Raw genomic sequence first — 57671 nt, forward strand, 5'->3', positions numbered from 1 at the left:
GAAAAATCCAAGAATTGTCTCTTAGCTACTGTCCGGCTAAACAGGACCACCCCAGACCACCCCACTAATCGTACCTGAGTGGAATTGAAATTAGAACTTGCTCGATTTGCCCGGTATCGTTTTCCCGACTTCTAATCGTACCTGAGTGGAATTGAAATGGCAGAAGAAGCCAGTGAAGCACAGCGGGCGGCGGGCTTCTAATCGTACCTGAGTGGAATTGAAATAACATGAACGTATACTATGCTAATTCAGCTATTAACTTCTAACCGTACCTGAGTGGAATTGAAATTTGTCGATCTGGTTTTGTCTATACAACAAGGGGCGGGTCTTCTAATCGTACCTGAGTGGAATTGAAATAAATCTATAGTTTCTGTATTCATTTTGGTACGTGTTTCTTCTAATCGTACCTGAGTGGAATTGAAATGCTTGTCAAGCACCTCGTAACCCGTAGCCCGGACGCTTCTAATCGTACCTGAGTGGAATTGAAATATGACATTACCATTCGCTACAACATGCAGGAGCCTGACTTCTAATCGTACCTGAGTGGAATTGAAATATCTGGGATGCCTACGGCTACAAAGTGAGTAATAAACCTTCTAATCGTACCTGAGTGGAATTGAAATCGCTGAGATGACAGGTAGCCGATCCGGGCAAACTGGACTTCTAATCGTACCTGAGTGGAATTGAAATGACCTCAGTAAACATTGTAGACGGTGCCGCAACGGTGCTTCTAATCGTACCTGAGTGGAATTGAAATCCGTGTATAGGGCGCATTGCCCACATAGCACATAAACTTCTAATCGTACCTGAGTGGAATTGAAATCCGTTGAAACGCCCGTAGTGGCTTACCCCTCAACGCCACCTCTAATCGTACCTGAGTGGAATTGAAATTTAGTCCATATCGGTTAACTCGACGGTCTGACCGGCCTTCTAATCGTACCTGAGTGGAATTGAAATTCTATGGGTGGCTTGGTCAAGTAGCCTTTGCGCGCTCTTCGGAACGTACCTAACCTAGAGAAGGCCCGTCAACTCAATGACGGGCCTTCTCTAGGTTAGGTACGTTTCAGACTACTGTACCCGTTTCCAGCGCAGGGCGTTGATGTTCTGACCGATGGTGCGGCCTTCTTTTAGGCCAACTTCGTTGTCCTGACGGGTATGAATACCACCCAGGATCCGGGAATAGCCCGATTCTTCAGCGGCTTCCCAGAATGACCGGTAGGTACGTGCCTTGAAATCTACATTGCGCTTTGTATCACGAACACGCCCAACGTGCGAGTCATCGGTGAATGTAAAAGCCGATCCGTATAAGTCTGTTAATACAATGGCCGCAGCAGCCGACTGCGTAGAGTGGCCTGACGCAAAACCCGGAAAAGGCGGAGCAGGCCAGAAAGGTACCCAGTTTGGGTCGATGGCCCGCCGGACAAAGGTGTAGGGCCGTTCGTTGTTGTAGGTGAACTTGCACTTCCAGCAGGCAATGAATGCATCGGTTACGGCAATGCCTACTCGGGCAAACGTCTCGGCGGCCTTACCTAAACTGGCTTTATCCGTTTGAATAGCAATTCGAGCCAGGTTATACGAGTGGCCGGGCGGCGTAAACGTCTCGCTTGGGTCATCGGCCCACCAGACCGACGTCTCTTTTTCGGCCTGCGTTAAGCTGATATTCTTGGCATACACCTCCAGATACTGGGCGAAATACTGCGAGGTAACCTGTGTGGAAATGGGCAGTGGTACGGGTAACGTTTGCGAAGCCGTAGCCGCCAGCATGGTACGATTCTTGCCCCAATAAGGTTGCATCGGAATCACCCGGCCATTCTCGGTAGGCCGCCAGGTGCCCGCCTCGGCCGATGGCACGAAATCAGCGGGGAAGTTGCGGTTGTAGCCTTCGTGACCGCCATCTGTTTTCGACCACTCAAAAATAGCTTTCGCTACCGCTTTACCATAGACCGATGACCGTGCGCTGGCGGTTTCGTCGGGGCTCTTGAACTGGTTGAAGAGGGCCGTTTCCAGCGAATCGATCTTCTTCCTGTACACGTCGGTGGTGTTGGCAAACAGGCCACGCAGGATGTCGGCTTCGGCGGCATTGGCACTCAGCGCCCAGTTATACGACTGTCCCGTTTCGACGGTGGGCAAGGTGGTTAGTCCCTGAAGTTGACCAGCCATCGACTGATTTCCAGGAATACCAGCTACCAGCGACTCGTACATAGCCAGCCCGGCATAACTAAACGTGCGCGAAGCAACGGGGGGCGTCTGGCCAGGGCTGTTGCGAACCAGTTGAAGATGCATGGCGCTCCATTTTAACGCAACTTCATTGCTATACGAATTGGCAGTAGTGGTTTGTGGAGTTACCGAAGAAGGGTCATCGCTGGGTCGGCAGGCCTGCAACGCCGTTAGGGTCAACAGCGTAAAAAAGCCATGACGGAGGGGGATGCCGAAGCCTTTTTTGCGTAACAAAGTAGGTATGGGTATTGACATAAGCGAGTGATATAAACGAGTAGTTCCTTAACCTCGAGGCTGTTAATTCATAGACAACAATCAAAAACATTGCCAACTTTTGGTCACCGCTTCCCGCACAGGACGAGGTCAGCCAGTTTACAAATCGGTTTATGTTGATTTTGCCAGTCATGCCTTAATTTTCGCCCTTATCTGATAGCTTACAGCCCAACTCCTTAATCTTGCTTTATGCGGTATCACTCGCTTATCCTTGGTTTGCTGGCCTTCATTAGCCTGCTGCCCCCTACACAGGCACAAAGTCGCCGTCGATTGAACCCCAACGTTCAGCCCCTACCGACCACCGGCGCGCCCCTGCCCGTAATGATGGCCCCGCAACCCCACCTGCTCGAAAGCATCACCATGAGTAGTTCACTAATGAACCGCGGGATCCGGTATTCCATTTATTTACCACCCGATTATTACGTCTCTAACCGTCGATATCCGGTTGTGTATCTGCTGCACGGTTACTCTGATGACGAAACCGGCTGGACTCAGTTTGGTGAAGCTGACCGGCTACTCGACGAAGGCATCAAGGCAGGTACGTTGCCGCCCATGATTGTGGTCATGCCCGACGGTGGCGTTACCTGGTACATGAATGATTACCTGAACAAAACGCGCTACGAAGACATGTTCGTTAAAGAGTTCATTCCGCACATCGACTCTACGTACCGCACCCGAACCAAACGGAATTACCGGGGCATATCGGGCTTGTCGATGGGCGGTCACGGCGCCCTGTTGCTGGCCATGCACCACCCCGACCTATTTGGCTCCTGCGCCGCCCTGAGCGCGGCAGTTTTTACCGATGAAAGTGTGAAGAACATGCCGGAAGACCAGTACAACAGGACGTTTAGTTTCCTGTTTAGTGGTCCGGTGAAAGGAGACGAACGGCTCACGGCTCATTATAAACGCAACAGCCCGCTGACGCTGGCGGCATCGGCCCCGGAGGGCGATCTTAAAAAAGTGCGCTGGTATGTAGACTGCGGCGACGATGATCTTCTTAGTTCAGCCAACGCGCAGTTGCACATGACCCTCAACAGCCGTACCATTCCGCACGAATACCGCGTTCGCGATGGGGCCCACACCTGGACCTACTGGCGCACCGGCCTGCCCACCGCACTCCAGTTTATCGCCGCGCAGTTTCATCAATAAAACTTTCCTCAGTCCTCTGTCTTCCGTCCTCTGCTACTCAGCAAGCAGTGTGATGTAGCAGAGGACGGAAGACCAAATTCCCATGACCATTACCCTCGATATTGGCAACTCCGATGTGGTGTTTGGCCTCTATGATACCGACTCCTGGCAGCACATCTGGCGAACGCCAAGCCTGCCCATGCAGCCCGCCGCTTTCTACCAGCGGAAGCTCCGCCTATGGCTGCTCGAAGCTAACCTGACACTGAGTCAGATTACCCAGGCCACGATCAGCAGCGTGGTTCCTTCTCTTACGGCCACGATCAGCGAAGCCGTGGGCGATCTGTTTGGCATTGAGCCGGTTGTCGTTGGTGCATCGCTATATGCCCAGTTGCCCGTTACGGTGTTGCGACCGCAGGAGATTGGTACCGACCTGGTTGCCAACGCGGTAGCCGCCCACACGCGCTTCCAACAAGCCTGCGTCATTGTCGATTTCGGGACGGCACTGACCTTCACGACGGTAGGTGGCGACGGGCAGATTCTGGGCGTTGCCATTGCGCCCGGACTAAAAACGGCTATTCGGTCACTCTTTGCCAATACGGCTCAGTTGCCCGAAGTACCCATCGAATTACCGACATCGGCGCTGGGGCAAAATACGGTTCACGCTATTCAGGCGGGAGTAGTGATGGGCTACGAAGGGCTGGTCAGGAGCATGATCACCCGAATTCGGACTGAACTGGGGGGCACGTGCCTCGCTGTAGCAACGGGTGGCCTGTCGAAAGCCATTCCATCGCTCCATAACGAATTTGTGGATGTAGTACCCTCCCTCACCCTCGACGGTATCCGCCTGATCGGCGACTACGCCCGTCGCTGACAATCATCCGCTTATGGTGGCCACAATTCCGTAGCTGTTTTTCCAAATACACCTGTCAGCCAAGCGACTAGCCACTCGTCGGTTATAGTAAAGCCCGCGATGTTGACCCCGTCGGCACGCTGACCCGGCTGCTGATGATCAACCAAATAACTACCTGAGCACCGACCAGAACAGGTCAGCAGCAATGAACGACGACGACTAAGGCTACCATTAGGCGGTCAGATTTGACTCATCGCCTGACCTGGTAGCTTCACTATCTGCCTGTTTTTGGGCGCGTCGCCGTTTTTTCAGTGCGTCGTTGAGCAGGTATTCAATCTGCCCGTTCACACTTCGAAACTCGTCTTGTGCCCAACGTTCCAACTCAACCAGTATCTCTGGATTGAGCCGCAGCAGAAATCCTTTTTTTTCAGCCATAAGAGGGGCGCAGAGCAGGGGCGCGGGGTTTGGGGAAATGCCCCTAAGCCCCGCGCCCCTGCTCTGCGCTTTTAATAAATCGACCCGGCATTCACGACAGGGCTCACGTTTTTTTCGCCGCAAAGAACCACCAGCAGGTTGCTCACCATCGCCGCTTTGCGCTCTTCATCGAGGTGCACAACGTTCTTCTCCGCCAGTCGGGCCAGGGCCATTTCAACCATACCAACGGCACCGTCCACAATTTGGCGGCGGGCGGCCACTACGGCCGACGCCTGCTGCCGCTGTAACATAGCACCGGCAATTTCGGGTGCGTACGCCAGGTGACTGATCCGGGCTTCGATGATGGTTACGCCAGCCCGTGAGAGCCGTTCGTTCAATTCAACCTCCAATACGTCGTTGATGTGCCCTGTGTTATCCCGCAGCGTTACTTCGCCATCTTCGGCATTGTCGTAGGTGTGTGAGTTGGCTAAGTGCCGCACAGCCGCCTCAGACTGAATCTGCACGAACAGCGTATAGTCATCTACCGAAAACAACGCCTTTGCGGTGTCGGCAACCTGCCAGACTACTACGGCGGCAATGTCGATCGGGTTACCCATTTTATCATTCACTTTCAGCGTCTGCCCGTTCAGGTTGCGGGCACGCAGGCTAATTTTCTTTTTGCTATAAAACGGATTGACCCAGCGGAGGCCATTCTGTTTCATCGTGCCGGTATAATCGCCGAAAAAGGTGGTGACCACCGCTTCGTTGGGGTTAACCACCGACAGACCGGTAAGCGTTATTATGCTTGCAATAAAGACCAGGCCGGCCAGGGCACCCACCCAGCCACTGGCTGTAACAACAGCCAGGATAAACAGGCCTACACTGGCAAGCAGCCCAACAAGGCCAATAATCAGAGCTAGATAGCCCGAAATAGAGGTAAGATTTTTCTCGTTCATGAGTTCAGAAAGTAATAGCGTTTTGCTATCACAATAGTATCATAAAACGTAAAACAGCCCGCTGATTTATAGACCAGCGGGCTGTTTTATTGTTGAATGGAAAAAATGATATTGGATTTGGCGTACCCCCCAACCCGAAACGTCGGACCGCCCTGAAGGGGGCTAATGCTCCACTATTTAATGTCGCAGAGCATTAGCCCCCTTCAGGGCGGTCCGACGTTTCGGGTTGGGGGGTACGCCAAATCCAGCATCACAAAACTGCTTTCGCTTCGTTCCAATACACGTCCATCTCGGCCAGTGTCATCTCGTGAAGGGCCTGGCCGTTGGCACGGGCGCGGTCTTCGAGGTACTGGAAGCGTTTGATGAATTTTTTGTTGGTACGCTCCAGGGCCGTTTCAGGATTGAGGTCGATGAAGCGGGCATAGTTGACTAGTGAAAAGAGCAGATCGCCGAATTCACCTTCGGCGCGCTGGGCATTGATGGGCTCACCCTTGTCGACGTTGAATTCAGCTTTGAATTCCTGCATCTCCTCCTCCACTTTCGCCCACACCTGTTCTTTTTCGTCCCAGTCGAATCCGGCACCGCGGGCTTTTTCCTGAATGCGCATGGCTTTCACGAGCGCAGGCAACGATTTGGGCACGCCACCCAGCACCGATTTATTGCCTTCTTTCAGCTTCAGTTGCTCCCAGTTGGCTTTCACCTCGGCTTCCGTTTCGGCCACCACATCACCGTATATGTGCGGATGACGACTAACCAGTTTGTTGCAGATACCGTGCAGCACATCGGCCACATCAAAGCGGGTTGGCTCATCTTCGGGCACTTCCGAGCCAATTTTACTGTAGAAAACCATATGCAGCATCAGGTCGCCAATCTCCTTTTTTATTTCGGTACGGTCACCTTCCAGAATTGCATCAGATAGTTCGTAGGTTTCCTCGATGGTCAGATGGCGCAGCGTTTCCATCGTTTGTTTGCGGTCCCAGGGGCACTGTTCGCGCAATTCGTCCATGATCGTCAGTAGTCGGTCGAAGGCCATCAGTTGCTGCTGGCGGCGGGGGGGCAGTTGGTCAAACGTCATGAAGTAAAGATACGGCGATTAACTTTTCGAGTGGGCGCATGGTTGGTAGTTAGGCCACATCTCCAGGATATGGCCTAACTACCAACCATGCGCCAAACCACCAACCGACTACCGCTGACTACCATTTTCTTCACGGTCTTCCTCGACGTGGTTGGCGTTGGCATTGCCACGCCGACCATTACGCCGCTGATGCTACGGGGCAATTCGGGGCTGCTGTCAGGTACGTATAGCCTCGATGAGCGTACGATTTTGCTGGGTTACCTTCTGGCTTCATTTTCTATTGCCGGTTTCTTCGGCGGGCCATTGTTGGGTGCCTTATCGGATCGGTACGGTCGCAAACCCATGCTGCTGTTTTCGCTCCTGCTGACGTTGTCGGGCTACCTCATTTTTGCGTTGGGCATTCAAACCCGTAGCCTGCCCCTGCTCTTTCTAAGTCGGATTGTGTACGGCATTGGCGGCGGCAACATCGCCATTATCCAGTCGGCCATTGCGGATGTGAGCGATACGGCGTCACGGACCAAGAACTTTGGCCTGATCGGTGTGGCCTTTGGGCTGGGCTTTGTCATCGGCCCTACCCTCGGCGGCGAACTGTCGAATCCGGCAACCGTATCGTGGTTCAACTTCGCCACCCCCTTCTACGCAGCGGCACTGCTGGCTATTCTCAATATTGTCATGGTGTTGCTGGCTTTCCGCGAGACATTGGCTACCCCTATTCTTCGCCCTATTACGCCACTCACGGGCTTCCGTAACCTGGCCGAAGCCTTTACCAGTCGTCGCCTCCGTATTCTGTTTGCCGGTGTGTTTTTCTATACGCTCGGCTTCAGTTTTTACACCCAGTTTTTTGCTGTTTATCTGCTCAAACGTTTCGATTTCGATCAGGTGCACATTGGCCGTTATTTCGGTTTCGTGGGCCTGTGCATCATCATCATGCAGGGTCTGGTGGTGCGCCGCCTGTCAACGGTCTATACGCCGCAACAGATTTTGCGGGTCAGTGTGGCTGGGTTGGCGATTGCGCTCTGGTGTTTCCTGCTGCCGCAACAGTCGTGGCAGATTTTTCTGGTTGCCCCGCTGATGGCCCTATTTCAGGGTTTAACATCGCCCAATGCCACGTCGCTGGTATCGGTGAGCGCCGGGGCTGGCGAACAGGGCAAGATGATGGGCATCAACCAGTCGGTGCTGTCGGCGGCCTTTGCTACGCCACCCATTATTGCGGGCTACATCGAGACCATCAATCTGAGCCTGCCGCTCATCATGGCTGGTCTAATGGCCCTTTTGGGCTGGTTTTTCTTCATCCGGTTCATTCAGCAGGAAGCGAAGTAGCGTCGAGCTTATTGATACTGATAGACTTACCTACTTGATCGAATGGGTAACAAGGAATACTCCCTAAACCCGATAGACTATTAACATAACTAACTGACAGTCATTTTTTTACATTTTTCTTGCACCCTATTTTTTTGCGTATAACCTTTGCGAACCGGCATCCTGTTCAGGTACGTTGGGCGAAGACAAGCAGGCCAACCCATCAATTGGCTTATTTATTCACATTATTAATCTATTTAGTCTGTAGATTATGAATATTATTCCTCAAACACGGCTCAACCAGCAATCTGTTTACCAGATTGTGGGCTTCGACCGGCTCAACTTTGTGAGTGATGTGACCAACGCAGTACCACAGGATGAGCACTGCCGAATTACGGGATTAGCGTTTGAGGGCGACGGTATTCGGGTGAATGGCCGCCTGACAGTGCAGGTTGATGATGCGCGTCACCTCTCGCTTATCGACTACCAGTTACGGGCTATAAAGGGCCTGGTCAGTATACAACAAACCAACTAGATCATGGACGAATTACAACCAGAAACAGGGCCAATCAACCCCTACGCCCGCACTTTTTTCTGGATCTGGGGTATCGCCTTACTTGGCCTGGCGGGCTTTCGAACCGACATTCCATCGTACCGCGAGCAGCTCAACGAATGGCACCGTCAACGAATTGAATCGTTGAAAAGCGAAAACGGCTGGCTGAATCTGGCCGGTTTGCTGTGGTTAAAGGAAGGGACAAACGAAGCCGGGGCCGACCCTGGCAACGCGCTTACGTTTCCGGGTGGCAAAGCGCCCGAGCACTTGGGTACGTTCCGGCTCAACAGCGGTACGGTTCAGTTTGAGGCCGCACCGGGCGTGTTGGTACAGACCGACAATCAGCCCGTATTGGGTAGCAAGACCATTTTTTCGCCCGAATTAACCAAACCCGTTACGCTGGCGCACGGTTCGTTGCGGTGGTTTGTCATTAAGCGGGGCAACCGGTATGCGCTGCGGCTGCGGGATTTAGCCAGTCCGCTGGTGAGTGAATTTAGAGGAATAGAGCGCTTCCCGGTCGATGAAGCTTTTCGGGTGCAGGCGCGGCTTGAACAGCCTTCCGAAGCACGGACCATTCCTATTCTGGACGTTACCGGACAAACCGGCCAGCAACCCCTCGCAGGTACGTTGGTATTCTCGCTTAATGGCCAGCCGCAACGGCTCGACGCCATTAGCGAAGGCAACAAATTGTTTGTGCTCTTCGGCGACGCCACCAATGCCCACGATACCTACGGCTCGGGCCGGTTCCTGTATGTTGACAAACCCGGTGCCGATGGTTTGACAACGATCGATTTCAACCAGAGCATCAACCCGCCCTGCGCCTTTACACCTTACGCCACCTGCCCGATTCCGCCAAAGCAAAACCGGCTTGCGCTGGCCGTGAAAGCGGGCGAAAAACGGTACGGCGATCACTGAGCCAGGCATCAATAACCTATTAGTAAACAACAAAATGGCAACGACAAATGAACTGATCTGCCCCACCGACGGGGTGAAAATTAATGAAACCAAGGTGCGCCTGGTGGCCGGGCTGGTGCTACTCACCGCGCTAACGTACCTGAGCACCGGCTGGCTGGCCTTACCTGCGCTGCTGGCCGCAGATTTTGGGCTGCGGAGTTCTGAGTTGGGCAAATACAGTCCGCTTGGCGCCATCGCTCAGGGCCTTGTCGATGGGCTTGGGCTAACCTTCAAAGCCACCGATCAGGAACCAAAGCGTTTTGCCGCACGAATCGGGCTGGTATTCGGCCTGCTGATTACAGGCCTTCATCTGGCTGATATCGCTACGCTTCTTCCAACGATCGTGTTGGCTACGTTTGCCGCACTGGAGTCACTGGCTGGCTTTTGTGCTGGCTGTCATGTATACACCTACTACGTCCGTCTTTTTCCAAAAGCCGCTTAACCCCGTCTTTTTATGCTATTTACAACCAACGACACCCTACCCCAACTGACCAGCGTACTCACCAGCGATCAGCTCGATTTCTTTGACCGAAATGGGTTTATTCATATCAAAAATTTTGTCGACCAGAAGACCATCCAGACGTTTCTGGCTGAAATCCAGCGGATTGAAGCTTATTGGTTTGCCGAAAACATTGATAAAGTAAATGGCACGCCGATCAAATTTGGCTACGACGAAAACGGTCAGCGCATTGTACAGCGGTTTGCGTTCACATCGCAGTTTAGCCCGCTGCTGCGCGACTTTTTACAGGACGAACGCTTGCAGGATCTGACTAAACTGCTCGCCCCCTACGAAGGGCGCATCAGCCCCGAAGAGAAGGACGGGCTGGTAGTAAACCATTATGTACGGACGCCCGAATCGAATTTTTCGCGGATGGGCTGGCATACCGACAGTCCGCGCGATCTATTTATGGGTCAGCGCATTCGGCCGATGCTCAACGTGGGCCTACACCTCGACGACTGTCCACAAAGCAACGGTGGCCTGCGGGTGCTACCCGGCACGCACCGGCAGCATACGCTGATGACGCTCTTCCGCAAACGGCAGTTTATCGACCACCGCCCCGACCGGCGCGAGGTTGGTTTCGACATCGAAGCGGGCGACCTCACCATCCACAACGGCAACCTGTGGCACCGCGTCGAGCAGTCACCACATCTGGGCGCGGCCAGTCGGCGAAGGGTGATGTACATTCCGATTATTACGGGCGATTTTCAGCCTAAAAGCGAAGCTAGCAAAACGCCCTTTTACCACCGCTTTGCCAAGCGCATCCAGGATTGAGTCCCCAACCCGAAACGTCGGACCGCCCTAAAGGGGGCTAAAGCTCGGCAGGTTTATCAAAAGCAGCGCAGTAGCCCATTCAGGGGTTTGGGGGTAGGAGCCGCCAAAACAATTAACTAAAAACTTTTAACCCCAATACGCGTATCGTGGCCAACCTGGCGGCAACCGGGCTGACTACAAAATAAAAAGACCGGAACGGCGGCAACCGTCCCGGTCAGTTCGTAACAAGGTCCTGACAGACCTCATTTTCACGTAACCACGACAATAATGCGAAATTTTATTGGACTAGTAGCAGTCTGTCTGCTACTTAGTAGTCGTTTGCTGGCACAAACGGCTACCATTACCGGAACAGTACGTTCCGAAAGTAATCGCGGCGAGCCGGAAGCCCTTCCCGGTGCGAACGTTGTACTAAAAGGCCAGAACAAAGGAACGAGTACTGACGCCAATGGCCGTTACTCGATCGTTGCCGGGCCGGGCCAGGTGCTGGTTATCTCGGCCATTGGTTATCAGAATGCCGAAGTGACGGTTGGCAATGTGGGCAGCTCGACCCAACTGGACGTGACGCTTAAGGAAGCGGCCTCGCAACTGAATGAACTGGTTGTGGTGGGTTACGGCACACAGGATCGCAAGAACCTGATCGGCGCGGTATCACAGATTAATGCCGACGAGATAAAAACCCGGCCCGTTGCCAGTTTCGAGCAACAACTACAGGGGCGCGTGGCGGGTGTACAGGTCTCGGCCAACACGGGCGTACCGGGCGATGGGCTGTACTTCCGCATTCGGGGCAACACCTCGATCAACGCCAGCAATGACCCGCTGTACGTAGTCGACGGGGTGTTTATCAACAACAACAGCCTTCAGAAAATAACCACGCAGGGGCAGGCCAACAACCCGCTGGCCGACATTAACCCCGCTGATATTGAGTCGATTTCGATTCTGAAAGACGCCGAAGCCACAGCTATTTACGGCGCACGGGCGGCCAACGGCGTGGTGGTGATCACGACCAAGCGCGGCACATACAACGCCAAAACAAAAGTAACACTGAACACCTCGGCCGGACAGGCGTGGGCGCCTAAACTATGGGATCTGGTCACCGGTCCCGAACACGCCACGATCATCAATGAAGCCTGGGTGAACGACGGCAAGCCCTTCGCCACCCGCCCATTCCGCCCCGTTGCCGAGGGGGGACGGGGCCTACCCGAAGAACAACAGACTTACGACCGCCTGGGCGATATTTTCCGGGCAGGTACGTTGCAGAACTACGACCTGAGCGTAGCGGGCGGCAATCAGCAGACGCGCTTTTACCTCGGCGGCGGTTACACCAGTCAGCAAGCCACCCTGCGCACCAACGACTTTGCACGGGCCAGTTTCAAGCTCAACCTCGACCATGAGTTGACCGACAAAATCCGGATCGGTACGAGCAATATTTTCTCGCAATCGAACCGGACAAATGCACGGGTGGGCGACGGTCCACAGGGTGGCATTTTGCAGGCGGCCCTGCACACGCCAACGTACCTGCCCAAATTCAACACCGACGGCACCTACGCCAAATGGGCCGGTTTCGACAACCTCGACGTGCTGATCAACAACACCGATATGCAGTCGGTGAGTACCCGGTACATCGGTAATATGTTCGGGGAATGGGATGTGCTGCCCGGCCTGAAACTGCGCAGTAGCTGGAGTCTCGATTATAATATTTACGACGAAAATGAATACTGGAACACGCTTACCAACCGGGGTGCTGCCAGTAAAGGATTAGCCACATCGAGCCTCAGCCAGAACACTATCTGGATCAACGAGCAGACACTCAACTACCGCAAGACATTCGGTGGTCAGCACTCGTTTGGGGCGCTGATCGGCAATACGATTCAGGGAAATACCACGAAGCAAACGCTGGCGCAGGGCACTAACTTTCCATCCGACGATTTTAAGCAGATTGCGTCTGCGTCGGTAACTACGTCATCATCAAGCCGCAGCGTAAACCGGCTTACATCGTTTTTCGGGCGGGTCGATTACAATTTTGCCCGGAAGTACTTCATCGAAGCCAGCCTCCGCGCCGATGCATCGAGCCGGTTCGGCGCCAATCATCGCTGGGGTTATTTCCCGTCGGCGGGCGTTGCCTGGCAGGTCAAGCAGGAGAACTTTTTGCAGGATGTACGGGCCATCAGTGACCTGAAGCTGCGCGCCAGCATCGGCTGGACAGGTAACCAGAATGGTATCAACGACTTCGCATCGCGGGGTCTGTGGGGCGGCGGATACAATTATCAGGACAATCCAGGTACGTTCCCGACGCAACTGGCCAACCCCGATCTGAAGTGGGAAACCACCCGCCAGATCAACGCCGGACTGAACGTGGGGCTGTTCAATAACCGCATTGCGCTGGAAGTGAATGCCTATGAAAAGTACACATATGACCTGCTGATTCAGGTACCACTAGCGCAAAGCACCGGCTTTTCGAGCATCTTCCGCAACGATGGCGAAGTGAGCAACCGGGGCCTTGAATTCGGCCTGAACACGGTCAACATTCAAAGCAAGGGCCTGACATGGAGCACCAATTTCAACATCTCGACCAATAAAAACCGCATTGAAAAACTGTCGATTCCGGTTGACGCCAGCTACAACGTAGAGCGGCTGGTGCAGGGGTATCCGTACCACGCGTTCTTCGTCTACAAGCAGTTGGGCGTGAATCCCGAAACGGGCGACGCCATTTACGACGATTACAACAAAGACGGCGTGATTACGGCAGCCGACCGGCAGTATGTCGGCACGGCGCTGCCTAAGTTCGTGGGTGGGCTGAATAACACGGTCACGTTCCAGGGCTTTGACCTGTCGGTGCTGGTCAGTTTCACGTCGGGCAACCTGGTCAACAATAACAACCGGTTCTTCCACGAATCGGGCGGAACGCGGGATGACCGGCGGGCGATCAACAAAAACCAGTTGAACCGCTGGCAAAAACCCGGCGACATCACCGACGTACCCCGGATCACCACGCTCGGCAACAACTACAACCTGAACCCAAACAGCCGCTTTATCGAAGACGGCTCGTTCATCCGCCTAAGCAGCGTGGTATTGGGCTACACCCTGCCTAAATCGTTGCTCCGCAAAGTGGGCATCTCCTCGGCACGAGTCTACTATAACGGCTCGAACCTGTTCCTGATCAGCAAGTACCAGGGGCCAGACCCGGAAGTAAACGTAACCGCCAACCAAAGCACGCAGGGCCAGGACCTGGGTACGCCCCCGATTCCAAGAACCGCCCAGTTTGGACTTAATCTGACATTATAAAACGCTTCGCGTCATTTAGCCAGGCTGTCATTCGTGGTCATTCGTGGTCATTTGTTGTTCGCGACCGGTGACAATAAATGACTAGTAATGACCACGAATGACAGCCCGGCTAAATGACGCGAAGCCTAGAATTATGAACAAGACAACATTCTTCCTTCCACTGCTGCTCCTGCTTGCTGGATGCAGCAATTTCCTGGATGTTCAGCCCGTGTTGCAGGTTGACGAACAGCGGGCGATTACCTCTGCAAACACGGCTGAGGTGGCGCTGAACGGCCTTTATAACAGGCTGGGTAATGATAATTATTACGGCTCGAATTTCCCGGCACTGTCGTACCTGTCGGGCGGTGATATACAATGGACGGGTTCGCAGGGAGCACCGCAGGAAATCACGGCCCGTAAACTGACCGCCGATAATGGGTACGTGTCGCAGGCGTGGCAAGGCATTTACCAGACCATTCTGGCGGCCAATTACCTGCTCGAAACTGTACCAACGCTGACTGATCCGCTGTTGACAGAGGCTCGAAAAGGGCAAATTCAGGGTGAGGCGCTGGCCATTCGGGCATTGGCTTATTTCGATCTGGCGCGGGGTTGGGGCGGCGTTCAACTGGTGCTGAAACCAACCCGCACCGCCGCTGACAACACAGGTATTACGCGTAGTAGTCTGGCCGATACATATGCTCAGGTGTTGAAAGACCTGATTGCCGCCGAACCGCTGCTGACCGCTACGACCAACCGTAACCGCGCGACGCGTAAGACCGTCTGGGCTTTACGGGCGCGGTATCACCTCTACCGGCAGGAATGGGAACAGGCCGACTTGTATGCCAGCAAGGTTATCGACGACGCCACGAACTACAAACTGGTGAAACCATACAGCGCGTTTTTCGCCAACAATGCCGTGAATACGACGGAATCGATTTTTGAACTGGCCTATTCCAACTCATTCAAAAACGGGCATTTCAACTGGTGGTTGCCGCCTGCCCTTGGCGGTCGGCGCGAGTGGGCACCCAACGCACAGTTGGTAACGCTGCTGAACAACCCGGCGGTGGGTGGTAACCGCTCGGCCCTCATTGCCCAAACGGCTCCTCCGGGCAACCTGTGGTACGGCAAACTGTACTACCGCACGCCCACTGGCACCGACCCTGCCTACCTGATCCGCATCGCCGAGCTGTACCTGATTCGTGCTGAGGCCCGCGCCAAACAGGCCAAACCCACTGATGCCCTGGCCGATCTCAATGCCGTTCGCACCCGCGCCGATCTGACCGCCCTGACCAGCACCACAACGCCTACGACGGACGCTATTCTGCTGGCGATCGAGAACGAACGCCGCATTGAATTTGCCTTTGAATCCGACCGCTGGTTCGACCTTATCCGTACAGGCCGGGTAGCTCCCGTTTTGGGCATCACCGACGCCACCAAATACGTATTTCCCATCCCAACCAGCGAAATTCTGGCCGATAAAGCCCTGACACAGAACAAGGGGTATTAACTTACTACCCCGGCCCTCACCCGCAGCGGCGGACCGGGGTAACCACACAATAAACCATTCTTACTTATGAAAACTCGTATCGCCTATATCTTCCTCTTTGTTGCTCTTTTTGCCGGGCAACTAGCCGCTCAAACGACTGGCCCTGATAAAGGGGCGGTTGTCATCGTGGGCGGTGGTGCTATTTCGCCCGACATCTGGAATCGCTTCATCGAACTGGCTGGCGGCAAAGCCAACGCCCGGATTGTGGTGATCCCCACGGCGGGCGATGATTCAACGTTGACTGCCAGCGGACAACGTACCCAGAAACGGCTTCAGGAACTAGGCGTTGCCAACGTCACGCTGTTGCACACGCGTGACCCGAAACAGGCAAACCAGGAAACATTTGTCGCACCCTTGCGGCAGGCTACGGCAATCTGGTTTGAAGGCGGTCGTCACTGGCGGCTGGCCGATTCGTACCTCAACACGCTGGCGCACAAAGAATTCAACGCGCTGCTTGGCCGGGGTGGCGTGATCGGCGGCACCTCGGCGGGGGCTACCATCATCGGGTCGTTTATGGTGCGGGGCGATACGAAAGGAAACAGTATCATGGTGGGCGACCATACCGAAGGGCTGGCTTTTGTGAAGAACCTGACCGTCGATCAGCACGTGCTGCGCCGGAACCGGCAATTCGATCTGATCGACGTCATTAAAGCGCGGCCCGAACTGCTGGGCATCGGCATCGACGAGAGTACGGCGGTGGTGGTTCAGAAAAACGCGTTCGAGGTCATTGGCAATTCGCTGGTAGGTATCTACGACAGCAACCAGATCAACAGCAACGCCAAATATCCATCGGGGCAAAACAGCACGGGCGGGCCATTTTATTTCCTGAGTAAGGGTCAGAAATTCGATTTGCAGACCCGCAAGGTGATCAACCAAACCGCACCGCGGCCGAACGAACCGGCTAAGTAAAAACCAACACATTATGCGTACCTCCAATCACGAGCCGCACCCTTCCTGGGAGGGCCGTTCAGCCACTGCTTTGCCTGATTCGGGCTGGAAACCAGTCGAAAAAGGGCTATTCCGCTTCGTGGCGCTGTATTTCATAATCCAGATCGTGCCACTCGCTCCGTCGTTCTGGCGCGATCTGTTCACGGCCAACTGGCAATATGGCCTCTACCAGCCATTGTTTAAACTGGCCAGGTACATGCCCAACTTTGTCGGCGGCACCGGCTCGTTCCTCAACTGGGTTATTGCTGCGGCGCTTGCCGGGCTGGGTACGTTCACTTGGTCGATTTGGGAGAAACGACGGGATGAATCGGGCAAACCGGTGCTCAATTACGACCAGTTGAACGCCTGGGTACGTGTCCTGGTCCGCTACCGGCTAGCGGCGGGTTTACTGGCGTTCGGCCTCATCAAGCTGTTTCCTATTCAGGCACCCGAACCGTCGCTAAGCCACCTGAACACGCCATACGGCGAACTGACCGAATGGAAAATCTTCGCCTTAACGCTGGGCGTTGTCCCTTCCTATCAGGCTTTTCTTGGATTGATTGAAACGCTAGCCGGACTCTTGCTGCTCACCCGGCGGTCGGCTACAATTGGGGCATTTATCACGGTCTTTTTTACGGGAAACGTCTTCATATCGAACGTCGCCTATGGCGGAGGCGAATTCGTCTACAGCCTCTTCCTGATCAGCCTGGCGCTGTACCTGCTCGCCTACGACGGGCTCCGGCTCTACAACCTGCTGGTGCTGGGCAAACCAACCGCCCCCAACCGCTACCGCCTGACGTTTGCCCAAGGCTGGCAGCAATCGGCCCGACTCGCGGGTAAGGTCGTGGCCGCTTTGCTGATTCTGTCATACGGACTGTCGGCCTACGAAGCCTTAAGGAAAGGTGGTCATCAGTACCCAAGCGCCGCCAAAAAAGCCAGCTTATCCGACGCCGCAGGGTTATACACGGTGCAAGAGTTTCGGCTAAACGGACAGTCGCGCCCGCCCTCGCCACAGGACTCGCTACGTTGGCAGAACGTCGTGGTCGAGAAATGGAATACGATCAGCATCCGTCGTCCGGTTCCGGCTACACTTGCCAAGCTGAACCAGGAAGATGTAATCGGGCCGGATTCAGCCCGACACTTCGAGTGGTCGGGGCAAATTGGACGGCACTATTACCACTACGAACCCGTGGCCGAACAAGCAGCATCAGCCGCTCGGACGCTGCAGTTACGTAATCCCCAGCACCCCGAAGACACCTTCCAACTTCGCTACGAACGGCCCAACCCAGGTACGTTGGTGCTGGCTGGTATCAACGCTAAAAACGATTCGGTATACGCCGTACTGGAACGGGTAGACAAGAAATACCTGCTGTTTGAAGCCGCCAAATCCGGTCGGCGCAAAGGATTGACACTGTAGAAGAGTCATTTCGCTACGCGGCCATTCATCGTCATTTATTGCTAACCAAGTTCTGAATGACTACCCAATGACGCCGCAGGATAATGACACTTAATGATATTTCCCCATGATAAGCACACAAAATCCAACACAACAACGGCCCGTAACCGAGGCAAACACACCTGCCAGGGCAACGCAAAGCCGCTGGTCCGAAACGGAGAAGATCGCCTTTCGGATCGCGTTCATTTTCTTCGTCGCTATGGCCTTGCCGAACAACGTTGGCTGGTACCGCGACTTCTTCGACCTCGACTGGACGAACCTACACTACCGCGACGTGTATGACATCGCCCGATTCGGTTCCGGCCTGACCATATTCGGCAATACTCTGTTTGGCAGTCCGTTACTCGGTTATGCACCCTGGATCATTACGCTCCTGGCTGCTATCGTCAGCGGCCTGATCTGGACTGCGGTCGTGAAAATCCGCAAATCGGAGCCAGCCACTTACAACCTACTGTACTACTGGCTTCGGGTGGTGGTACGCTACCGGGCTGGTATCGGCATCATCGGGTTCGGCTTCACCAAGCTCCTGCCCACGCAACTCCCCTACCCCTCGCTGGGGCTGATGAACGCTAACTTTGGCGACCTCACCGCGCAGAAACTCTACTGGCTGTCTATCGGCATTGTGCCCTGGTACGAGGTGTTTACCGGCATCGTTGAAGTAGCGGCGGGCGTTTTTCTGTTCTTCCGAAAAACTACGTTTCTAGGCGCGGCCCTGCTGTTTGGTGCCCTGGCCGACATTGTGTACGTGAACCTCGCCTACGACGGAGGCGTACACGTCTACAGTTCCTATTTTGTGCTGCTGGCGGCTTTTCTATTATGGTATGATGTTCCCTTCGCCTGGAACCTGCTCGTCCGCGAACGCTTCACGGTACCCGTTTACCATTACCCCACCTTCCCGGAAGCCTGGCAACGCTGGACCCGCCACGGCCTGAAAGCCGCTACACTGTTTCTGTTTATCGGTGTACTGTTCTACCTGCAAGTCGTCAATTTCATCTACGACCCCTACAAACAACCCGCCCAGCATGGCATCCGCCAACTGCGCGGCAACTACGCCGTGACCGAATTCAAGCTCAATGGCCAGCCCATCCCCTACAGCCTGACCGACTCGACACGCTGGCAGGAAGCTACTTTTGAGAGCTGGAGCACGCTGACGTTCAAGGTAAACCGCCCCGCCAAACTCGACCTCAGCAATGGCGGCGGTGCACCCATGCGCGACCTGAACCGGACGTTTGAGGTAACGGGTGTAGCCGGTGGTCAGCGCGTGTTTTACTACGATGCCGACCCGGTGAACCAGACGCTGTATTTGCAGGATAAAGTCCGGTTGAATGGCCCACGCGAAGACGCGCCCGGCGCAGGTAATCCCGGCGAAAGCGGCACCAGAAGGCGGAAAGAGAAAGGGAAAAATCCGAACGCCATTTCGGAGAAACAGTGGATACCGGCGCAGGCGCGGGCCAACATCGGCGACGAGTTCACAAAGGTGCATCCGCTGGTGCAAACCACCCGCCGCAAACGGGGCCTGGTTGAAGAAAGCAAGCCCGCCGAGCGTAAACGGATGGTACTCCACTACCAGACAACCGATGGCTCACGCGTAGTCTTGACCGGCATCAACGAGAAAAAAGACTCGATCTATGTGGTTCTCGACCGAATCGTCAGGCCATATGCGCTTGGAGAAAGTACGTTGAAAGCAGGACGCTACGAATAGCCTATCTTTCGGCTTTGTAATCCGATGATGCACGTACCCGAAAAACAATATGATGCCGTGATTGTCGGCTCCGGCCCGAACGGACTGAGTGCGGCCATTGTGCTGGCGCGGGCCGGGCTGTCGGTGGTGGTGCTGGAAGCCCGGTCAGTGATTGGGGGCGGCACCCGTTCGGCGGAGTTAACCCTGCCCGGATTCGTGCATGATATGGGTTCGGCCATTCATCCACTGGCAGCGGGTTCGCCCCTGTTTCGGAGCTTACCGCTGGCCGATCATGGGCTGGAATGGATTTACCCGCCCGTGGCCGCCGCCCACCCGCTCGAAGGAGGCAAGGCCGCTCTGCTGACCGGTTCCGTAGCCGACACCGCCCGAACGCTGGGGGTCGGGGTGCGGCCTTCCGACGAGGCAACGTACCTGAAGCTGATGGAGCCGATCGTTCAGCACTGGTCAACGCTTGCCCCCGATATTCTTGGCCCGTTACGTTTCCCGAAACACCCGATCGACATGGCTCTGTTTGGGCTTGACGCACTGTTACCGGCAACGTACCTGGCCAGGCGGTTCAAGACCACCGAAGCGCGGGCGTTGCTGGCGGGTATGGCCGCCCACGCCATTCAACCACTGACCAACCTGACTACCTCGGCCGTGGCACTGGTGCTTATGGCGGCCGGGCATCAGCGGGGGTGGCCTATGCCCAAAGGCGGTTCCCAACAGATTGCCAACGCACTAGCGTCTTATTTCCGATCATTAGGGGGCGAGATTCAGACTGACCGAACCGTTCGTACGCTGGCCGATATTCCGAAAACACGTGCGGTCTTGTTCGACCTGACGCCAAAACAAATTCTCAGTATCGCCGGTGATCGTTTTTCGACGCTGTACCGGAAGCAGTTGGAAAATTACCGCTACGGTCCCGGCATCTTCAAAATCGACTGGGCGCTGGATGGTCCAATTCCGTTCACCAACGCCGATTGCCAGCGGGCCGGTACGATTCACCTCGGCGGTACACTCGAAGAGATCGTGACGGCCGAACAGCAAACCTACGACGGCAAACACCCCGACCGGCCCTACGTGCTGCTCGCCCAGCAAAGCCGGTTCGACCCTACCCGCGCCCCCGAAGGCAAGCACACGGCCTGGGCCTACTGCCACGTACCCAACGGCTCAACCGTCGATATGACCGCTCAGATTGAAGGGCAACTGGAACGCTTTGCACCCGGCTTCCGCGACCTGATTCTGGCCAAACACACCATGAACACGGGGCAGGTCGAGGACTGGAACCCGAACTATGTGGGCGGCGACATCAACGGCGGCATCATCGACATTGGTCAGCTATTCACCCGCCCTACAATCAGCCTGACGCCTTACCGCACCTCGGAAACGGGCCTGTTCATCTGCTCATCGGCCACGCCACCGGGCGGGGGTGTCCACGGCATGTGCGGCTACCATGCTGCCCGCGTGGTCCTGCGCGACAGTTTCGGAAAAGATGTGCCGGTTGAGCTGGCAACGGAGTAGACAGTATCGTAGAGTTACGGCAATTTACTGGGCTTCGCGCTGTAGGTTGCTTTCGCGTGGCCCTTCGACAGGCTCAGGGTGACAGGACACATCTAGCAGGTAAATGACAAACTTGAGTGAGATTGTCACCCTGAGCGGAACGGTCCGCCGCTGCGGTCGAAGGGCTACGCGAAAGCAACCTACAGCGCGAAAGCCTTACAACTGCTTCACCAACTCCTTCACGTCCGCCACGGTATAGGTATCGGGCAGGCGGTGCGTGTCGAACACCATGAAATAATGGTATTGCCGCCCGGCCTGCTCGGCCCATTTCAGGCCCAGCCGGTTTTTGGCGGCGCTGTCTGAATTGTCGCGGTCGTCGCCTTTCGTTTCCAGCACAATCAGCGTTCCGTTCTGGGTGTACAGAATGAAGTCGGGGTAGTGGTTCGATTTGTAGCCGTTGATGGCGAAGCCTTTGGCCCGGCCCAGGTTCCGGTGCCAGAACCGAATGTTGGGCAAGGCGGCCAGTTCGCCGATGACCCGTTCTTCAAAACCGTTCATGCTGCCTTCACGCTCATAGAGCGATTTGCCCAACGATTTGCCCAGCAAACCGGGTACGATCGTTTTCTTGAACGTGAACCCCTGCTCGACCGAAATTTTGCCCACCACCAGCAGTTTCCTGAACTGCTCTTCGGCGTGCACATCAGCCAACGCCCTGATCTTCTTCTTGATCTTGTCGCGGTAGGTGTATTCCCGCGACAGCAGATCCTTGATCCGTTCGGTGTCGAAACTGCTGAAAATACGCTCCAGATACAGCTTGATCTGCTGGTCGGGAATCGGGTACATGTTGCCCACCAACTGCATCATGCGGTGAGCCATGTCTTTCACCTGCCCCGCTTTGGGCTTGCTCAGAATGTAATCGACAAAAATCTCTTTGACCTGACTGTTGTCGATTTGCAGGAAGACCGGCCGGTACTGGTCGCCCTGGGTACGTTCAATATCGATTCTGTACAGATCGGATTCAACCGTGTCCCAGTCGATTTTGATGTCTTCGTCGGCCAGGCGGAAGCCTTTCAGTAACACTTCCTGATTGAGCAACACGCGTTCGCCCTGCCCGAAGAGGCCGCTTGCCGGCACCTCGAAATAAAACTGCGGGAGCCTCAGCGCCAGTGCTTCTGCCGCAAAATCCTGGTTGATCGCTATCTTTTTCACTTTGTCGCCGAGTTCCTGGAAGAGAGATGATGACTCCGTATCCGCCTCCTGATTGCTGAGTTGCTGCTCGAGTGCCTGATTTTTTTCGATGGCAAGCTGGGTAATGGCCGTCAACGCGGGCGGCGGGCCAACGGGTGGTTCGTCGGGCGGGGCGGTTGGGTCGAACTGGATTTTTGTCGGGTCAATGACGTCGCTATCCGGCTCGGTTGGGTCGGGAAACAGGAAGCCCTGCAACGCCTGCGCAGGTGTTGGCGCAGGTACGTTGCCCGATTGCCCGTCGGTGGTGTCGGCCGAGCGGTAATCATGCCGACTGAAACCGGCCGATTCGAGGCCCCGGATGATGCTTTGCAGGGTGTCGGTAAATTTGGCCGAGGCCGTCAGGACATACGACACATTCAGCAGGTCGTTCTGGTGGCGCATCACATATGGCTGGCGCAACACCCGCCCCAGAATCTGCTCGATGTCAACGGCCGACGACCGGTCGGCGAGCGAGGCCAGAATGTAGGCAAACGGACAGTCCCAGCCTTCTTTCAGGGCATTCACCGTGATGATGTAACGTACCTGACAGGTCGGGCTCATCAGGTCAACGTCCTTCAGTTCGTTGATATCGGCGGTCTTGATCTTGATCTGCGCTTCGGGAATCTTCAGCTTCAGCAACTGCTGCTTCAACTTCTCGAACGTCGTGTTGTCGTCGCCGGTTTTTGGTTGGGCCTGGAAGAGCACGATGGGCCGAATGTAACGCCCGCCTGCTTTTTGCTCGGCTTTGGCCAGGTGTTCCAGTTGCCGTTGCAGGTTCAGCGCACTCTCGACCACCTGCGATTTTTCCTTGTGGTTGTAGGCAATCACCGGTAGCTTCACCATCTGCTCTTTCTTCAGCTCAATGGCCGATACAAAGCTGACGATGTTGGCGTTTTTCTTGGGCGTGGCCGTCAGATCGAGCACAAACGAGGGGTTCAGGTTGCGCAGCATCTCCACGCTCAACTCGCTCTCGGCGTTGTGGCTTTCGTCGACAACCACCACCGGCGTGAGGCTGCGAATGACGTTGATCAGGGCGGTCTGGTCGGTGTCGGCCAGCCGGTGATCGTCGGCGTCGAACTGACTGGCGAAGGAGGCCAGGGCGCCGTTTTCCTCGAAAATTTTCCGGTCTTCCTTTTTCGTGGCCCGTAAGCTGCCGAAGCTCAGCACGAAGATGCTCAACTGCTGCTGCACCACCGCCGGACTGAAATTGGCCCCCTGCAACAGGTCTTTTTTCTGGTAAACGGCCACGCGGTGGTTGAACAGGCTGTTCAGTTTCTGCCGGTACGGATGCGCGGGGTTCGACAGGTTCCGCACGGTCTGATCGAGCAGGTTGCTCCAGGGCACCAGCCAGACAACGGCTTTGGGGCGGTCGGTGGCGAAGGCGTCGAACAGCGTATGTAGCGCATTGACGGCGATAAACGTTTTACCGCCCGCCGTGGGCACTTTCACGCAGACGTGGGGGGTGCCGGGTACGTTGTTCTGGTAGGGCCGCATGCCCGAGTTGGTCAGCGGATCATACTCGCCTACTTCATCCTGCCAATACCGATTGTAGGCCAGATCGTAGCGATGATCCCGCTGAATGTACTGTAGATAGCGGTCAAGGTCACGAATGACGCCCGCCTGATAGGGTTTCAGTTCCATTGGTGTGTTGACCCCACCCCCCGGCAGGGTTTTCTCATAAAAAAATAGTTATGCCAAAATTGCTGACGCGTGGCCCTTCGACCGCAGCGGCGGACCGTTCCGCTCAGGGTGACATCAATCATCCAGGTGTTCAGGCAAACATTCTTCACATTCCTGTCACCCTGAGCGGAACGGTCCGCCGCTGCGGTCGAAGGGACGCGCGTCAGCAATTTCATACTATTCTCATTTTATGAGAACCCCCTACCGGGAGTGGGGTATTAAAACCGGGAAATGTCCCGGGGAATTTTCTTGAAAATGATGTGTCGCTGCTGAAGCCACTCCCTGTTGATCAGGCAGTTGTCGGCGTAGATGACGTACTGTTCGGCGCGGGTTTGCACGGTGGCCAGAAAGTCGTAATCGAGCGTGGTTAGCTCGTCGCGTTTGTAGTAGAAGTAGTAGGCCGTTTCGTAGCGTCGGCCCAGAAAATGCGGCGTCTCGGCGGGTTCATCGGCGTTGGGTTGGTCGGCGGTTGGGCTGGGTAACGCCGTTCGTGTTTCCGAATACCAGACGTACTCCCGGATTCGGTCGAGGGGCAACGCTTCGTTGAGCAGGCCATCGTCGGTAAACAGGGCCTCGCCAAGTTCATAGTAGGTGAATCCGCCGCCCGTGCCTTCCTTGTCGCCATAGCCGTCGATCACACGGCGGACCCGTTCGGCGGTGATGGTTTCACAAATATTTACTTCTTTACCCTCCTTGTCTTTTTCAGTCATTTGAATCAAGATGAACGTTCGATTTCCGCCATCTTGATTCAACTTTAACACTGCATCGGCAGTAGTTCCAGAACCTGCAAAACTGTCAAGTACAATGCAGTTTGGATCAGCCACAAGGCTAATTAGATATTTTATCAAATCAACTGGTTTTGGGTAATCGAATTTGATACCCATCTTTTTTAATTCCTCGCTTGTGTTTTGAGTACTTCCAAGATTTTGCAAAACGCTAATAACATGGCTACTTCCTTCACGAGGTTTATAATTTTCAATTGCTCCAGAAGGAATTATCTCGAAAAATGTATTTTGTCCTTTGGTGTCTTTAACAGCTTGGAATCCAGTATTAATGTACTTCAAAAGAATATCCTTTGAACTCCATCCGCTTTCTACTTCTACTTGATTCAGTAATTTGAAATCTTCTATGAAAGCATCCTGATGATAGATAGGAAATGAATTTTCGCGCTTCCTGATTATACCATTTTTAAAACTAGCAGGAAAGCCAATAGGAAGAGTAATCCTGCTAACAGGATTTTTTGAGCCATTTTTTACTATCGTATTCCTGATCTCAGTTTTAAAAAGTTTACTTTCTGAATTAACATTAGGATCAATTACTTGTGGAGCATTAAATAAAACCTCATTCTTGGCGTAAACTAAAATATACTCATGGCATTTTTTAATTTTGGCTTGATTGTCAAAATTGCCATCAGTACGCCAAGTGAAATTGACAAGCATATTTCGACGTCCAAACACCTCATCCATAAGTATTTTAAGGTTGTGGTATTCGTTGTCGTCAATTGAGATGAAAATCAGTCCATCCTCAGCTAACATAGCATGAAGCAATTTTAGGCGAGGACACATCATGCACAGCCATTTATCATGGCGACTGAAATCTTCGGTTTCTTTGCCTACGATTTTGTCTAACCAACGCTTGATTTTTGGATCATTTACATTGTCGTTGTAGACCCAGTTTTCCTTCCCGGTATTGTAGGGAGGGTCAATATAAATGCACTTGATACGGCCTTCGTAATACGGCAACAGTGCTTTCAATGCCTCCAGATTATCACCGTGAATAATGCGGTTGCCTGTCACACGATTAGGCGAGTCGGCTTCTCCGTAGGTGTACTGCGCATCGAGCACCCGAAAGGGTACATCGTGATGATGGTTGATTACTTTATCTTTCCCTATCCAGGTAAGTGTGGGCATTATGAGCGTCGGGGATGTAGGTGAGTGCCCCGAGGCTCAGAGGGCAAAAAAAACGGGCGGCCTCCGCTGCCCAAGTAGTCTACCGAAGGTGTGTCCAGCACCTGTACAGAACTGCATGAAACAGAAGAGGACACGCCCTTTCGAGCGCGTCCTGCTTAACTGTCTCCCTCTGCATCAAAATTTTGGACACTTTACGGTAGAGGAAACTGTTAGCAACGCTATGTCTTTATATCAGAATGACTTGTCTTTTGTGCTCGATTTTTCGCTTGATTATAGCCAGCAAGATAGCCCGGCAAGTCGACTCAGGCAAGTTTGGAACGGGTTTGTGTAGGGCAAACGCGTATTGCTGATCGGTACGCCGCTCGCCGAATCGATGCGGTTCCCGGCAATAGTGTGTTGTCTTTTCATGTGGTTAACGTGAGTTGTAGATGGGTGGGGATAGTATTGCTTCGCGCTGTAGGCCCTTCGACTAGGCGTCCCCGACAGGCTCAGGGTGACAACTCACATCCAAATGGTGTTGACCAACTTGGGTGGGCTTGTCACCCTGAGCCTGTCGGGGACGCCTAGTCGAAGGGCCAGGCGACAGCAACCTTCAGCGCGAAGCCATACACTACGGCGTGAAGCACAGCAAAAGCATTTTACATACCTTCCCAGGTATTCGTTGCCTTATCCATTTTAATCGACCCCCGAACACCCCCATTGCCTGACAATGAATTGGTTAGTACACCTAGTCAATTGAATCAGTAGAATACTCCCTAAACCCGATAGACTATTAACATAACTTATTGGCAATCATTTATTTAACTTTCCTTTCAGATTTACTATTTCTGACACAACTTTGCGGCGTTGCTTATGCGTCAGGTCAATTCGCCTATTCGGCGGTAGTCCGCGACGATGGAAAGCAATGCTTTTTTTGCCTCATTTATTCTATTTAGTATATAGACTTTAAGTATTAATGATTCACTGTCGTTCTGACGTAATGCCCGCATTTACGCATCCTTCCGCTTGAGAGCCAGTAGTTGATTAGCTCCCCCATTCAAACTTTACAATGACAATACACCTGACAATGAGACACTTTTTAGTAACAGTTTTACAAATGTCAATCCTGCTGATGCCTTTATGGTCAGCGGCGCAGAATACCCCAATTATCAATGCAACCATAGCGGGCCGAATCATAGATGCCCGCACCGAGCGACCCCTGATTGGCGCAACGGTGGTTATCAAAGGCACCACGAACGGATCATCAGCCAAAGAAGATGGTCGTTTTACGCTCCTCACAGGCCAGAAACTCCCCTTCACGCTCACGGTTTCCTTCGTTGGCTACAAGACCACCGACGTCGTTATCAGCGAGAATAATGTAGAGATCATACTAGAGGAGGGCACCAATGAACTGGCCGACGTGGTCATTACGTCCCGCCGTCGGCAGGAGTCGGCCCAGTCTGTACCCATTCCAATTTCGGTGTTGCGGGGCGCGCTGGTCGAAGATGCCGGCGCGTTTAACGTGAATCGGGTTAAAGAACTGGTGCCTTCGGTACAGCTTTATTCGTCGAACGCCCGCAACACGACACTCAACATCCGGGGCCTGGGCTCAACCTTCGGACTCACAAACGATGGTATTGATCCGGGCGTGGGTTTCTATGTCGACGGTGTTTACTATGCCCGTCCCGCCGCCACCGCCCTCGACTTTGTGGATATTGACCAGATCGAGGTGCTGCGCGGTCCGCAGGGAACGTTGTTTGGCAAGAACACCACGGCCGGTGCGTTCAACATCACCACCCGGCCTGCCAGTTTCCAGCCGGGAGCCACGTTTGAGGTAAGCTACGGTAACTACAACTACATGCAGGCCAAGGCATCCATAACTGGTCCGTTGAGCGACAAGCTGGCCGCCCGTGTGTCGTTTTCCGCCACCCAGCGCAACGGCGTGATCTATAATGTACGTACCCAGCAGCCAACTAATAGCTTAAACAACCTCGGCGTTCGGGGGCAACTGCTCTACACGCCCAGCGACAACGTCAGGCTCACGCTGGCTGGCGATATGACCGATCAGAAACCCCTTGGCTACGCCGTTATTTATGCCGGGGTGGTGCCAACCCAGCGGCCTGCCTATCGCCAGTTCAATGCCATCATCGCCGATCTGGGCTATAAATTACCCTCAACTAACCCCTTCGACCGGATAACGGATCAGGACACGCCATCGCGGGCAAACAACAAGCTGGGCGGGGCATCGCTCAACGCTGACATCAAGATTGGCGGGGGGACACTAACATCGACAACGGCCTGGCGGTACTGGAATTGGGATCCACTCAACGACCGGGATTATATCGGGCTACCCGTATTCACCATTTCAGCGGGTAATTCACAACATGACCAGTATTCGCAGGAGATCCGTTACGCAGGCAACGTGTCGTCGCGGGTAAGCGGTGTTATTGGTGCGTTCTATCTCTACCAGGATTTAAAGTCAGACCCCGTACAGACCGAAGAAGCAGGCTCGGCACAGTGGCGTTTTGCCCAAAGCTCGACCAGCGCACTGTGGAAAACACCCGGCCTGTTTGATAACTTCGGCATCCGAACCACCAACCGTATCCGCAGTACCAGTGCCGCTTTGTTCGCGCAGGCCGACTGGGCAATCACCGACAAGCTTCGCTTCCTGCCCGGCATCCGTTATAACTACGACCGGAAGATTGCCAACTACAAACGGGAAACCTACGGCGGCCTGCAAACGACCGACGCCGCGCTGCTAGCCCTCAAAAACGGCGTGTATTCAAACCAGGCGTTCGATGCCGACGTAGACGAAACCAACTTCTCGGGTCAGTTGACGCTACAATACAAGGCGAGTGACCGCCTGAATGCCTTCGCTACCTACTCGACCAGCTACAAACCTATCGGGATCAATATTGGCGGATTACCAACGGCCAACGGACAGGTACTGACCGACCTGGCCCGTGTGAACCCCGAGTTTGTGACGCACTACGAAGTGGGCATAAAAACCAAGCCATCGCCAAATTCGGTGCTGAACCTGGTGGTGCATAACAGCGACATCAAAGACTACCAGACCCAGGTGCAAACGCCTGAGCCCGGCGTCAACCGGGGCTATCTGGCCAATGCCGAAAAAGTGCGGGTGTGGGGCGTAGAACTGGATGGTAATCTGCGGGTTAGCAACGCGTTCTCGGTATACGGCGCACTGGCCTACACGGATGCCAAGTATGTGTCGTTTAAAAATGCGCCGGTGCCGCTCGAAGAAACGGGTGCCGCTCAGGCGTTCAAGGATGTGTCGGGAGGTGCGCTGCCGGGCGTGTCGAAATGGGCGGGTTCGCTCGGGAGTGAAGTAACTTCTGCCGGTAAATTCCTGTCGCAGGAAGGTCGGTACTTCGTTGCCGCCGATGGCTATTACCGCTCGTCATTCTCGTCGAGCCCATCACCCTCGCAATACCTGAACATCGACGGCTATACGCTTGTGAATGCCCGCGTTGGTTTCCGGGCCTCAAACGGCACATCGGTCTTCCTGTGGAGCCGCAACCTGCTGAACCAGAACTACTTTGAGCAACTGCTGCCCGCTCCCGGAAACGCCGGGCAATATGGCGCCGTGCTTGGCGACCCACGTACCTACGGTGTAACGCTTCGCTACTCATTCTAAGCAATGTGACTCCAGCTTGCTTGCCAGCTAATCGTGCTTCGCGCTACACGCCGCAACGTCGGACCGTAGCGCGAAGCTTATTTTTTATAACTGATCGTACCTTTGACCTCTCATGTTTCTTTGCCAGTATGCAGCCCTTACAAACGCTTTCGTCCAAACTTCCCCGCGTTGGTACCACGATTTTCACGGTCATGTCGAAACTGGCGGCGGATGTGGGGGCGCTGAATCTGTCGCAGGGATTTCCGAGTTTCCCGGCTGACCCGGCGTTGCTTGAGCTGGTGACGAAAGCGATGCGGGCGAACCACAATCAGTATGCGCCGATGGCGGGCGTGCCGGTACTGCGCGACGCCATCGCGCAGAAAACCGTCGACCTGTACGGCATCAGCTACAACCCAGATACGGAAATAACCGTCACGTCGGGTGCTACCGAAGCCCTGTATGCGGCTATTACGGCGGTGGTGCAACCCGGCGATGAAGTGATCGTGTTTGAACCCGCCTACGACAGCTACGTACCCGCCATCGAACTGGCGGGCGGAACTCCCGTTTTCGTGTCGCTCACTCCACCCAATTACGCCATCGACTGGGCGCAGGTGGCCGAACAGATTACGGAACGTACCCGGCTCATGCTGGTCAACACGCCCCACAACCCCACCGGCCGCGTCTGGACGGGCGACGACCTGAACCAACTCGCCAACCTGATTCGTGACCGCGACATCTTCGTGATTGCCGATGAAGTCTACGAGCATATCACCTTTGATGAGCGGCCACACGTGTCGCTGATGCAGCACCCGGTTTTGCAGGAACGCACGTTTGTGATTGGCTCGTTCGGCAAGACGTTTCACATCACGGGCTGGAAAGTCGGCTACTGCCTCGCCCCTACCGAGCTAACGGTTGAGTTTCGGAAGATTCACCAGTTTCTGACGTTCAGTGTTTCCACGCCGATGCAATACGCGCTGGCCGAGTACCTGCAACAGCCTGAGCGTTATCTGCAACTCCCCGCCTTTTATCAGCGAAAGCGCGATCTGTTTTTACAGGCCATCGCCGGGTCGCGTTTCAGGTACGTACCCACCGAAGGCACCTTCTTCCAGAACGTTTCCTACGCCGTCATCACCGACGAACCTGACTACGACCTGGCAATCCGCCTCACCAATGAAATTGGTGTCGCGTCTATTCCGGTATCTGTTTTCTACGATCAGAAGAACGACTATAAGATCCTCCGTTTCTGCTTCGCCAAAGACAACGACACGCTCCTCCGCGCCGGGGAACGACTGGTGAAGTGGACAACTTTGTAAGGGCGCGTTTTGCTTCGCGCTTGTGTGTATTGCTGACGCATGGCCCTTCGACTCCGCTCAGGGTGACACTCTCACTCAAGATCGTCATCAACGTACCTGGGTTTCCTGTCACCCTGAGCGGAGTCGAAGGGCTATGCGTCAGCAATACACACAAGCGTGAAGCAACAAACCAAAAACACAGCATGATACCCCGCATTCATCCACTTCCCGAATCCGACGCCTCCGCCGAGTTGAAAGCGGCCTGGGCGAAGCATATCGACGACTACCCCGGCTCACGGATTACCAATATGAAAGCCACGCTGAGCCATTCGCCGCTGGCATTCGACGTCTACATGCAGTGGTATCCGCTCTATCATGCCGTGATCGGAATTGTTGGCGAACGGGCGGCGTACTTGTTTGCGCACGCTATTTCCGAAGCGTCAAATTGCCCGCTCTGTACCACGTTTTTTCGCAAGATCATCATCCAGCATGGCGAACGGCCCGAAGACCTGCACCTGACCGACGACGAACAATATCTGCTGGATTTTGGCGCAACCATCGCCCAAAACCGGGGTACGGTACTGGACGAAACCTACGAACCCATCCGGCAGCGGTTTTCCGATCAGGAAATTGTCACGCTCGTCGCCTTTGCCGGGCAGATGATCGCTACAAACCTGATCAACAACGTGTTGCACGTTACGATCGACGAATACCTCTACCCCTATTTACCGGTAATCCAATCGGAAGGCCGAACCGACACAACTCATGCCTGACTTATCTGGAAATCAAACTGCCAGCAAGGTAGCCTTTATCACCGGTGCCGCCCACGGACAGGGCCGGGCCGTTGCACTCGCTTTGGCCAAAGAAGGTATCAACATTGTTGCCTTCGACGTGGCCAAAAACTTAACGTACCCGGCCTACACATTTGGCTCCGCCGACGAACTAACCCAACTCAAACAGGACGTGGAAGCCCTGGGACCATCCGACGCATCGCCGCGCTGCCTGACTGTGACGGGCGACGTTCGAAACGATGCCGACGTGACCCGCGCCGTAGAGCAGGCATTGGCCGAGTTCGGGCGGATTGATATTCTCTTCAACAACGCGGGCATTTGCGCCTACGGACTCGCCCATGAATTAACCGAAGACGCCTGGGATGCCATGCTCGACATCAACCTCAAGGGCGCGTGGCTGGTGGCAAGGCGCATTATTCCGGTGATGATCGACCAGAAATCGGGCGTTATTATCAACAATTCGAGCATCGCCGGGCTACGGGGCATGGGTCGGTTGAGCCATTATGCAGCCTCGAAATGGGGGCTTGTGGGGCTGACCAAATCATGGGCTATCGAGCTGGCTCCCCACAACATACGGGTCAATTCCATTCATCCAACGGGCGTCAACACGCCGATGAACGACGGGCTGGCCGCGCTCGAAGGCACGACCACGCAGGAGATTGCCGAACGGTCGGCCGGCAATTTATTGCCGGTTCCCTGGGTTGAACCTGAAGATGTATCAGCGATGGTACTTTACCTGGTGTCCGATGGGGCACGGTATATCACCGGCTCCCAATTTGTACTCGACGCGGGTTTACTGACCCGGTAATAGTCGTTTCTCAACGTTTTTATGCGTATTAAATCACTTGACAGGTTGCGGCAGGAAGCGGCAGCCAGTGACTCATCGACCCTCAAACGTTCGCTCGGGGCCTTCAACCTGGTCGCCATTGGTATCGGCGTCATCATCGGCGCAGGCCTGTTTTCGCTGACGGGTATTGCCGCCGCCAACCATGCCGGTCCCGCCGTGACGCTGTCGTTTGTGGTGGCGGCGGTGGGCTGCGCGTTCAGCGCGTTATGTTATGCCGAGTTTGCCGCCATGGTGCCTATTTCGGGCAGCGCCTATACCTACGCCTATGCAACCCTGGGCGAACTCTTTGCCTGGATCATCGGCTGGGACCTGGTGCTGGAGTACTCCGTTGGGGCCGCTACGGTGGCCATTAGCTGGTCGCAGTACCTCAATCGTTTTTTGAGTAATTATGGCCTGCACATTCCCCCTCAGATTATGTTGTCGCCGTTTGAAACCGCCACTGGAGCCGACGGCTCAACCGTATCGGGTTTCATGAACGTACCTGCGGTGTTGATCGTGGTGCTCATTACCGGCGTCATTATTCGCGGCACATCGGGCTCGGCCATCTTCAACGCCATTGTGGTAACCCTGAAAGTACTGGTGGTACTCGTGTTCATCGCCCTCGGCTGGCAGTATATCGACCCGGCCAACTACCAGCCTTATATTCCGGCCAACACCGGCACGTTTGGCGAATATGGCTGGAGCGGCGTTCTCCGTGGTGCTGGCGTCGTATTCTTCGTTTTCATCGGCTTCGACATTGTGGCAACGATGGCGCAGGAGGCCAAAAATCCGCAGCGCGACATGCCCATCGGCATCATCGGGTCACTGGTTGTCTGCACCATTCTGTTTGTGCTGTTCGGCTACGTCATGACCGGCATGGCCAACTATACGGAGTTCAAGAACAGTGCGGCTCCGGTTGCCATTGCCATCGAAAAAACACCCTACCGCTGGCTGGGACAACTCATTATCGGAGCTATTCTGATCGGTTACACCTCCGTTATTCTGGTCGATCTGCTGGGGCAGTCGCGGGTGTTTTTCTCAATGAGCCGCGATGGGTTATTGCCTCGTGCGTTCTCGGAGGTCCATCCCCGTTTCCGTACGCCCTGGAAAGCCAATGTGCTGCTGTGCGTCTTCATCGGTCTGTTTGCGGGCTTTGTACCCATTCGGGTAGTGGGTGAAATGACGAGTATAGGTACGTTGCTGGCCTTTGTGATGGTCTGCCTCGGCATCTTGATTTTACGCAAAAAACAGCCCGACGTCCCCCGCGCTTTCCGTACTCCCTGGGTGCCCGTCGTACCAATTCTGGGTATCCTGACCTGCCTGCTAATGATGTTCTCGTTGCCCGGCGACACCTGGTTGCGGCTCGTCGTATGGCTGGCGATCGGTCTGGCGATCTATTTTGTGTATGGCAAAAAACGCAGTAAACTGCACCTTTCTACCGTAAGTGATGATCTGGATCACCCGCGAACGTCCGAAAATTGACCGCATCGCCTGCCCCTGGCTGATCCGTCGGTTTATTGATCCCGGCGCCCAAATCGTGTTTGTGCCCGCCGACGAGGTACTGGCCAAAGCAGAGGCGTTGGGGGCCACGCCATTCGATATAACTGGGGCTGAGTTTTCGCACTACGGCACCGATTGTACGTTTGATTATTTCCTGAAAAAATACGACCTCCGCGACCCGGCCCTGCACACAATGGCACCCATCGTGCGCGGGGCCGACACCGACAATCACGCGCTGGCCGAACAGGCCGCCGGGCTCTGGGCTATCTCGGCCGGACTGGCCCACAACCTGCGAAACGATGAGGAGTTGCTGGCGCAGGGCATGCTCATCTACGACGCGCTCTACAGTTGGGCAACGTACCTGCAACACGAAAAGCACACCCAGAACCCGACCGAAAACAGCCTGATTCAGGTGATGACAACGTACCTGGCATCGCAAAAGAAAGACCGCAAACGCACACCCGGCTGGATCAGCGAACTCGAAGCCCTGATTCAGGACCATGTCGATACCAACCTGACCATCAGCCTCAAAGGCCTCTCGGAAGCGGTGCAGATGAACCCCACGTACCTGTCGCGTGAATTTGCCACCTACTTCGACAAGCTGACCTTTGGCGAGTACATCCGAAAACTGCGCATCGAAAAAGCCATTCAGCTACTCGACCAGCCCGAGCATTCGCTACTCGACATTGCCTACCTGACAGGCTTCTCGGATCAGAGCCATTTTACCCGCGTATTCAAGAAATTCATCGGCAAAAGCCCGTCGGCTTATCGAAAAGACGTGCAAAAAGGTAAAGAATCGGCCAAAGGTTAATTATGTTCTATGCCATTGGCGTGGGCGTTCGTAGCCTTGCACAAACGTTGCTATGCTACTTATGTCATCTCTCTCTTCGTACAAACAGGTCAGGTTCTTTTCTTTATTTCTTTTCGGGCTAACGCTAGCAACACCCGCATTGCCCCAGGCACCCGCCCCACACGAGTACCCGCGCACGGTACTCTATCAAGGCATTCTCCACCCCATCGTGACGTTCAGTCAGGATGCGCCGGTGGTCAATTTCAAGACGTTTTATCAGGTCGGTTTTCCCGTTGGTGTCAACATCTGGAAGACCGCTAAAATCGGTTATTCACTGGAGATTGTCCCGTTCATCCGGTCCGAAGCAGGCGTCAGCCGCATGAACAATGTGCTGTTTCATCCGGGTGTACTTGTGGGGCTGGGCAACGGCTTTACCCTGGCCAACCGGCTGGCATTTGAAACGGGTGGTCGGTATGGGGTTACGCCCGTTTTGAACAAGACCTTCCGTCGACCCGGCCCGGTGAACTACTTTCTGGCAGTGCCGCTCCCCGTTCGCTTCGGCAACGACCGACCTACGAGCGTTACGCTGGGTTTCCAGTTTGGCCTTGCTTTCTGAGCCATGAACGCAACCGCTACCTGCTAATCAACAGGTGATCTAAGCCCAACTTAATGTTGGAGCGGCTGTGCCGGACGTTTTGCTGAAAACACTCGGGTAGACAACCCATGCGAATGGTCGACAGATCAGCCCCCACTGCTACTTCGTGAGGGCTGACAGACTCATTGCCGATAACTCATTTTTACCCTTAATCTTCACGCCCTTCTTTCCTATTGGCATCCGCCATGCGGACAATTTTGGGCGTGAATTTGGCCAATACCGTTACCAGATCGCGTTGGGCTTCAATGACGTTGTCAATATCTTTATACACCATCGGAGCCTCATCCAGATCACCTCCAACCAGTTGAATATCGGCTTCTACCAGCGCTTTATTCCATTGCGACCGCGTGATGGTGTTGAACGCCTGGGTACGTGACATCAAGCGGCCGGCGCCATGCGAAGCCGAATTGATCGAGTCGACGTTACCGCGCCCGCGCACCACGTAGCCCGGTTGCGTCATGGAGCCGGGAATGATGCCCAGCACATCAGGTCCGGCGGGTGTGGCTCCTTTGCGGTGAACGATCACCTCCCGACCATCGGCCAACTGCTCTTTCCAGGCAAAATTATGGTGGTTCTCCACCATCACCAGCGGTTTCTCTCGTAGCGCCTTAGCCAGTTTCCGGTGAATTTCGTGGTGATTAGCCGAGGCATAGTCCCCCGCCAGATTCATCGCAATCCAGTATTCCTGTCCCTCCTGCGTGTTCAGGTCGAGCCACGCCAGATGGGCCGCTTCTTTTGGCAACTTCGTCTTTTGCATGGCTAGTTTCGAGTAGTAATTCGCCACGTTTCCGCCAAAACCACGCGAACCCGAGTGCGACAGCAAGGCCAGGTATTCACCCGGTGGCAGGTTCAGGCCAGTCTGTGTGGCGTCGTCTGCGTACACATTCACAATACCCCACTCCACAAAGTGATTACCCGTTCCCGAGCTACCCAACTGGCGGTAAGCTTTGTCTTTCAGGTCGCGGATCACCTTCGTAGCCTGCCATTCGGGCAAATCCATCACGCTCTCGTCGATCTTGTCGCGGGTTTCGCCGCCAATGCCAAACTTGGTCTGCTCAACCAGCGCCTTCTTTAGCATGTGCGGTTCGCGCTTCAGAAAATCGGGCCGTAAGCCGAAGATAGATAGGCACATACGACAGGCAATGTCGACACCAACGGCAAACGGAATCACGGTATTGGCTTCCGTAGCCAGCACGCCGCCAATTGGCAATCCGTAGCCCTGATGGGCGTCGGGCATAAGCGCACCCGCTACCGACACCGGCAGGCTGGCGGCGGTGTGCATTTGCTTCAGCGCCCCTTCTTCAATAAAATCGCGCCCAAAAACAGCGTACGGCAGCGGCCCTTCGCGAAGCTCGAAGGCGTTTTCGGCTTGCTTCTGCTCAGTACCCAGCACATAGGGCGCAGACTCGGCGGGCAGGTACGTTGCTCCCATTTCGCTGAGCGGAATAGCGATTCCCTGCTTAGTGAGTTCATAAACCGACTGCGCCAGATTGGTGACCTTATTCTTCGAAAAGGCGTATTTTTTCGGATTCTGGAGCATTTGGGCCAGTAAGCCCATCACTTTTTCACGAGGGTAATTGCCCCGCTGCATCAGGCCGTTGGCTACGCGCAGAAAAGTGGGGTGTAACGACTCCGGGATTGGCCCCAGCGTCAGGATGTCGTCGATTGATAATTCCATCTGGTTACTGTGGTGATTAGGTGATTTACCCCCGACCCGCAACGGCGGACCGGCCTGAGGGTTTAGGGGTAATCACTTACTTTATAAACAATTGCTTCAACTGATCGACCATCGAGCCTCCGTTGGAGACAGAAATCGAGCCGATTTTATCCGCGATTTTCTCGACGTACTCCATCTCTTTCAATTTCCAGAGCATCTCATTGTCTTCCATCAGTTTGGCGGTGTTCAGCAAGCTGCGGGTCGAGGCCGTTTCTTCGCGACGCATGATGCTGTTGGCCTGGGCTTTCTTTTCGGCCATCAACACCTGGTTCATTATGTCGCGCATATCGCCCGGCAAAATGATGTCGCGCAAACCACCGTTTCGTAGTTCAACACCCAATTGTTCGGCTCTGGTTGCGGTCGCGTTTACGATAAACGGAGCCAGATCACCCTTTTTATCAAGAATCTCGTCGAGCGTCAGGCCGCCGATGTACTCGCGCAGCGCCATTTGCACCGCGATGTACAACTGCTTGTCGTAGTCCTTGTTTTCGACCAGTGCTTTCATCACGTCCTGCACCTGGTACTGAACAAAGAACGTCAACCGCAACGACGCTTTATCTTTGGTCAGAATCTCCTGCCCCGACACCTCCAGTTGCTGCTGCCGGGTGTCGACTTTCAGCACATGAATTGGCGTCGTGTTTTTCCACCAGTGATACGTACCTGGGGTAAGTACCCGGTTGAATGTCCAGTCGATGAACAGCACCCCTTTTTCGTGCGCTTCAACGGTATACGTTCGCACATAGGCCGACAGGGGTTGGGGCATCAACGACACCAGATCAATTTCGGCCGGAATGTCGAGTTGGTTCAGATCGGCTTTGATGTAGGTGTAGTGTTTTACCCCTTTCCAATACGCCCAGCGGCCTTTGCGCAGAATGGTCTGAAACAGGCCCGTCGATGAGCCAACCCGTTCGTACTGAAGGGCTATTTCATTGTCGTTGACCTCAACCACGTCGAGCGCAGCGGCTACCTCCGCGTTTTCCAGCAAAATGGCCAGATCGCAGGGCGGATTCTGTAGCTGCTCTCCCTGGTTGTAGACATAGACGGTTTCGTTGGACCAAACCCAGTGGTTGCCCTCGGAAAGCATTTTCTTGAATCCGCCATGTTTGAACAAAAGCCCGATTTGATGGGCCTGGATGCGTACAGTTTTCATTGGAATAGAGAGTTATACTAATTCATTAAAACCCGTCAGAAGGCGACCCATCTAGCCAGAGCGGAAGCCGGTTGGCGACTGTGTTTGCACGTGGGGGCGACAACCTGGTTTGGCAGATAAACTGACCCGGCAGAAGCAACTCCTTCTACCGACCCAGCCAATCCATCAGACTCCGTTTGCAGCAACCGCGTACGCCCGACAGCCGCGCTACCGGCCTGCTGGCACTTGCTAAACCGTTTTGGCCGGGCAAGCCCAACCGCAACAGGGTCGCTTCTGACTGATTCACTTTTCGAGAGACCATTTTTAGAAGTGGTCGACTTCCCAACCATAGGATCAACTTTTTCAGAGTTGATAGCAGGATTCGAACCCGCATTTTGGTAGTGAAATTGACCCATGACCAACAGCATATCGGGCTCAGCCAGCGGCTGCGATACTATGGGGCTATGCAGAAACCCACATCCGGTTTGGTCATCGACGCTTTCACTGCGACAAAGCTTTAGCCCAACTGCGCAGTCTTTTTGCGTAGTTGAATTAGTTTTACCATTTTTCCAAATAATTTCTGACAATCAATAGTATAGGTAGTCTCCGCACTTGTTGCTTACGCCTGGTCGAAGGGCCACGCGTAAGCAACAAGTGCGGAGCTAACAGCGCGTCGGCAACACCTCACAGCACAATAGTTTCACACCATCCTCATCCTGTATGCCTGCCAACCGAAACGCCCTTGTTCGCTACAAAACGCTGGATGCCTGCCTGCGCAATCGGCAACGTACCTGGACACTCGACGACCTGATTGAGCGAGTATCCGAAGCGCTGTACGAGTACGAAGGCATCGACAAAGGCATCAGCCGGCGTACGGTTCAGGCCGATTTGCAGATGATGCGGAGCGACAAACTGGGCTACTTCGCACCCATTCTGGTGGTCGACAAAAAATATTACACCTACGAAGACCCAGCCTATAGCATCACCAATATTCCGCTGTCGGATGGCGATCTGGCGCGCATGAACGAAGCGGTTGACGTACTGAAGCAGTTCCGGGGCTTTTCGCATTTTGCGGCCCTCAACGAAGTAGTGCAGAAGCTGGAGGACCATGTGTACTCGACCGCCCAAAAATCGACACCAGTCATTGATTTTGAGAAGAACGACAACCTGAAAGGGTTGCACTGGCTAGACGCTTTATATCAGGCTGTGATTCAGAAGCAGGCGGTTCAGCTTGAGTACCAGTCCTTTTCGGCGCGGGCACCGCAAACGTTTACGTTCCATGTGTGGTGGCTTAAAGAGTTTAAAAACCGCTGGTTTGCGGTGGGACTACGCGACGGGAAAGGGATGCTCACCAACCTGGCGCTGGACCGGATGCTGGCCGTCAGCATCAACGCTACCGTCGACTACGTACCCAACCAGACCATCGACCCTGATCTGTATTACCGGCACGTGATTGGCGTGACAGTGAGCGAAAGCATGCGACCCATGTTGGTGAAGCTATTCGTCACCAGCCGACACGCGCCTTATGTGGAAACCAAGCCGCTGCACCACTCGCAGCAGGTGCTCGAACGGACCGGAGCCGGTATTGTGATTCAACTGCTGGTACAACACAATTTTGAGTTGGAAAAGGAAATCCTGGGCTTTGGCGAGGGCATGCAGGTGCTCGAACCCACCCGCCTGCGCTACATCATCCAGAAACGGTTGCGAGCCGGACTCGACGCGTATACTCCACAAGAATTGCCGATTTCCTAGTCCGATCCCCTCAAATTAACGTTGCTGAAGGTGCTATCGGGCGTTTTGCTACGAATGTGCCTTATCTTGGCACTATGTAATCCGGACGTTGAATTCCCGGTGCAACACCTCACAACAAGCTTACCAGTACGCTACGAATTATGACGAAGAAGCGCATTCTCCTCTTCCTTTGCGTCGGCCTGATTCAGTCGGTCTCAGCTCAGACAATTACCATTTCTGCCGACGCGCAACAGGCTGCCAAAAGCGTTCGGCCCGAAGCCATCGAAGCCCATATGCGCTACCTGGCTGACGATAAGTTGCAGGGCCGCAAACCGGGTACACCGGGCTTTGAACTGGCAGCGCAGTATGTGGAAAAACAGTTTACCGCCCTCGGGTTTAAACCGGCTGGGCAGAAAGGCGGCTTCAGGCAGGCGGTTCCACTGCGGAAAGCGCAGGTACATGACGAAGGCAGCAGTATGGCGCTGATTCAGGACGGCAGCCCGCGGCAGCTTACCTACGGCAAAAACTTCTTTCTGAGCCCCAACTACAATGCAGCCATCAGCGAGGTATCGGCACCAATCGTGTTTGTCGGCTTTGGCGTGTCGGCTCCTGAACTGGGCTACGACGATTACGCCGGGGTTGATGTGCGCGGGAAAATTGTAGCCTGTTTCAACGGGGCGCCCTCAACGTTTCCTTCGAATCAACGGGCGTATTCCAACTCGGCCAAGCAGGAAGTAGCGGCCATGCGCGGCGCAGTAGGCATCATCACCTTCAGCCTCCCCACCGACGTAAGTGCCCGCATTGAATCGAACGCGCCGCGCAACCGGCAGGCAACCTACCGCTGGACCGACGCGACAGGGCAGGCGCAACGTACCTATCCGCAGTTGAAAGTGGTTGCCTCGATGGGTGATGAAACGGCACGTTCGCTGTTTGCCAAGGCGGATAAATCGTTTGAGGAAGCCCGATTAACGGCCAATAAGAACCAGCCGCAGTCATTCCCACTCAACATCTCGGCGCAGGCACGTACCCAGACCGAGATCACCGACGGACTGGTGGGCGAAAACATCATCGGGTTGCTACCCGGCACCGACCCCAAATTAAAAGACGAATACGTGGTCTATGTGTCGCACCTCGACCACCTCGGCATTACCCGCCCGGTAAAAGGTGATTCGATCAATAACGGAGCGCATGACAACGCATCAGGCGTGGCGATCAACCTGGAAGCGGCCCGGCTGTTTTCAACCCTGCCTAAGAAGCCCCGCCGGTCTATCCTGTTCGTGGCCCTGACAGGCGAAGAAATGGGCCTGCTCGGTTCCGACTATTTCGCCAGCAACCCCACCGTTCCGAAAGACAAGATCGTGGCCAACCTCTGCCTCGACATGCCCTTCTTCTTCCATCCGCTGATCGATATTGTGCCCTACGGTTCCGAGCATTCGAGCATGAAAGGAGCCGTTGACGCCGCCGCAAAATTCGTGGGTGTGCAGATTGCGCAGGACCCCATTCCTGAACAATCCGTGTTTATGCGCTCCGACCATTTCAGCTTTGTTCGGCAGGGAATTCCGGCCATTTACATCAAAAGTGGCAGCACCACCGGCGACGACCGCGACGGCACCAAGCTCAACCTCAACTGGCGGGCCACGATCTATCACACGCCACAAGACGACATGAACCAGCCTTTCGACTGGAACGCGGCGGCCCGGCATGTACAATTACAATTTTTGATTGGCTACCTCACGGCCCAGGCAAACGACCGCCCCGTCTGGAACACTGGTGATTTTTTCGGAACAAAATTCGGTGCTAAGGCAGCGGTCAAGTGAGTCAGTTACCAACAGACAGTCGGGCATTAGTACGCGGCATTAATCGGTTCGATTTCGTCGCGCTGATCATTAACATTACCATAGGGGCAGGCATTCTGGGCTTACCGGCTAGATTGTATACGCTGGTTGGTACCTGGAGCCTGCTCGCTTATGGCGTGAGTGCGGCCGTGGTGACGCTGATCATCCTTTGTTTTGCCGAGGTCAGCAGTCGGTTCAACGGCACTGGCGGCCCCTATCTGTACACCCGTGTGGCGTTCGGTCCCCTGGTTGGTTTCGAGGTGGGTTGGCTGTTCTGGCTCTCGCGAGTGGCAGCGTTCGCGTCGATCTGCAACCTGTTTGTCAGCTACGCCGCGGTTTTCCGGCCGCAACTGGCCGAGGGCTGGGAACGCGCCGGAGTTATAACGGTACTGGTGGTAGGCCTGGCTTCACTCAATTACATCGGGGTTCAACGCTCGGCGCGGATCAATACCGTGTTCACGCTCAGTAAACTGCTCGCGATTGGTGCGTTTGCGGGAGTGGGCTTGTTCTTTGTTGATAAGGCCGCGTTTACGTTTCCGACCTTCCCGAACTACGCGCCGTTTTCGCAGGCTGTGTTGCTGTTAATTTTCACATTTTCAGGCTTCGATGTGGCGGCTATCCCGTCGGGCGAAGTCCAGCAGCCGCAACGAACGGTCCCCCTAGCGTTACTGGTTGCCATCGGCACGGTAGCGGTGCTGTTTCTGGCGGTGCAGGTCGTTTGCATCGGTACGCTGCCCGATCTGGCTCATTCGGAACGCCCACTGGCCGACGCCGCCGGGCAGTTTATGGGCGGGGGGGGCGCATTGTTCATCACGGTTGTTGCCCTGGTCACGGCACTGGGTACGTTGCACGCCCTGATGCTGACCGGTCCACGACTGCTTTTCGCGATGGCCGAGCAACAGCAATTGCCCGATTGGCTGGCGCGCACGCACCCGCGTTTTCGAACGCCGTATGTCGCCATTCTGCTCACCGCTGGTTTGCAACTTATCCTGGCGGTTACCGGTACGTTCCTGTATGCATTGACGCTCAGTACCCTGATTCGATTAGCGTATTTCGCCCTCACCTGCGCGGCTCTACCCATCTTTCGGCAACGTACCCAGGCCCCTCCTGCCCAGTTCCGGGTAATGGGCGGCTGGTTTATTTCGGGCTTGGCCGTGGCGCTTTGCCTGTGGTTACTCAGCAACGGATCGGCCCGCGAAGCCCGTGACGTAGCCATTGCCGCCGCAGTCGGACTATTGATTTATTGGCGAATGAGGAAGTAATTGGGGATTGGTTACTGGTTGATCGGTTATTGGTTGATTGGTCAGCTTCTACCCCCAATAACCAATCAACCAATCCCCAATAACCAATCCCCAATCCCCCCATAATGCTTCATCAACCTATTTCCCCGGTGACCACCCGAACCACTGAGCGGGTATGCGAAGTGGCCTGGTTTTCTGATCTCTGTGGGGAAGACACCGAGTTTATCAGCATTCGTGACCCGGCCCGCAGCACCTTCGATCATTGCCGAACTATTGCCCTGACTGCCGAAAAGCTGGGATTCAGCAACCTGCTGCTACCTACGTCCTACATGGTTGGGCAGGAAGTGGTTCCGTTTGCCGCTGGCGTAGCCCCCGATCTGCACAGTATCAACCTGCTGACGGCCATCCGTTGCGGCGAGATGCACCCGCCGATGCTGGCCCGTACGCTGGCCTCGCTCGACCATATGGTACAGGGGCGGCTAACGATCAACATTATCAACTCCGATTTACCCGGCTACCGGGAAGAGGCCGACTTCCGCTATCAGCGCTGTGCCGAAACGATCCAAATCCTGAAACAAGCCTGGACACAGGACCGAATTGAACACGACGGCCCCGTTTACGGCAAGATCAGCCTGGCCAGCGACGTTGTGAAACCGGTTCAGCAAAACGGCGGCCCACTGCTCTATTTCGGCGGCACGTCGGACGGGGCGCGGGATGTTTGTGCGCAGTACTGCGATGTATTTCTGATGTGGCCCGAAACCGAAGAACTACTGTATGCTAATATGCAGGACGTGTCGGAGCGGGCAGCGCGCTACGGCCGGACGGTCGATTTTGGTCTTCGCATTCACCTCATTGTCCGCGAAACGGAGAACGAAGCACGAGCCTGGTCACGGCATATCATGTCGAAGTTTGATCCGGTGCGTGGGGCTGCGTTGAAAAACGCCTCGCAAAGTTCGTGGTCGCTGGGGGTACGCCGGCAGAATGAACTTCGGGAAGCGGCCGATACCGATGGATTCGTGGAACCGCTGTTATGGACCGATATCGGCAAAGCCCGGTCGGGGGCAGGTGGCGCACTGGTAGGAAGTGCCGACCAGATCGTTGAGAAGCTAAACCGGTATATGGACATGGGCATCCGGGCGTTCATTTTTTCGGGTTACCCACTTATTGAAGAGGCTGGGTACGTTGCCCGGTTGGTACTCCCCCGCCTGCCCAATGTCACGCTCTCGCGCCTGCAGGGTCGCACGCCGGGTACGTTGGCGTAGTGAGTATTTTTTGTTTTCGAACTGTGCTGTGTTTGCTGCTTCGCGCTACGTGCCCTTCGACTAGGCGGCCAGCCTGCGGAAGGGCACGTAGCGCGAAGCAGCAAAGCAAAATCAACTTACTAACCCACTCCCCGGTCATCACTTCATCAATTGCTCCAACAGCCAGTTGTTCATGTGTTCGTTCTGCTCCGGGTACGTCCAGTGGCCAGTGTCTTCGAAGAGCTCGAGCGATTTGGGGGCACTAATTACGTTATAGGCTGAAAAAGTCGAGGTTGGCGGGCAGGTTTCGTCGTTGAAGCCCCATGAATAACGACCGGGTGCTTTCAGCAGTTTGGCGAAATTGACCACATCGTAATAGGCGGCGGTCTTGATCTTATCGGGTTTATTGGTCCACTCGGCCGAACTGCCGGTAAACATATGCGGCCAGCCGCCAGCCCGTCCGTTGAGGTAGCCCGTTACGTCGCTCAGGGCCGGGTAAAATGCGCCCAGCCATTTGATGCGTGAATCCAGCGCCGCCGTAACAATGCTGAGTGCGCCGCCCTGCGAGCCGCCCGTAACGGCCATGCGGTCGGCGTTGACCTGCGGCAACGATGCCAGGAAATCAACCGCCCGGATACAGCCCAGATACACCCGCTTGTAATAGTATCGGTCCCGGTCGTCGAGGTTGATCAACTGATAATTTTGAAAAGCGCCGGTTGCTAATGATGTATACACCGACGGGTCCATGTTGACGGGAATGCCGTGGATACCGATCTGAAACGTGACCACACCCTTTTCGGCATTACCAATATCTCCCCCATACGGCCGGACGCCCGCCCCCGGCACCTGCAACAACGCAGGAAACTTGCCTTCGCCCTTCGGTACGCACAAAATACCATAGAGCCGGGCGGGTGTATTGGGCCAGTTGGCCGGTCCCCAGGTTTGCAGGTTTACGTGATAGACGTTTACCTTGTCGGTGCATCGCTCTGGCAACAACGTCAGGCGGGAGTCGACGGGGACTTTAGCGAGGTCAGCTTTGGCCCCATCCCAGAACGACATAAAATCGGCCGGGGTCGTCACGGTCGGCTTGATATCGGTCGGGCTGAAACCGGCCGTGCCCAGTCCCCGGTACTCTTTGCCGTCGAGTTGCACGGTGGCAATGCAGCGCAGAAAGCCAGGTACGTTCATGGTACCGCCTGCCACCGTCAGCATGCCGTTGGCAATTGATACGGTTTCAGTTTTAGTAGCGGGCATCATTTCGGGGCCAATTTTATAAGTCACGCTTGCCCCTGAAACGGGGTTGCCATGTTTCAATACGCTGATGGTGAAGCGCACCGGCTCGCCGGTTTTGTAAGTCCAGTTGGTATGGTCGGGGGCCACCACCACTTTCACCAGCCGTTCGACAGGTTGCGCCAGCAAGCTTACCGGTAACAGAATAAGGTAGAGTATCTTTTTCAGAGAAAACATAAAGAAGAGATTAAGGGAGACGAACAGATTGCCTGGTCTTATCAGGCCAGGATGAGCAGATAATAGGTAAACAGATTATTTCTACTTTTTCCCTGTACCCCGGACTTTAGTCCGGCTGTCAATCAGGTGATTTCTATTCAGCAGACAGGCTAAAGTCCGGGGTACAGGGCGATATTTTCACTTACTTTTGACGTTTGCCATCAACAACTGTCTTCTGTATGCCCTTACCCGCTGACTCTTTTCGCTGCCTGATGATCTGCGCCTGTACCGCCTCTGCCCTCCTGCTGGCAATGGCCAGTTTTGGACAGGCAAGACGACCAACGTCGACCGGTAAGCTCTCCGTTGAAACGGGTGTATCGAAAACGTTGGCGTTGCATCGAAAACAAACCATCAGTAAGCTGGCTTATGCGTTGCAATTCGACATTCCGGCGCGAAAAGAGCAGCCGATTTCGGCGTCTGAAACAATTTCATTCGACTGGAAACCGGACAGTCAACCCGTTCAAATCGATTTTAAAGAGCAACGAGACCATCTGCAACGCATCCTGGTTAATCAGGTAGCCGTTCCGATTGTGTTCGATAAAGAGCACATTCTGATCGAGCCTGGCCGGTTAAAGAAGGGCGCGAACCAGGTAATGATCCAGTTTACGGCGGGGAATCTGTCGCTCAATCGTAACGACGATTTTCTGTATACCCTGCTCGTGCCCGACCGCGCCCGCACCGTTTTTCCCTGCTTCGACCAGCCCGATCTGAAAGCCTCGTTCCAGCTAACCTTGACCATGCCGACAACCTGGCGGGCCATGACCAACGCCGCCTTGCAGGACTCGAGCCGGACCAGCAATCGGCAAACGTTGCGTTTTGGCGGTTCAGAGCCGATCAGCACGTACCTGTTTTCGTTTGCCGCCGGCCGGTTCGAGTCGGTTACCCAGCAGCGGAATGGTCGGCCGATGCATTTTTTCCACCGCGAAACTGACTCGACCAAGGTTCGGCTGAGCATGGAACCCATTTTTGCGACCCATGCCGACGCGCTTACTTTTCTGGAAGACTATACCCAGATTCGGTATCCGTTCAAAAAATTCGATTTCGTCGCCATTCCCGATTTTCAGTATGGCGGCATGGAACATGTTGGGGCGGTTCAGTACCGGGCGGCAAGCCTGTTTTTAGATAATGGTGCCACCCGCGATCAGAAACTCAGTCGCGCTACGCTGATTGCCCACGAAACATCGCACATGTGGTTTGGCGACCTGGTGACGATGCGGTGGTTCGACGATGTGTGGATGAAGGAGGTCTTCGCCAATTTTATGGCCGATAAGATCACCCAGGTGAGCATGCCCGACGGCAATTATGACCTCGAATTTTTGATCGCCCACTTCCCCGCCGCCTACGACGTCGACCGAACCGAAGGCGCGAATCCGATTGGGCAACCGCTGGCTAATTTGCAGGAAGCAGGTACGTTGTACGGTGGCATCATTTACCACAAAGCGCCCATCATGATGCGGCAACTGGAACGGCTGATGGGTAAAGACGCCCTCCGCAACGGCCTGCGCGACTACCTTAAAAAGTACGCCTACGGCAACGCATCGTGGCCCGACCTGATCGCCATTCTGGACGCCTACACTCCCGCCGATCTGCAACGCTGGAACCGCGTCTGGGTAAACGAAACGGGGCGTCCCCGGTTTTCATACGAACTAAAAACCAGTCAGAACACGATCAGCCAGTTCGTAATTTCGCAGGCGGGCGAAGATGGGTCCAGCCGACAGTGGCCTCAACTTTTCGAAGTGGCACTGGTCTATGCCGATCGTGTGGAGGAACTGACCGTGAACATGAACCAGCCGTCGGTTACGCTGACCGACGCCGTTGGAAAGGCCGAGCCGCTGTTTGTCGTTTTCAACTCGTCGGGTCAGGGCTATGGTCAATTTCCCATCGATGAACGCATGGTATCGGGGCTGGCCCGGCTGACGAATCCGGTGACACGGGCGGCGGCTTATATCAGTCTGTACGAGAACATGCTCAGCGGCCAGTCGATTACGCCGACGCAGTTGGGATCGCTTTACCAACAGCAACTGGCCCACGAACCCGAAGAGCTAAACTTACGCCTGATCACCAACCAGTTGTCAGATATTTTCTGGCGTTTTACCCGTCCTGACAATCGGCTGGCATTGGCCACATCGTTGGAAAATGACCTGTGGCGGACACTTCAGCAGGAAACGCAGCCCGGTAAAAAGAAGCTGTTATTCCGTTGTTATCAAAGCATTGCACTCAGCCCGGAAGCCCGCGACCGGCTGTACAATATCTGGAAGGAGCAGCAGGCACCAGCGGGTGTCATCCTGACCGAAGACGACTACACCAGCCTGGCGCTGGCTTTGGCAGTGCGCGATTACCCGGCCGATGGCTTGCTACAACAGCAGCTAAGTCGAATTAAAAACCCGGATCGTCGGAAACGACTCCAGTTTATGATGCCCGCCTTATCGCCCGTTGAGCAGGAACGGGACAAGTTTTTCGCCTCGCTGGCCGACATGACGAATCGGGAACGGGAGGCCTACGTCACTGCCGCACTGGGCTATTTACACCATCCACTACGGGCGGCGACTTCGGCGAAATACCTCAAACCAAGCCTTGATCTGCTCGAGGATATTCAGCGGACGGGCGACATTTTCTTTCCTGAATCCTGGCTCCGGTCAACGATGGGCAGTTACCAGACCCCGGAAGCCGCCACCGTCGTTCGCACGTTTCTGACCGACCACCCGACTTATAATCCCCGGCTGAAAGCAAAACTGCTGCAAGCCGCCGATGGTCCTTTCCGGGCCGCGAATCTATTGTACCCAGGTCGGTGAGTAGTAAGGTGTTTTTTTGACAGGATTAACAGGATCAACAGGATTTCTTTTTCCTGTTAATCCTGTTGATCCTGTTAATCCTGTCAAAAAAACACCTTACCGTATGCCCATGCCCATGCGTGGGTCGGGCTTTTGGGTTAGCTGAAAATCGCGGGGTGGTTCGGCACCCAGTAAATGCCGGACAAAATAATCCCAGCGCCGACGGGCCATGTAGTTGGAATAGCTACCGAATCCGTGACCGCTGTTCGGGAAGAGCACCAGGTCATAGTCTTTGTTGGCTTTTTCCAGCGCCTCAACGACAAGCAACGTGTTGGATGGCGGCACGTTGTTATCCATCATGCCGTGGGCCAGCATCAGCTTGCCTTTCAGGTTCTTGGCGTAGTTCTGGTTGGCCTGCGCTTCATAATCGGCCGCCGAGGTCAGGCCGTTATATCGCTCGCCCCAGTCGTCCTCGTAGTTCCGGTTGTCGTGGTTGCCCGATTCAGAAATGCCTACTTTAAAGAAATCAGGGAATCGGAACATGGCCGTTGCGGTGGCGAAACCGCCGCCCGAATGCCCCCAGATTCCCACCCGGTTCGTGTCGATATAGGCATACTGTTGAGCAAGCTGCCGGATACCCGTAATCTGGTCGGGCAGGGTGTTTTCGGCCATGTTGCCGTAGCTCATATCGTGAAACTTCTTCGACCGGAGCGGATTACTCGTTCCTTCGATCTCGACCACCACAAAGCCCAGTTCGGCCAGTGCCTGGTTGTCTTTTCTGGCCGCCGAAAACGACCAGTTACCCACGCTACCCCCTTGCGGACCAGGATAGATGTAGTCGACAACCGGGTATTTTTTAGTAGGGTCCAGTTGGGTGGGCGTATACATAAGCCCATACAGGTCCGTCTGCCCATCGTGTGCTTTCACCCGAATTGGCACCGGCGGATGCCAGCCTGTCGCGGTCAGGCGGGAGATGTCCATTTTTTCCAGCCCCACCACCAGTTTGCCATCCATATTGCGGGCTACGCTAACTGCAGGTACGTCCGGCGCAGAGTATGTGTCGACGAAATATGTACCTGATGGCGACAGACTCACCTGATGATTGCCCGGCTCGGGCGTGAGTACGGCGAAGTTTTTCCCATCGAACCCGATTCGGCAAAGCTGGCTGAAATACGGGTTCGTCGCCTGTCGACCCACGGTCATAAAATACAGTTGGCGGGCCTTCTCGTCTACCTTCAGCAGGCGGGTTACTACCCAATCACCTTTGGTAATCTGATTTTTCAGCTTGCCCGTTGCGCCATCGTACAGGTAGAGATGTCCCCAGTTGTCGTGTTCGGAGAACCAGATAAATTCATTGGTTTTGGCCAGATACCGCCAGTTAATGGCTCCCCAGCCTGATTCGTACTGCGTAGGTACAGTCTCTTCGAATACCTCACGGACAGCACCCGTTGCGGCGTCGGCCAGACGTACTTTTTCCTGCTTATGGTCGCGTGAGGTAGATACAAACGCCAGTTTAGAGCCATCTTCGGTCCAGTTTACATCGTCGAACGTGCCGCTGCTCGAAATGTCGTCGCTCAGGGTAGCGCGGTGCGGATCGGCGGGTATTTGCAGCGTAATGACTTTAGGTACGTCTACCTCGATGATTACCCGCTGGATAGTGGAAATGACCTTATCGCCAGGCAACGGGTATTTCCACTGTCTCAGTGTGGGTTTGCCCACATTGGTGGTCACCAGATACATGTCGCTCACCTCCCGCTGGTCCTGCCTGAACGTAGCAATCTTTTTAGAATCCGGCGACCAGGCCAGAATCGCGCGGTCGCTCGATTTCCAGCCCGCATTGTCGGTAGCATAGCCAAAGTCTTTGATGCCATCGGTGGTGAGTTGGGTCTGAGCCCCGGTTTGCAGATCACGAACCCACAAATTATAGTCTTTAATGAAGGCGGCCTTCCGTTTGTCGGGCGACAGTATTTCATTGCCATCACTCCCTTCCCGTCCCGGTCGACCACCGCCGCCACCGCTGGTCGCTCTAACCCTGGTGGTGTCGGCTGTAAGCTGGTTAGTCTGCGGCGAATATTGCCACAATTTACCATCGGCCTGAAACATAACCGCCTGATTAACAGGCGATACTGTAAAACTCTGGAAAGGCAGTTTGGCGGCATCATAAGTTTTGCCTGTCGCAGTGGCTAGGGCACTTGCCAGTTTCTGATGGTCAAACGGGGCTGTGCGGGTTCCCTTCGTGAGGTCGACAAGGACAAATTCACTCCCTTTGGCGTTTAAGTCGCGGTACCAGAACCGGTCGCCCGGCAACCAGTTGGGCCGAATGCTGCCATGATCAATGAGTTGATCCACGTTGGAGCCCATAAACCGTTGGGCCTGTTCATAGTCACGGGTGGTTAGCCCTGCCCTCGGCTGCGCATAAGCGGAGACATAGAGTACAAAGGGGAGGCTTGCCAGTACGATTTTTATCATAGCTAATTCTGTTACCTGAAAAGACTACGTGTTAATTTGATGATGTTCGATTTTGCATCGAATACTGTTTACAATACTACCCAAAAATAGGCAGGAAGCCAGTTGATCCCAGATTTGGCCTTTAAAAAGGGGCGCCGTAATCCGGCCCTGTACTCATTTATTCGTCCGCTTCAGTACTGCTCAACCTAACTTCAGGTACGTTCAACAGCCCACTTGCTGCCTAATAGCGTCAGGTGGCCCTAGCTACACTACTAATCAGCTTAAGCTGGTGCCTCATCGTCAGGTAAAATAATCTGTCTATTGCTTTGCTGTTCGTAGCAAACTCATTTACTTTGCAATACAAAGTACTTTTATAAAAGTCAATCAGATAGGTAAGTAGATGCCAGTCAGCTTCTATTCTAATGACCTACCGGGAAACTCTCCCTGCCTCGATGAAAACTTACACCTTTAAAAACCGAACAATCATGACACTGAAAGACAGATTTACAACAGGACCAATTGATTCCGCCTCATTGACAAAACGTGTGTTAATGGGGGCAGGAATTGCCTTACTCCTGATCACACTTTTTCTACTTGGGGTTAAAGCACCCAGACCAGAGTGGGGAAAGCTATGGATGCTCAAACCGCTAGTGCTTGTTCCTTTGGCCGGTGCATCGGGTGGTGCATTTACGTACTTTCTGGACCAGTTCCGTCGGCAGGGCGGCTGGAAGGGGGCGATGGCTTTCGTAGTGAGCCTGGTTGGGTACGTTGTTGCCCTGTGGCTCGGTACGGTTTTAGGATTGAACGGTACGCTTTGGGATTAACCAGCCCTGACTAATTAACCTTACCTACCCATATTAACCAACTTTTTTACCAGACAACTTCATGAAAGAAGACATACTTACCCACCTGGACGACCCCAACCAACTCGAAAAACTGTACCGAACAAATAAAGCGCCATTCAAGCGTGAGTTTAGTGTACTGTATCCAACGCTTAAAGGCAACATACTCGCCGATTTCTGGCATGAACGGCTGAGCTACGAAAGCGATGAAATTAACTGGGGAACAGGTCGGGAACTGGCGGTGATTATTCTGGCATCGCTGGTAGCCGGTTTTATTGCAAAGTTGCCAACACTGTTTGCCATTGACGAGGAGTTCTTTTATTCAAGGCACATCGGGTTCATTATCTTCCCGGTACTGACAGCCTATTTTGCCTGGAAAAATAAATTGTCTGTTGGCAAAATTGCGGCTATCGCCGGTACAGTACTGGTCGGTTTGATTTTCATTAATTTTCTTCCCGACAATAAGAAGAGCGACACCTTGCTACTGTCTTGTATTCATCTGCTGGTCGTTCTCTGGGCCATAACCGGTCTTTCTTTCGTGGGAGACGCTAAAAACAACGTTGAGAGGCGCCTTGGCTACCTGAAATATAACGGTGACCTGGTGGTTATGACAACGTTAATCCTGATAGCGGGCGGTATCATGACGGGTATAACTATCGGCCTATTCTACCTGATCGGTTTTGACATCAGACAGTTTTACTTTGAGAATGTTGTCCTTTTTGGGCTTCCTGCCGCCCCGATCGTAGGTACGTACCTGACCCAGGCCAATCCCCAATTGGTCGGTAAAGTATCGCCGGTAATTGCTAAGCTTTTCAGCCCACTCGTGCTGGTGATGTTATTGGTTTACCTCGTCGCCATCGCTTATTCGGGCAAAGATCCGTATAACGACCGCGAGTTTTTACTGATCTTCAATCTACTCTTAATTGGAGTTATGGCTATTATTTTCTTTTCGGTTGCCGAAGCCTCTAAAGCAAGTAAAAGCCAGGCCGAAATCTGGATTCTTTTTCTGCTATCTGCCGTAACGATACTGGTCAATGGCATTGCGCTTTCGGCCATTTTATTCCGAATTTCTGAGTTAGGTATTACGCCCAACAGAACGGCCGTTTTAGGCAGCAACGTGTTAATTCTGATCAATCTGTTGATGGTCACGGCGCAACTCTACAAAGCCTTGTCGAAGAAATCTGACCTAACCGGAGTCGGAAAATCTATCGCCACTTACCTGCCTGTTTACTGCTTGTGGGCTATCGTCGTGACCTTCCTGTTTCCGCTCCTGTTTGGGTTTAAATAAGGGAGCAAGTTTTATTGAAAAAGATAAGGCAAAGGAACGTCCGACGGCTTCCCAATATGACCGGGGCCTAAGCATGCTGTATGAAATCGGATTTAATAATGAACCGCACTATAAACAATACCTGCCAGCTAACATTTACGCCTTCAATTCGCTTTTAGGCGTATGAGCACCCCAATTAACACTACCACTGGTCTGTCCTTGATTGAAGAAAATGGTCGGCAACAATTAGAGGCCTCGCTGTCTAATTTTGTAGCGTTCCTGCGCCGACAGCCCGCCTTCTGCGGCACTCCCGAACAGCAACAGGCCCTGATCAAACACGTAGCTCAGGGCCAGGATTTGATTAAAATGGTGGCCGAAGAGCGGCTTAAGATAACCCGCGAGCTGGATCATCAGAAACATGACTGGATTGAGTTGGAAAAACAACTGACCGCTCCCATAACAGAAGCGATGCAACCTTTAAAAGATGCTGTTGACCACTACAACCGGGAAATTATGCGGGTGCGCCAGCACCAACTGGCGGAAGAAGGCGAACAGGGAACAGCCAATGAGGCAGACAAAACAGATTGGCTGGCAGCTCAGGTAGAGGTTATTGACAAACCAAAAGGAGTGCGAACTAAGTGGGCCTTTAAGATCACCGATCCGTCGCTTGTACCAAACGGCTATTGGTTGATTAATGAAGGAGCCATCAAAGCCGACATTGCCAGGGGTGTACGAAGTATACCCGGTGTAGAGATTTACGAAGAGGTTACCACTACTTTCCGAAGTTAACAGACTCTATCAATCACCTGGATTTGATTGGTGCTTATCTAGCCGGTTTCCTTCGGCGCATATAAGCTATTCGACTAGTAGAGGCTCCCGCGCAGGGATAAACTCGTGGAAAAGAAAAGTTCCCTAACTCACTGAGAATTAGGGAACTTGCTTATAATCTGGCGGTCCGGACGGGACTCGAACCCGCGACCTCCGCCGTGACAGGGCGGCATTCTAACCAACTGAACTACCGAACCAGATTACTCTTTCCGATGCCGACCGCGTTGCCGTTGTCGTTTATCGTGGTGCAAAAGTAGGGCGTCAGGGTACGTGGCGCAAGGGCTTGTCTGAAAAAAAACAACATTTTTTACCAGAAAAAGGCTTGGGAACTGGCTTACAGGCAGATACAGGTCAATATTTTTTCAGCAACTGATCAAGCCACCCACTCGATTCTGGTTATTTAATTTGGAGTCCATCAGACTTGGCGCTATATTTCAGATTAGTAGCCACCTTCCTTCGTCACGCAGATGGTATTTTCACAAGCCTATACCGAAATGCAGCTACAGGCCAGCAGCCGCTGCAATCTTGATGGACAACGCCCCTATCCGTCGCAGTGTATGGAGATTTATCTGCTCCAACTGGCGCAGCAGAAAGCCAAACAGAAAGAAGCTACCGTTTTCAGCCAACTGGTCGATATCTTCGACTGGAAGCTGACCCGTAAACAGCAAAAAGCCTATCTGAAGGCGCTGAGCCTGGGATTCACGATTGTGTTGACCGATCTATCGAAGACCATTCTGTGGGCCAGTCATAGCTTTTTGGGAATGACCGGCTACACAACGACCGAAGCCGTTGGACAAACCCCTGCCTTTCTGCAAGGCGATCAAACCAGCCGGGAAACGGTTAAACGCATTCGGGAAGAACTGCAACAGGCCATGTCGGTGAAAGTTGACCTGATTAATTACCGGAAAAACGGTGAAGCCTACGTTTGCCGCATCGCCATTGATCCGCTTTGTAATAGCCAGGGAGAACTGACCCACTTTCTGGCGGTTGAGTCGGCCGTATAAGCCTGAATCGGGTGCCTCTACAAGGCGAAAGTGCTGTCTTGCCGACGCTTGGGCAGACGTTTTACCCAAGTGCCGACTAGACAGCACTTTCGCTAGTTTTCGTCCGGCCCCGGCGCATTGTCCGGGCTCATCAATTCGGCGGCCCCAGCGGGTTTCTCCACGTCGGGATTCTCATCTACAGCCAGTGCTGACTCGTCGGGGTTAGCTAGTTTCGACAGGTTGGGCAGCGCTTCGTCTGCCTGATTTGGATTGCTTTCCATCGTATGTTTCAGATTTACGTACTGGCTAAACCAAGTCTGCCCCGATGGGTTCTGTTGTTCCAGTTTGCGGACCATCCTCCCATCTCCTGTAGCACATTGGTTGAAATCAACTTAAATCGCGAGTGTGCCCAAACAAATTATGGTCTGGTTTTGGTTAGATGGGTGAAGCGGCTCATTGTTTTATCCAACACCCACCGCATACCAATATGAAACGAGTAGGACGTATTCTTAGCTGGAGCATCGCCGGCATTGGCATTCTGGTGGTGCTCGCGCTGGCGCTGGCCTGGGTGTTTGATTTTCGGCAGACAGACGCTCAGCTAAATAAGGAGTTTGCCGGACAGGCGATCCGGCCTACGGTACGGCGGTATCAGGTTGGGCAACGAACGATCCGGTATATGGAAACGCCCGCCCTGGCCGGCAAACCCACCATCTTGTTTGTGCATGGCGCGCCCAGTTCGCTTTCGTTCTTCAATGAATTTTTCAAAGATACATCCCTGCTAAACCGGGCGCAGTTGGTAGCCGTCGACCGGCCGGGCTACGGTTATTCCGACTTCGGTCAGGTGGAGCCCTCGATTCTTCGGCAGGCTGAACTTCTGCAACCGTTGATCGACCGCTACAAATCGTCGCCCGATCTGATCATCGTTGGTTCGTCATACGGCGGTTCTGTTTCGGCCCGCCTGGCGATGAACAACCCCGGCGTGATTGATCAGGTCGTGTTTGTTTCGTCGGCGCTGGGTCCGGGCCTGGAACGTACCTACGGCATCAGCTACTGGGTAGACAAAGCACCGTTGCGTGCCCTGGTGCCACCATTACTCCGGCTGGCCAACGACGAAAAGCTGGCTCACCGGCGGGCGCTGGAAGCGATCATGCCCGATTGGTCGCGCGTTACGGCGGGCATTACCATGCTCCACGGCCTGCGCGACGAACTGGTGTATCCAACCAATGTGGCCTTTGCAAAAAAGCAGTTGCGCAACGCGCAGTTCAAGCAGTTTATTCTGCCTGAAAGTCGGCACGACATTGTTGTCAACAAGCGCGAATACATCGCCTCTATTCTGCTGAGCATCCTCCCCCCGCCTTCTGCGAGCGTGCTCAGCCATGTGAATGGCACTACGCCAACTCGTTGACATGGGGGGCCCATCTGTTTGCCCAGATCAGGCAGTGATTTCGATGCGGTTCTGCTCGGGGTCAAAAACGACGCTCTCGTAATAGCCATCACCGGTGCGGCGGGGCTCGCCCACAATTGTAAAGCCATCGGCTCGTAGCTGCTCGGTCAATGCATCGACGTTGGCGTCGCTTCCTACCGAGATAGCAACATGCACGAGACCCGAAAACTGGGCCATCGCATCGTTTTTTGTATCGGGAATACCGGGCATCTGCATCAGCTCAAGGCGAGGACCGCCCTGCGGAAACGACAGAAAGTAGGACGAGAACCCTTTGGTATGGTTTGTATACTTTTCATTGGCTGTGGCCAGAAAATAGGTCTCGTAGAAAGCCCGCATCGCTTCCAGATCACGAACCCAAATGGCGAGGTGTTCAATATGCATGGTATAAAGCCTAACGTGCCTTTATATCCAGCAGTTCTATTGTTTTAAGCTCCTGTTTGGCGTTCCAGCCACAGAGCAGTGTAGCCGTTTGCCCGGTCTCGCGGTACCGGATCGTCACATCTTTCCTGCCCATCCAGAGTTGTCCGGTTGGCTGCCTGGCAACCTCAGTCTTGATTACATCGTCCATCAGCGGACGGGTCGCTTCCGTTGGTAACCGCATGAACGTGCGTGAATCCGATGAGGCACTGGTCACGCTTAACCACAAATGAGCGCCACAGCCGTCGGCGGGAAGTTGATCCCCGACAACCGCCGCGTTTATTTCCTGAATGGGCGATTGCGCCTCTACAGGGTCCTGTTTCTGGCAAGTCGCTGACACCGCCAGCAAGGCCGCTACCACTAAATGTCTCATGATGAATACCTGGTTATACCGATGATGATTCCTTTTCGGCTTCATCAGTTGTAACGAAAACACAGGTGCTTTTCCGACAGAATAACATGGGTTACTTTTCAACGAAATCCAGCTCTTTAGCGAAGGTTTCTTCCATCCGGGATAAAGACCAGAAAGCCAGCGAGAACACCAGCAGGCCCAGTATGGCAGCCGCTAGCAACGTACCTGCAAACGGCTTGAGCGCCTGAAAACCCAGCGTCATGGGAATA

The 57671-nt window shown here is 54.3% G+C and carries 45 protein-coding genes, 1 tRNA gene and 1 CRISPR repeat array (1 of these 47 running past the window's edge); of the genes, 30 read left to right on the top strand and 16 right to left on the bottom strand.

Translation table 11 applies throughout. The features are described 5' to 3' along the window. The first annotated feature begins 64 nt into the window (after window positions 1-64). Window positions 65-957: direct repeats of the CRISPR family, unit length 27 nt; unit sequence CTAATCGTACCTGAGTGGAATTGAAAT. A 111-nt stretch (window positions 958-1068) separates the two neighbouring features. After that, window positions 1069-2472 (bottom strand): vanadium-dependent haloperoxidase, encoded by a 1404-nt coding sequence (locus ACFE8Q_RS23035; protein WP_375447795.1) that lies wholly within the window; start codon window positions 2470-2472, stop codon window positions 1069-1071. Window positions 2473-2679: 207 nt separating this feature from the next. On the opposite strand from ACFE8Q_RS23035, the gene ACFE8Q_RS23040 reads away from it, so the two are divergent. Both ACFE8Q_RS23040 and ACFE8Q_RS23045 read left to right on the top strand, forming a co-directional pair. Beyond that, window positions 2680-3639 carry an alpha/beta hydrolase gene (locus tag ACFE8Q_RS23040; RefSeq protein ID WP_375447796.1) on the top strand — a complete coding sequence of 320 codons (960 nt, stop codon included), beginning with the start codon at window positions 2680-2682 and terminating at the stop codon, window positions 3637-3639. 82 nt (window positions 3640-3721) lie between these two features. Further along, complete coding sequence (locus ACFE8Q_RS23045; protein ID WP_375447797.1) at window positions 3722-4489, top strand: type III pantothenate kinase; 768 nt, start codon at window positions 3722-3724, stop codon at window positions 4487-4489. Window positions 4490-4699: 210 nt separating this feature from the next. Here the strand turns inward: ACFE8Q_RS23045 and ACFE8Q_RS23050 are convergent, their stop codons facing one another. From ACFE8Q_RS23050 to mazG, 3 genes are all read right to left on the bottom strand, one after another. Continuing rightward, window positions 4700-4903, bottom strand: a complete 204-nt coding sequence (locus ACFE8Q_RS23050) for an Arc family DNA-binding protein (RefSeq protein ID WP_375447798.1) — start codon at window positions 4901-4903, stop codon at window positions 4700-4702. Between the two features lie 71 nt (window positions 4904-4974). Continuing rightward, a complete protein-coding gene (locus ACFE8Q_RS23055) occupies window positions 4975-5838 on the bottom strand; it encodes an SPFH domain-containing protein (RefSeq protein ID WP_375447799.1) in 864 nt (287 codons plus the stop codon). 250 nt (window positions 5839-6088) lie between these two features. After that, on the bottom strand, window positions 6089-6913 hold the full coding sequence (mazG, locus tag ACFE8Q_RS23060) for a nucleoside triphosphate pyrophosphohydrolase (protein WP_375447800.1): 825 nt from the start codon (window positions 6911-6913) through the stop codon (window positions 6089-6091). An 87-nt stretch (window positions 6914-7000) separates the two neighbouring features. Between mazG and ACFE8Q_RS23065 the strand changes: the two genes are divergently transcribed. The 11 genes from ACFE8Q_RS23065 to ACFE8Q_RS23115 all read left to right on the top strand — a co-directional run bounded on the left by ACFE8Q_RS23065 (window position 7001) and on the right by ACFE8Q_RS23115 (window position 21387). Next, complete coding sequence (locus ACFE8Q_RS23065) at window positions 7001-8233, top strand: MFS transporter (protein WP_375447801.1); 1233 nt, start codon at window positions 7001-7003, stop codon at window positions 8231-8233. 250 nt (window positions 8234-8483) lie between these two features. After that, complete coding sequence (locus ACFE8Q_RS23070; protein WP_375447802.1) at window positions 8484-8747, top strand: ACT domain-containing protein; 264 nt, start codon at window positions 8484-8486, stop codon at window positions 8745-8747. Between the two features lie 3 nt (window positions 8748-8750). Beyond that, window positions 8751-9680, top strand: a complete 930-nt coding sequence (locus tag ACFE8Q_RS23075) for a DUF1684 domain-containing protein (protein ID WP_375447803.1) — start codon at window positions 8751-8753, stop codon at window positions 9678-9680. 34 nt (window positions 9681-9714) lie between these two features. Continuing rightward, window positions 9715-10161: a DUF4395 domain-containing protein gene (locus ACFE8Q_RS23080; protein ID WP_375447804.1), complete on the top strand. Its 447-nt coding sequence runs from the start codon at window positions 9715-9717 to the stop codon at window positions 10159-10161. A 12-nt stretch (window positions 10162-10173) separates the two neighbouring features. Then, entirely contained in the window at window positions 10174-10992 is an 819-nt protein-coding gene (locus tag ACFE8Q_RS23085) for a phytanoyl-CoA dioxygenase family protein (protein ID WP_375447805.1), read from the top strand. A gap of 267 nt (window positions 10993-11259) precedes the next feature. Then, window positions 11260-14274, top strand: coding sequence for a SusC/RagA family TonB-linked outer membrane protein (locus ACFE8Q_RS23090; RefSeq protein WP_375447806.1), 3015 nt, complete (start codon window positions 11260-11262; stop codon window positions 14272-14274). A 133-nt stretch (window positions 14275-14407) separates the two neighbouring features. After that, window positions 14408-15760 (top strand): RagB/SusD family nutrient uptake outer membrane protein, encoded by a 1353-nt coding sequence (locus tag ACFE8Q_RS23095; protein WP_375447807.1) that lies wholly within the window; start codon window positions 14408-14410, stop codon window positions 15758-15760. Window positions 15761-15826: 66 nt separating this feature from the next. After that, window positions 15827-16708, top strand: coding sequence for a cyanophycinase (locus ACFE8Q_RS23100; protein ID WP_375447808.1), 882 nt, complete (start codon window positions 15827-15829; stop codon window positions 16706-16708). 13 nt (window positions 16709-16721) lie between these two features. Further along, window positions 16722-18143 (top strand): DoxX family protein, encoded by a 1422-nt coding sequence (locus ACFE8Q_RS23105; RefSeq protein WP_375447809.1) that lies wholly within the window; start codon window positions 16722-16724, stop codon window positions 18141-18143. Window positions 18144-18249: 106 nt separating this feature from the next. After that, window positions 18250-19884 (top strand): hypothetical protein, encoded by a 1635-nt coding sequence (locus ACFE8Q_RS23110; protein WP_375447810.1) that lies wholly within the window; start codon window positions 18250-18252, stop codon window positions 19882-19884. Between the two features lie 24 nt (window positions 19885-19908). After that, window positions 19909-21387, top strand: coding sequence for a phytoene desaturase family protein (locus ACFE8Q_RS23115; protein ID WP_375447811.1), 1479 nt, complete (start codon window positions 19909-19911; stop codon window positions 21385-21387). A 195-nt stretch (window positions 21388-21582) separates the two neighbouring features. Here the strand turns inward: ACFE8Q_RS23115 and ACFE8Q_RS23120 are convergent, their stop codons facing one another. The 3 genes from ACFE8Q_RS23120 to ACFE8Q_RS23130 all read right to left on the bottom strand — a co-directional run bounded on the left by ACFE8Q_RS23120 (window position 21583) and on the right by ACFE8Q_RS23130 (window position 26591). Next, window positions 21583-24234 carry a DEAD/DEAH box helicase gene (locus tag ACFE8Q_RS23120; RefSeq protein ID WP_375447812.1) on the bottom strand — a complete coding sequence of 884 codons (2652 nt, stop codon included), beginning with the start codon at window positions 24232-24234 and terminating at the stop codon, window positions 21583-21585. A gap of 257 nt (window positions 24235-24491) precedes the next feature. After that, entirely contained in the window at window positions 24492-26183 is a 1692-nt protein-coding gene (locus ACFE8Q_RS23125) for a site-specific DNA-methyltransferase (protein ID WP_375447813.1), read from the bottom strand. 270 nt (window positions 26184-26453) lie between these two features. Continuing rightward, window positions 26454-26591 carry a hypothetical protein gene (locus ACFE8Q_RS23130; RefSeq protein ID WP_375447814.1) on the bottom strand — a complete coding sequence of 46 codons (138 nt, stop codon included), beginning with the start codon at window positions 26589-26591 and terminating at the stop codon, window positions 26454-26456. A gap of 688 nt (window positions 26592-27279) precedes the next feature. On the opposite strand from ACFE8Q_RS23130, the gene ACFE8Q_RS23135 reads away from it, so the two are divergent. The 7 genes from ACFE8Q_RS23135 (at window position 27280) to ACFE8Q_RS23165 (ending at window position 35611) form a co-directional block, all read left to right on the top strand. Continuing rightward, window positions 27280-29817: a TonB-dependent receptor gene (locus ACFE8Q_RS23135; RefSeq protein ID WP_375447815.1), complete on the top strand. Its 2538-nt coding sequence runs from the start codon at window positions 27280-27282 to the stop codon at window positions 29815-29817. Window positions 29818-29945: 128 nt separating this feature from the next. Continuing rightward, entirely contained in the window at window positions 29946-31109 is a 1164-nt protein-coding gene (locus tag ACFE8Q_RS23140; protein ID WP_375447816.1) for a methionine aminotransferase, read from the top strand. 62 nt (window positions 31110-31171) lie between these two features. Continuing rightward, window positions 31172-31861, top strand: coding sequence for a carboxymuconolactone decarboxylase family protein (locus ACFE8Q_RS23145; RefSeq protein WP_375447817.1), 690 nt, complete (start codon window positions 31172-31174; stop codon window positions 31859-31861). Then, window positions 31854-32687 (top strand): mycofactocin-coupled SDR family oxidoreductase, encoded by an 834-nt coding sequence (locus ACFE8Q_RS23150; RefSeq protein ID WP_375447818.1) that lies wholly within the window; start codon window positions 31854-31856, stop codon window positions 32685-32687. Before ACFE8Q_RS23145 ends, ACFE8Q_RS23150 begins: the two co-directional genes overlap by 8 nt. 21 nt (window positions 32688-32708) lie before the next feature. After that, on the top strand, window positions 32709-34187 hold the full coding sequence (locus ACFE8Q_RS23155) for an amino acid permease (protein ID WP_375447819.1): 1479 nt from the start codon (window positions 32709-32711) through the stop codon (window positions 34185-34187). Further along, a complete protein-coding gene (locus ACFE8Q_RS23160) occupies window positions 34153-35016 on the top strand; it encodes a chromate resistance protein ChrB domain-containing protein (RefSeq protein WP_375447820.1) in 864 nt (287 codons plus the stop codon). Before ACFE8Q_RS23155 ends, ACFE8Q_RS23160 begins: the two co-directional genes overlap by 35 nt. 61 nt (window positions 35017-35077) lie before the next feature. Next, window positions 35078-35611, top strand: coding sequence for a hypothetical protein (locus tag ACFE8Q_RS23165; protein WP_375447821.1), 534 nt, complete (start codon window positions 35078-35080; stop codon window positions 35609-35611). A gap of 187 nt (window positions 35612-35798) precedes the next feature. Here the strand turns inward: ACFE8Q_RS23165 and ACFE8Q_RS23170 are convergent, their stop codons facing one another. Beyond that, the gene (locus ACFE8Q_RS23170) at window positions 35799-37328 is read right to left on the bottom strand and encodes an RtcB family protein (RefSeq protein ID WP_375447822.1); all 1530 of its coding nucleotides are present in this window, start codon (window positions 37326-37328) and stop codon (window positions 35799-35801) included. 76 nt (window positions 37329-37404) lie between these two features. After that, complete coding sequence (locus tag ACFE8Q_RS23175; RefSeq protein WP_375447823.1) at window positions 37405-38517, bottom strand: slipin family protein; 1113 nt, start codon at window positions 38515-38517, stop codon at window positions 37405-37407. A gap of 699 nt (window positions 38518-39216) precedes the next feature. Between ACFE8Q_RS23175 and ACFE8Q_RS23180 the strand changes: the two genes are divergently transcribed. The 4 genes from ACFE8Q_RS23180 to ACFE8Q_RS23195 all read left to right on the top strand — a co-directional run bounded on the left by ACFE8Q_RS23180 (window position 39217) and on the right by ACFE8Q_RS23195 (window position 44565). Continuing rightward, entirely contained in the window at window positions 39217-40248 is a 1032-nt protein-coding gene (locus ACFE8Q_RS23180) for a helix-turn-helix transcriptional regulator (protein WP_375447824.1), read from the top strand. A gap of 140 nt (window positions 40249-40388) precedes the next feature. Beyond that, complete coding sequence (locus ACFE8Q_RS23185) at window positions 40389-42044, top strand: M28 family metallopeptidase (protein ID WP_375447825.1); 1656 nt, start codon at window positions 40389-40391, stop codon at window positions 42042-42044. Then, complete coding sequence (locus ACFE8Q_RS23190; protein ID WP_375447826.1) at window positions 42041-43324, top strand: APC family permease; 1284 nt, start codon at window positions 42041-42043, stop codon at window positions 43322-43324. Before ACFE8Q_RS23185 ends, ACFE8Q_RS23190 begins: the two co-directional genes overlap by 4 nt. A gap of 104 nt (window positions 43325-43428) precedes the next feature. Next, window positions 43429-44565: an LLM class flavin-dependent oxidoreductase gene (locus tag ACFE8Q_RS23195; RefSeq protein WP_375447827.1), complete on the top strand. Its 1137-nt coding sequence runs from the start codon at window positions 43429-43431 to the stop codon at window positions 44563-44565. Between the two features lie 138 nt (window positions 44566-44703). On the opposite strand, the gene ACFE8Q_RS23200 is transcribed toward ACFE8Q_RS23195, so the two are convergent. Beyond that, window positions 44704-46002, bottom strand: coding sequence for an acetylxylan esterase (locus tag ACFE8Q_RS23200; protein WP_375448075.1), 1299 nt, complete (start codon window positions 46000-46002; stop codon window positions 44704-44706). Window positions 46003-46229: 227 nt separating this feature from the next. Between ACFE8Q_RS23200 and ACFE8Q_RS23205 the strand changes: the two genes are divergently transcribed. Further along, window positions 46230-48842 (top strand): M1 family metallopeptidase, encoded by a 2613-nt coding sequence (locus tag ACFE8Q_RS23205; protein WP_375447828.1) that lies wholly within the window; start codon window positions 46230-46232, stop codon window positions 48840-48842. A gap of 96 nt (window positions 48843-48938) precedes the next feature. On the opposite strand, the gene ACFE8Q_RS23210 is transcribed toward ACFE8Q_RS23205, so the two are convergent. Then, window positions 48939-51290 (bottom strand): DPP IV N-terminal domain-containing protein, encoded by a 2352-nt coding sequence (locus ACFE8Q_RS23210; RefSeq protein ID WP_375447829.1) that lies wholly within the window; start codon window positions 51288-51290, stop codon window positions 48939-48941. A 431-nt stretch (window positions 51291-51721) separates the two neighbouring features. Between ACFE8Q_RS23210 and ACFE8Q_RS23215 the strand changes: the two genes are divergently transcribed. The 3 genes from ACFE8Q_RS23215 to ACFE8Q_RS23225 all read left to right on the top strand — a co-directional run bounded on the left by ACFE8Q_RS23215 (window position 51722) and on the right by ACFE8Q_RS23225 (window position 54167). After that, entirely contained in the window at window positions 51722-52093 is a 372-nt protein-coding gene (locus ACFE8Q_RS23215) for a potassium transporter KefB (RefSeq protein WP_375447830.1), read from the top strand. Between the two features lie 61 nt (window positions 52094-52154). After that, the gene (locus ACFE8Q_RS23220) at window positions 52155-53399 is read left to right on the top strand and encodes a hypothetical protein (protein WP_375447831.1); all 1245 of its coding nucleotides are present in this window, start codon (window positions 52155-52157) and stop codon (window positions 53397-53399) included. Between the two features lie 162 nt (window positions 53400-53561). Further along, window positions 53562-54167: a hypothetical protein gene (locus ACFE8Q_RS23225; RefSeq protein ID WP_375447832.1), complete on the top strand. Its 606-nt coding sequence runs from the start codon at window positions 53562-53564 to the stop codon at window positions 54165-54167. A 159-nt stretch (window positions 54168-54326) separates the two neighbouring features. On the opposite strand, the gene ACFE8Q_RS23230 is transcribed toward ACFE8Q_RS23225, so the two are convergent. Next, window positions 54327-54403, bottom strand: a tRNA-Asp gene (locus ACFE8Q_RS23230). Window positions 54404-54673: 270 nt separating this feature from the next. On the opposite strand from ACFE8Q_RS23230, the gene ACFE8Q_RS23235 reads away from it, so the two are divergent. Then, window positions 54674-55210: a PAS domain-containing protein gene (locus tag ACFE8Q_RS23235; RefSeq protein WP_375447833.1), complete on the top strand. Its 537-nt coding sequence runs from the start codon at window positions 54674-54676 to the stop codon at window positions 55208-55210. A gap of 92 nt (window positions 55211-55302) precedes the next feature. On the opposite strand, the gene ACFE8Q_RS23240 is transcribed toward ACFE8Q_RS23235, so the two are convergent. Then, window positions 55303-55545 (bottom strand): hypothetical protein, encoded by a 243-nt coding sequence (locus ACFE8Q_RS23240; RefSeq protein WP_375447834.1) that lies wholly within the window; start codon window positions 55543-55545, stop codon window positions 55303-55305. Window positions 55546-55676: 131 nt separating this feature from the next. Here ACFE8Q_RS23240 and ACFE8Q_RS23245 point away from each other — a divergent pair, with 131 nt between their 5' ends. Next, window positions 55677-56594, top strand: a complete 918-nt coding sequence (locus ACFE8Q_RS23245; RefSeq protein WP_375447835.1) for an alpha/beta fold hydrolase — start codon at window positions 55677-55679, stop codon at window positions 56592-56594. A gap of 27 nt (window positions 56595-56621) precedes the next feature. Here ACFE8Q_RS23245 and ACFE8Q_RS23250 read toward each other — a convergent pair whose 3' ends face one another. From ACFE8Q_RS23250 to ACFE8Q_RS23260, 3 genes are all read right to left on the bottom strand, one after another. Beyond that, entirely contained in the window at window positions 56622-57014 is a 393-nt protein-coding gene (locus tag ACFE8Q_RS23250; RefSeq protein ID WP_375447836.1) for a VOC family protein, read from the bottom strand. A 10-nt stretch (window positions 57015-57024) separates the two neighbouring features. Beyond that, a complete protein-coding gene (locus ACFE8Q_RS23255) occupies window positions 57025-57423 on the bottom strand; it encodes a hypothetical protein (RefSeq protein ID WP_375447837.1) in 399 nt (132 codons plus the stop codon). Between the two features lie 91 nt (window positions 57424-57514). Continuing rightward, a protein-coding gene (locus ACFE8Q_RS23260) for an MFS transporter (RefSeq protein WP_375447838.1) crosses the window boundary here: on the bottom strand, window positions 57515-57671 show its final stretch. 1121 nt of this gene lie beyond the right edge of the window; 157 of the gene's 1278 nt are visible here — the last part of the coding sequence; its start codon lies beyond the right edge, outside the window; it ends in the stop codon at window positions 57515-57517.

The organism is uncultured Fibrella sp., assembly GCF_964250085.1.
Lineage (GTDB): Bacteria > Bacteroidota > Bacteroidia > Cytophagales > Spirosomataceae > Fibrella.

Coding starts and splice junctions, on each gene's coding strand:
- ACFE8Q_RS23035 (WP_375447795.1), bottom strand. CDS start 2,472: ATGTCAATACCCATACCTACTTTGTTACGCAAAAAAGGCTTCGGCATC.
- ACFE8Q_RS23040 (WP_375447796.1), top strand. CDS start 2,680: ATGCGGTATCACTCGCTTATCCTTGGTTTGCTGGCCTTCATTAGCCTG.
- ACFE8Q_RS23045 (WP_375447797.1), top strand. CDS start 3,722: ATGACCATTACCCTCGATATTGGCAACTCCGATGTGGTGTTTGGCCTC.
- ACFE8Q_RS23050 (WP_375447798.1), bottom strand. CDS start 4,903: ATGGCTGAAAAAAAAGGATTTCTGCTGCGGCTCAATCCAGAGATACTG.
- ACFE8Q_RS23055 (WP_375447799.1), bottom strand. CDS start 5,838: ATGAACGAGAAAAATCTTACCTCTATTTCGGGCTATCTAGCTCTGATT.
- mazG (WP_375447800.1), bottom strand. CDS start 6,913: ATGACGTTTGACCAACTGCCCCCCCGCCGCCAGCAGCAACTGATGGCC.
- ACFE8Q_RS23065 (WP_375447801.1), top strand. CDS start 7,001: ATGCGCCAAACCACCAACCGACTACCGCTGACTACCATTTTCTTCACG.
- ACFE8Q_RS23070 (WP_375447802.1), top strand. CDS start 8,484: ATGAATATTATTCCTCAAACACGGCTCAACCAGCAATCTGTTTACCAG.
- ACFE8Q_RS23075 (WP_375447803.1), top strand. CDS start 8,751: ATGGACGAATTACAACCAGAAACAGGGCCAATCAACCCCTACGCCCGC.
- ACFE8Q_RS23080 (WP_375447804.1), top strand. CDS start 9,715: ATGGCAACGACAAATGAACTGATCTGCCCCACCGACGGGGTGAAAATT.
- ACFE8Q_RS23085 (WP_375447805.1), top strand. CDS start 10,174: ATGCTATTTACAACCAACGACACCCTACCCCAACTGACCAGCGTACTC.
- ACFE8Q_RS23090 (WP_375447806.1), top strand. CDS start 11,260: ATGCGAAATTTTATTGGACTAGTAGCAGTCTGTCTGCTACTTAGTAGT.
- ACFE8Q_RS23095 (WP_375447807.1), top strand. CDS start 14,408: ATGAACAAGACAACATTCTTCCTTCCACTGCTGCTCCTGCTTGCTGGA.
- ACFE8Q_RS23100 (WP_375447808.1), top strand. CDS start 15,827: ATGAAAACTCGTATCGCCTATATCTTCCTCTTTGTTGCTCTTTTTGCC.
- ACFE8Q_RS23105 (WP_375447809.1), top strand. CDS start 16,722: ATGCGTACCTCCAATCACGAGCCGCACCCTTCCTGGGAGGGCCGTTCA.
- ACFE8Q_RS23110 (WP_375447810.1), top strand. CDS start 18,250: ATGATAAGCACACAAAATCCAACACAACAACGGCCCGTAACCGAGGCA.
- ACFE8Q_RS23115 (WP_375447811.1), top strand. CDS start 19,909: ATGATGCACGTACCCGAAAAACAATATGATGCCGTGATTGTCGGCTCC.
- ACFE8Q_RS23120 (WP_375447812.1), bottom strand. CDS start 24,234: ATGGAACTGAAACCCTATCAGGCGGGCGTCATTCGTGACCTTGACCGC.
- ACFE8Q_RS23125 (WP_375447813.1), bottom strand. CDS start 26,183: ATGCCCACACTTACCTGGATAGGGAAAGATAAAGTAATCAACCATCAT.
- ACFE8Q_RS23130 (WP_375447814.1), bottom strand. CDS start 26,591: ATGAAAAGACAACACACTATTGCCGGGAACCGCATCGATTCGGCGAGC.
- ACFE8Q_RS23135 (WP_375447815.1), top strand. CDS start 27,280: ATGTCAATCCTGCTGATGCCTTTATGGTCAGCGGCGCAGAATACCCCA.
- ACFE8Q_RS23140 (WP_375447816.1), top strand. CDS start 29,946: ATGCAGCCCTTACAAACGCTTTCGTCCAAACTTCCCCGCGTTGGTACC.
- ACFE8Q_RS23150 (WP_375447818.1), top strand. CDS start 31,854: ATGCCTGACTTATCTGGAAATCAAACTGCCAGCAAGGTAGCCTTTATC.
- ACFE8Q_RS23155 (WP_375447819.1), top strand. CDS start 32,709: ATGCGTATTAAATCACTTGACAGGTTGCGGCAGGAAGCGGCAGCCAGT.
- ACFE8Q_RS23160 (WP_375447820.1), top strand. CDS start 34,153: ATGATCTGGATCACCCGCGAACGTCCGAAAATTGACCGCATCGCCTGC.
- ACFE8Q_RS23165 (WP_375447821.1), top strand. CDS start 35,078: ATGTCATCTCTCTCTTCGTACAAACAGGTCAGGTTCTTTTCTTTATTT.
- ACFE8Q_RS23170 (WP_375447822.1), bottom strand. CDS start 37,328: ATGGAATTATCAATCGACGACATCCTGACGCTGGGGCCAATCCCGGAG.
- ACFE8Q_RS23175 (WP_375447823.1), bottom strand. CDS start 38,517: ATGAAAACTGTACGCATCCAGGCCCATCAAATCGGGCTTTTGTTCAAA.
- ACFE8Q_RS23180 (WP_375447824.1), top strand. CDS start 39,217: ATGCCTGCCAACCGAAACGCCCTTGTTCGCTACAAAACGCTGGATGCC.
- ACFE8Q_RS23185 (WP_375447825.1), top strand. CDS start 40,389: ATGACGAAGAAGCGCATTCTCCTCTTCCTTTGCGTCGGCCTGATTCAG.
- ACFE8Q_RS23195 (WP_375447827.1), top strand. CDS start 43,429: ATGCTTCATCAACCTATTTCCCCGGTGACCACCCGAACCACTGAGCGG.
- ACFE8Q_RS23205 (WP_375447828.1), top strand. CDS start 46,230: ATGCCCTTACCCGCTGACTCTTTTCGCTGCCTGATGATCTGCGCCTGT.
- ACFE8Q_RS23210 (WP_375447829.1), bottom strand. CDS start 51,290: ATGATAAAAATCGTACTGGCAAGCCTCCCCTTTGTACTCTATGTCTCC.
- ACFE8Q_RS23215 (WP_375447830.1), top strand. CDS start 51,722: ATGAAAACTTACACCTTTAAAAACCGAACAATCATGACACTGAAAGAC.
- ACFE8Q_RS23220 (WP_375447831.1), top strand. CDS start 52,155: ATGAAAGAAGACATACTTACCCACCTGGACGACCCCAACCAACTCGAA.
- ACFE8Q_RS23225 (WP_375447832.1), top strand. CDS start 53,562: ATGAGCACCCCAATTAACACTACCACTGGTCTGTCCTTGATTGAAGAA.
- ACFE8Q_RS23235 (WP_375447833.1), top strand. CDS start 54,674: ATGGTATTTTCACAAGCCTATACCGAAATGCAGCTACAGGCCAGCAGC.
- ACFE8Q_RS23240 (WP_375447834.1), bottom strand. CDS start 55,545: ATGGTCCGCAAACTGGAACAACAGAACCCATCGGGGCAGACTTGGTTT.
- ACFE8Q_RS23245 (WP_375447835.1), top strand. CDS start 55,677: ATGAAACGAGTAGGACGTATTCTTAGCTGGAGCATCGCCGGCATTGGC.
- ACFE8Q_RS23250 (WP_375447836.1), bottom strand. CDS start 57,014: ATGCATATTGAACACCTCGCCATTTGGGTTCGTGATCTGGAAGCGATG.
- ACFE8Q_RS23255 (WP_375447837.1), bottom strand. CDS start 57,423: ATGAGACATTTAGTGGTAGCGGCCTTGCTGGCGGTGTCAGCGACTTGC.